We start from the raw sequence: 53,982 nt of genomic DNA on the forward strand, positions 1-53,982 counted from the left end.
ATGGCAAAGGCAAAGTTTGAACGGACGAAACCGCACGTCAACATCGGGACGATCGGGCACGTTGACCACGGCAAGACGACGCTGACGGCGGCGATCACGAAATACTTCGGCGAATTCAAGGCCTATGACCAGATCGACGGTGCGCCGGAAGAACGCGCGCGCGGCATCACGATCTCGACCGCGCATGTGGAATACGAATCCGAGAACCGCCACTACGCGCATGTCGACTGCCCCGGCCACGCCGACTACGTCAAGAACATGATCACCGGCGCGGCGCAGATGGACGGCGCGATCCTGGTGGTGAACGCCGCCGACGGCCCGATGCCGCAGACGCGCGAACACATCCTGCTGGGCCGCCAGGTCGGCATCCCCTACATGGTCGTCTACCTCAACAAGGTCGACCAGGTGGATGACGAGGAGCTGCTGGAGCTGGTCGAGATGGAAGTGCGCGAGCTTCTGTCCTCCTACGACTACCCCGGCGACGACATTCCGATCATCAAGGGCTCGGCGCTGGCCGCTCTGGAAGGCCGCGACCCGGAAATCGGCGAGAACTCGATCCGCGCGCTGATCAAGGCGGTGGACGAATACATCCCGACGCCCGAGCGCGCCATCGACCAGCCGTTCCTGATGCCGATCGAGGACGTGTTCTCGATCTCGGGCCGCGGCACCGTGGTGACCGGCCGTGTCGAGCGCGGCGCGGTGAACGTGGGCGACGAACTGGAGATCGTGGGCATCCGCGACACCCGCAAGACCACCTGCACGGGCGTCGAGATGTTCCGCAAGCTGCTGGACCGCGGGGAAGCCGGCGACAACATCGGCGCGCTCTTGCGCGGCGTGGACCGTGACGGCGTCGAGCGCGGCCAGGTGCTGTGCAAGCCGGGCTCGGTCAAGCCGCACACGACCTTCGAGGCCGAAGCCTATATCCTGACCAAGGAAGAGGGCGGCCGCCACACGCCGTTCTTCGCGAACTACCGCCCGCAGTTCTACTTCCGCACCACGGACGTGACCGGGACGGTGAAGCTGCCCGAGGGCACCGAGATGGTGATGCCGGGCGACAACCTGAAGTTCGAGGTCGAGCTGATCGCCCCGATCGCGATGGAAGAGAAGCTGCGCTTCGCCATCCGCGAAGGCGGCCGCACGGTTGGCGCGGGCGTCGTGTCGAAGATCCTGAAGTAAGCGCCGGGGCGGGGTCGCAAGGCCCCGCTCGCGCGCCAGAGGCACCGCCGGGTGATCCCCGCAAGGGGATATCGCGGCGGCAAGAGCCCGTCCCGCAGGGGGCGGGCTTTCGCGTGGGGGGAGACAGGGTATTTGGGAAACGGTGAAGGGCCGGTGGCGCGCGGGGGACCCGAGCGCCTGACTCTGGCCCGGCTGGTTTCCCCTGGGCCGATCCGGTCTCTCCAGGCCGGGGGCCTCATCGCGGACTGCCGCTCCGAGGGCGCTTGACGCGCCGGCGGTTTTCGGGTCCCACCGCCCGCGTAAGCTGGCATGATCGCCCGGAGCCGGCCACGACGGAGGGGCGCATGATCGATCATATCGAACTGTGGGTGTCCGACCTTGGCCGGCCGCGCGCCTTCTGCGACGCGGCGCTGGCGCCCTTGGGCATCCGCATCCTCAAGGAGGCGGGACCCGAAAGCGGCCGCGGCAGCCATCTGGGCTATGGCCGGACCGAGCCCGCCTTCTGGATCGGCACCAGCCAGCCGGCAGGCGGGCCGGTGCATGTGGCCTTTGCCGCGCCGGACCGCGCGACCGTTGCCGACTTCCACGCGGCCGCCTTGGCGGCGGGCGGGCGCGACAACGGCCGTCCCGGGCCGCGCCCCGAATACCACCCCGGTTATTACGGCGCCTTTGTCCTCGACCCCGACGGCAACAACATCGAGGCCGTCTTTCACGGAGATCGCCCATGAGCGACCTGCAAGGATCCTGCTTTTGCGGCGCCGTGGCCTTTGCGGCCCAAGCCGACATCGGCCAGGGCACGATGCGCTGCAACTGCCGCTTCTGCCGCAAGATGCGCTACTGGGAGGTGCGGCTGCCCGACCCGGACAGCTTTCGCCTGATCCGCGGCGCCGAGGCGCTGGCCGAAACCCCGCGCATGCAGGACGACGGCGTGGACATGCACCACCATATCTGCGGCCGCTGCGGCACGCGCCTGTTCACCCGGGGCGATCTGCCCGAACTCGGCGGCCGCTTCGTCGCCGTCTGCGTCAATGCGCTGGACAATGTGACCGACGCCGAACTGGCAGCCGCGCCGGTCCATTACGCGGACGGCGCCCATGACGCCTGGCAGGACAGCGCGCCCGAGCCGCGCGCGCTCTAGATCACCAGCACGCCCGAATGCTTGGCCTTGTGGTCGGGCTCGACATGGATGGTGATCTGGGCGTCGGGCAGCCTTTGGTGCAGCGCCCGTTCGACCCGGTCGCAGATGTCATGCGCCTGTTCGACCGTGGTCTGGCCGTCCACCACCAGGTGAAAGTCGATGAAGGTGCGGGGGCCGGCGTGACGGGTGCGCAGGTCATGCGCCTCGATCGCGCCGGTCGCGTGGTCCGAGATCGTGTTGCGGATGTCGGTCAGCGTATCCTCGGCCACGGCCTCGTCCATCAGACCCGACAGCGAACTGGCCATCACCCGCCAGCCCGACCACAGGATGTTCAGCGCGACCAGCGCCGCAAGCGCGGGGTCGAGCACCGCCCAGCCCGACACCGCCGCCAGCCCGACGCCCAGCACCACCCCGGCCGAGGAGATCACGTCCGACAGCAGGTGCTTGCCGTCCGCGACCAGCGCGGGCGACCGCAGCCGCCGCCCGCCCGAGATCAGCACCCAGCACCACCAGGCGTTGATGACGCTGGCCAGGCCGTTGATTCCCAGCCCCTGCCAGGGCGCGTCCAGAACCGGCGGGTTCTGAAAGCCGCGCCAGGCCTCGCCCAGGATCAGCAGGGCCGCGACGATGATCATCACGCCCTCCAGCACCGCGCTGAAGAATTCGGCCTTGTGGTGGCCATAGGGATGGGTCTTGTCGGCCGGGCGCGCGGCGACGCGAATGGCGATCAGCGCGGCCACGGCGGTGGCCACGTTCACCGTGCTTTCCAGCGCGTCCGACAGCAGCGCGACCGAACCCGTCACCCACCAGGCCAGCGCCTTGAGCCCGAGGACCAGGAGGCCGACGACGATGCTGCCGACGGCGATCCGTTCGGTGGCCGGATTTTGACCCGACATGCGCGCTTCCTCTGCCTGTTCCGCCGCGCGGGCTTTCTAGCGCCGATGCGCGGCGCGGCCAACCGGCGAATGCGGCCCGCGCGTCATTCCCGCGTCAGGGTCTGCGGCTTGTGCGCCGCCCGCCTGCCCTCGTCGGTCTCGACGACGTATTGCGGATCATCGGCCGAGGCCGCGACCTTGTGGCCCTTGATCCGGGTGGGCGTGGTCTGTTTGCGAACCACCTTGCCATGCGCCGTCCCGCCGCTGCTGTTCCAGGAAACCCGGGTTCCCTTTCGCAGATCCTCCGCCATGCGCGCCTCCGTTGCCATGGCATCGAACCGCAGCGGCGGGCGCGGGGTTCCGGCCGCCGCGCATGAAAAGGGGCCCCGCAGGGCCCCCGATCCTTACTCTGCCGGCACCGCCCGCAGGTCGTCCACATCCGCGATGGGATGCTTCAGGTGGGGCAGCATCTCCTTGGGGCAGACCTGCAGGAAGTTCAGCTTTTCTTCCTCCCAGTTCTGCAGGATCTCCTCGGCCCGGCGCGAGCGGGTCTCCTTGGCGTGGCGCTCGACCAGCCCCTTCAGCTCGGCCTCCCAATGGGCCTGGGTCACCGGGCACAGGATCAGCGTCTCGGGGTTGATATAGGCGCGCGCCAGCCCCTCGGGGTCGTAAAGATAGGCCATGCCCCCGGTCATGCCGGCGCCGAAGTTGGCGCCGATCCGGCCCAGGATCACGGCGACGCCGCCGGTCATGTATTCGCAGCCATTGGACCCGCAGCCCTCGATCACCACTTTGGCGCCCGAGTTCCGCACCGCGAAGCGTTCGCCCGCGCGGCCCGCCGCGAACAGATAGCCGTCGGTCGCCCCGTACAGCACGGTGTTGCCGATGATGGTGTTGTCGGCCGCGACCAGCGGCGAGGCCATGGGCGGGCGCACCACGATGGTGCCGCCCGAGAGCCCCTTGCCCACATAGTCGTTGGCATCGCCCGACACCTCGAGCTTCAGCCCCGGGGCGGCGAAGGCGCCCAGCGACTGGCCCGCCGAACCCGTCAGCCGAACCGTCAGGTGGTCAGGCTGCAGGTTGTTCCTCATCCCGAAGGTCTGCACGATCATCGACGACGTGCGCGTGCCGATGGTGCGCAGCGTGTTTCGAACCGCATAGGACAGCTGCATCTTCTCGCCATCGCTGAAGAAGCGGCTGGCGTCGCGGATGATTTCCGCATCCAGCGTGTCGGGCACCGCGTTGCGCGGCTTGGTGCGGTCGTAGACAATCTTTTCGGACCCATCGACCGTGATCAGCAGCGGGTTCAGGTCCAGGTCGTCCAGCGACTTGTCGCCCCGGCTGACCTGCGTCAGCAGGTCGGCCCGGCCGATCACCTCGTCCAGGCTGCGTGCGCCGATGCTGGCGAGGATTTCCCGCACCTCGGTCGCATAGAAGGTGATCAGGTTGACCACCTTGTCCGCGCTGCCGGTGAACATCGCCCGCAGCTTTTCGTCCTGGGTGCAGACGCCGACCGGGCAGGTGTTCGACTGGCACTGGCGCACCATGATGCAGCCCATGGCGATCAGCGCGGCGGTGCCGATGCCGTATTCCTCGGCCCCCATCATCGCCGCCATGACGATGTCGCGGCCGGTGCGCAGGCCCCCGTCGGTGCGCAGCGTCACCCGGTCGCGCAGGCGGTTCATCGCCAGCACCTGATGCGCCTCGGTCAGGCCCATCTCCCAGGGCAGGCCGGCGAACTTGATCGAGGTCGCGGGCGAGGCGCCCGTGCCGCCGTTGTGGCCGGAAATCAGGATGATGTCGGCCTTGGCCTTGGCCACGCCCGCCGCGATGGTGCCGACGCCCGAGGAGGCCACCAGCTTCACGGTGATCTTGGCGCGCGGGTTGATCTGCTTCAGGTCATAGATCAGCTGCGCCAGGTCCTCGATGCTGTAGATATCGTGGTGCGGCGGGGGCGAGATCAGCGTCACGCCCTTGGTCGAATGCCGCAGCCGCGCGATCAGGTCGGTGACCTTCATGCCCGGAAGCTGGCCGCCCTCGCCGGGTTTCGCACCCTGCGCGACCTTGATTTCCAGCTCTTCGCAGGCGTTCAGGTATTCGGCGGTCACGCCGAAGCGGCCCGAAGCGACCTGCTTGATCTTGGCGCAGGGGTTGTCGCCATTCGGCAGCGGATGGCTGTGCGCCGGGTCCTCGCCGCCCTCGCCCGAATCGGATTTCGCGCCGATGCGGTTCATGGCGATGTTCAGCGTCATGTGCGCCTCGGGCGACAAGGCCCCAAGGCTCATGCCCGGCGTCACGAAGCGCTTGCGGATCGAGGTGATCGATTCCACCTCCTCCAGCGGCACCGGCTTGCCCAGCGGCTTGATGTCCAGAAGGTCGCGCAGATGGATCGGCGGGTTCGCCCGCATGGTCGCGGTGAACTGCTTCCACACGTCATAGGACGCCTTCTCGCAGGCGATCTGCAGCAGCTTCATGGTGTTGGCTTCCCAGGCGTGCTTCTCGCCCGTCCGCCGCGCCTTGTAGAAGCCGCCCACCGGCAGCAGTTCGGCCACGTCGCTGTGGAAACCCTTGTGGTGGATGTCCTCGAGCTTGGCCTGAAGCCCGTGCAGACCGATGCCGGAAATCCGCGACTGCATGCCGGGGAAATACTCCGCCACCATGGCGCGCGACAGGCCCACCGCCTCGAAGTTCAGGCCCCCGCGATAGGACGACAGGACCGAGATCCCCATCTTGGCCATGATCTTCAACAGGCCCGCGTCGATGGCGTCGCGATAGTTGCGCATGTTCTCGATCAGCGAGCCCGACAACAGCCCGCGCTCGATCCGCTCGGCGATGGTGTCCTGCGCCAGATAGGGGTTCACCGTGGTCGCGCCGCAGCCGATCAGCACCGCGAAGTAATGCGGATCGACGCATTCGGCGGCGCGCACGTTCAGCGAACAGAAGGTGCGCAGCCCCTTGCGGGTCAGCCAGGAATGGATCGCGCTGGTCGCCAGGATCATCGGCAGGCCGATGCGGTCCGGGCCGACCTTCTCGTCGGTCAGCACCAGATGGCCCGCACCGGAACGCACGGCATCCTCGGCCTCGGCGCGGATGCGGGCCAGGGCCTCGCCCATCGCCTCGGGGCCCGCGCCATCGGCGAACGTGCAGTCGATCTGCGTCACCGTGTCGCCGAACAGCTTCATCATCTCGGCGAATTCGCCATTCGCGACGAAGGGCGATTCCAGCAGCAGGATCTCCGTCTGCGCGCTGGATTCGTCCAGCACGTTCTTGAGGTTGCCAAAGCGCGTCTTCAGGCTCATGACCCGGGTTTCGCGCAAGCTGTCGATCGGCGGGTTGGTCACCTGCGAAAAGTTCTGCCGGAAGAAATGCGACATCGGTCGATACTGGCCCGACAGCACCGCGGGCGGCGTGTCGTCGCCCATGCTGGCCAGCGCCTCCTTGCCGTCCTCGGCCATGGGCGCCAGCATGGATTCGATTTCCTCGACCGTATAGCCGGCGGCGATCTGGCGGCGGCGCAGTTCCTCGCCCTTGAAGACCAGCTCCTCGGGCAGGTCCTTCATCACTTCCGAAAGCTGCACGACCTTTTCCAGCCACTCGCCAAAGGGCTGGGCGGCGGCCAGGTGGTCCTTGATCTCGCGGTCGTGGTAAAGCTTGCCCTCGGCCATGTCGACGGCGATCATCTGGCCCGGACCCAGCGCGCCCTTTTCGCGCACGCTGGTTTCGTCCACCGGGACCATGCCGGCTTCCGAGCCCGCAATCAGCAGCCGGTCGCCGGTGACGACATAGCGCAGCGGCCGCAGCCCGTTGCGGTCAAGCCCGCCGCAGACCCAGCGCCCGTCGGTCATCGCCAGCGCCGCCGGCCCATCCCAGGGCTCCATCACGGCGTTGCAATAGGCGTACATGTCGGCCCAGGCCTTGGGCATGTCGGTGGTGGCCTTGGACCAGGCCTCGGGGACCAGCATGGTCTTGGTCATCGGCGCGTTGCGCCCCGACCGCACCATCACCTCGAACACCGCGTCCAGCGCCGCCGAATCGGACGAACCGCCGGGGATGATCGGCTTGATATCCTCGGCCATGTCGCCGAATGCGCGGCTGGCCATGCGGATCTCGTGGCTTTTCATCCAGTTGGTGTTGCCCTTCAGCGTGTTGATCTCGCCGTTGTGGGCCAGCATGCGGAAGGGCTGGGCCAGCCACCACTGCGGGAAGGTGTTGGTCGAATAGCGCTGGTGATAGATCGCGAAGGCGCTCTCGAACCGCTCGTCCTTGAGGTCGGGATAGAATTCCGCGACCTGCTCGGCCAGCATCATGCCCTTGTAGATGATCGACCGGCAGGACAGGGTGCACAGGTAAAGCCCGGCGATCTGCGCGGCGATGGCCGCCTTCTCGATGCGGCGGCGGATGATGTACAGTTCGCGCTCGAACTGCTCCTGGTCGATGTCCTTTTCGCAGCGGATCAGGATCTGCTCGATCTCGGGGCGGGTGGCATTGGCCTTTTCGCCCAGAACGGCGGTGTTCACCGGGACGTGGCGCCAGCCATAGATATAGTGGCCCATGCGCAGCACTTCGGATTCCACGATGGTCCGGCAGGCTTCCTGCTGGGCAAAGTTCGTGCGCGGCAGGAAGCACTGGCCGACGGCAATCAGCTTCTGCTGGTCGGGCTCGTGCCCGGTGCGGCGCACCTGGTCGTAAAAGAACGGAACCGGGATCTGGACGTGGATGCCCGCGCCGTCGCCGGTCTTGCCGTCGGCATCGACCGCGCCGCGGTGCCAGATCGCCTTCAGCGCGTTGATCCCGGCCTCGACCACCTTGCGGCTGGCCTTGCCGTCCAGGCTGACGACCAGGCCCACCCCGCAGGACGAATGCTCGTCCTCGGCCCGGTACAGCGAGTTCCGGTCCATCCAGTCGCGGCGGGCCTGTTCCTGCTGTTCCCAGCTCATGATGTCGCTAGCGTTCACGTCCGTGACTCCCTCAAAAGCTGCCTCAGGATGTCGGCGCCGGGGCCGCCCACCATCTGCAGGTCGCAATCATATTCCGGCCTGGTCGAGCCAAAGCCGGCCTGCCCCGGAAAGGCAAAGCTCACCGGGCTGTCGTCGCTGCTTTCCCTGGCGCCGGTCCAGTCGCTCGATGTCTCGACCCCGCCATAGAACCGGCCATGCGCGCGACTGATGAACTGCTGGCCCTGGCGCCGGATCAGCACGTCGCCCTGTTCGTTCTGCGTGGTCAGCTCGAACCGGGTGATCTCCAGCGCGACGCCGTCGATCTCGACCGTCTCGCCGGTCAGTTCGTCATGGCCGACATGGCGCAGCCGCTCGCCGTCGTTCGAGCGGGTCCAGAAATCGAAATCGTCCCGCCCCGTCGCCAGCAGCGTGCTGAACGAGGCGTCGTCCGCCGCCCCTTCCTCCAGCACGTCAGTCAGGCCGGTGCGCAGGTCGGTGCTTTCCATCCAGCGCGTTTCCCTGTCGATGCGCGACTGATAGGTCGGCCCGTCCGGCGTGAAATAGGTCACGCGCTGGTCGCCGGGGCCGTCGCCCGAACAGCGGTAATGCTGCGACACCGTGCAGCCCCGGTTCTGGATCGTCATCTCCAGCCGGCAGCCCTGCGGCGGGGTGAAGGTGGCGGCGCGGGCGGGCAGGGCGGAAAGGGTCAGCAAGGCTGACACACCCACCGCCAGCGCCAGCCGCGCCGCGACCGGCCACGTCCTCGGGCGGTGTACGCCCGGTGTACGCGCGGTGCACGGATGCTGCATCATGGTCACATCCCCTATTCGGCGGCGACGCGGGCCGCGCCGGTCAGATAGCCGGCGATGCTGTCGGCCGCCTCGCGCCCGTCGCGGATCGCCCAGACCACCAGGCTTGCGCCCCGTACGATGTCGCCCACGGCAAAGACGCCGGGCAGGCTGGTCTGGTGCGTGCTGTAATCGGCCCGGACGGTGCCCCAGCGCGTGACCTCCAGCCCCTCGACGCCCCAAAGCCGGGGCAGGTCCTCGGGCTCGAAGCCCAGCGCCTTGATGACCAGGTCGGCCGGCTCGTCGTAATCGGCGCCCTCGATCAGCTCGGGCGATTGCCGGCCCGACACGTCCGGCGCGCCCAGCCGCATCTTCTGGATGCGGACGGATGCGATGGTGACGGGCTCGCCGTCCACGTCCACCTCTTGCGCCACCTTGGCCTCGCCGGGGATATGGCCGGCGAACGAGCCGGGGGCGGAAAGCCACACGAATTCAACGCCCTCTTCCTCGGCGTTCTGGACCTCGCGCTGGCTGCCCGGCATGTTCGCGCGGTCGCGGCGATACAGGCATTTCACCGATTGCGCGCCTTGGCGGATGGCGGTGCGCACGCAGTCCATGGCGGTGTCGCCGCCGCCGATGACCAGCACGCGCTTGCCCAGCGCGTTCAGCTCACCATCCTCATAGTCCGGGATCTCGTCGCCCAGATCCACCCGGTTCGAGGCGGTCAGATAGTCCAGCGCCCGCACCACGCCCCTGGCCTCGGCATTGTCCAGATCCAGGTCGCGGGTCTTGTAGACGCCCGTGGCGATCAGCACCGCGTCGTGCTTGCCGCGGATCGCGTCAAAGCTGATGTCCTCGCCCACATTGGTGTTCAGCACGAATTCGACGCCGCCGTCGCGCAGCTGCCGGTTGCGACGCTCGACGATCTCCTTCTCCAGCTTGAAGCCGGGGATGCCATAGATCATCAGCCCGCCGGCGCGGTCGTGGCGGTCATAGACGGTGACCTGGAACCCCATCCGCCGCAGCCGGTCGGCGGCGGCAAGGCCCCCTGGGCCCGCACCGATGATGCCAATGGATTCAGGGCGTTCGACGGCCGGAGCGGGGGGCTTGACCCAGCCCATCTCCCAGGCGGTGTCGGTGATGTATTTCTCGATCGCGCCGATGGTGACGGTGCCGTGACCCGACTGCTCGATGACGCAGTTCCCCTCGCACAGGCGGTCCTGCGGGCAGATGCGGCCGCAGATCTCGGGGAAGGTGTTGGTTTCCTGGCTGCGCAGATAGGCTTCCTGCGTGCGCCCCTCGGCGGTCAGGCGCAACCAGTCCGGGATGTTGTTATGAAGCGGGCAGTGGCTCTGGCAATAGGGGACCCCGCATTGGCTGCACCGGCTGGCCTGTTCCTTGGCCTTGGCGTCGGCGAACTCGCGATAGATCTCGTGAAAGTCCTCGGACCGGGATGCGGCGTCGCGCTTTTCGGGCATCTCGCGCCCGATGGTGACGAACTTGAGCATCTTCTGCGTGGCCATGGCTGCGCGTCCTTCGGTTGCAAGGCTGGTCCCGACCCTGATATTGCAGGGCGCGCGCAATTAAAAGTCAACTATGCTGACCTAATTAACGATTTTCGGCTCGCGCAAAGCAAAATCCATGCTGCGGAGGCAAAATTTAGGTCAGCATAGTTTACCAACCTGCCAGCAGGGCCAGTGCAGCAAGGCTTCCGACGACGATTCTCCACCAGGCAAAGACCGCATAGCCGTGGACCGACACATAGGTCAGCAGCCAGCGCACCACGACCAGAGCGGCCAGAAAGGCGCAGACGAAGCCGACCACGATGTTGCCGGCGGCGGCCGCGTCCAGAATGTCGCGGTTCTTGTACAGATCATAGACAAATGCCCCCAGCATGGTGGGCATCGACAGGAAGAAGCTGAATTCGGCCGCAGCCCGCTTGTCTGCGCCCAAAAGAAGGGCACCCGCAATCGTCGCGCCCGACCGCGAAACCCCGGGGATCATCGCAAGGCACTGGATCAGCCCGATCTTGAGCGCGGTGGCGACCGGAATGTCCTCGGCCCGGTGAAAGCGCGGGTTCCGGGCCATGCGGTCAACGAACAGCAGGACGAACCCGCCCAGGATCAGCATGACGGCGATCAGCATCGGGGTTTCGAACAGCACCGTCTTGATGACGCCATGCGCCAGCACGCCGATCACCGCGGCCGGCAGGAAGGCCAACAGCACCGCCAGGATGAAGCGGCGCGCCGCCGGATCTTGCGGCGCGCTGGAAAAGATGCGCCACAGCTTGCCCGCATAGACCCCCAGGATCGCCAGGATCGCGCCGAACTGGATCAGCACCTCGAAGGCGCGGCCCGGCGAATCGAAGCCCAGGAAATGCCCGGCAAGCAGGACATGGCCGGTCGAGGACACGGGAATGAACTCGGTCAGCCCTTCCAGCAGACCAAGAAGGGCGGCGACGATCGTGTTCTGGTCCATCAGTTCCCGCGCAGGTTCTTGGCCGTCGCGGTGATCGCGTCATATTGCCCCGAGGGGCGGAAGCGCCACAGATACTGCCCGATCACCGCCGAGGGCGCCGTGGGCACGATGCCCAGGTCGGCAAAGGTCTTGACCCCTTCGCCCACGCGGTTCGGCCGCTTCAGGCTGCGCAGCTGGTCGCGGGTCAGGATGCGGTTGGTCAGCAGCCCGCCGGTCGCCATCTGGACCCCGTCCAGGACTGCGGCCAGGGGGCGGGCCAGCAAGCCCGGCATGCCCAGGATGGCGCGGCGCCGGCCGATGGTGTCCAGCACCTGCCGGGCCAGGGCGCGCATGGTCAGCACCTCGGGGCCGCCCAGTTCATAGATGCCGGGCTCGGCCTCGCCCGTGGCAGCCTTGGCGGCGGCTTGGGCCACATCGAGGACATAGACCGGCTGGATCTCGGCCTCGGCGGCGGGCAGCATCATCACCGGCCCCAGCCGCGACATCGCGGCGATGCGGTTATAGAACTTGTCGTCCGGCCCGAAGATGACCGAGGGGCGCAGGATCACGGCGTCGGGACGATAGCGCAGCACCGCCGCCTCGCCGCGCGCCTTCGAGGCGGCATAGAGGCTGTCGGACCCGGCATCCGCGCCCAGGGCCGAGACATGGACCATCCGCGCCACGCCGCGTTCGACGGACAGGCGGGCGATGCGGCCGGCGGCCTCGTCATGGACGGCGCCGAAGGTGTTCTTGCCCTCTTCGACCAGAATGCCCACGCAGTTGATGACGGCATCGGCGTCGGTCATGCAGGCCGCGACCGACACGTCGTCGCGCACATTGCAGGGCACCGGCTCGACCTGGCCGGGCGCGCCGTAGGTCCGCACCACCCCGGCAAGGTTCGGCCGGCGGACGGCGACGCGGACGCGCCAGCCCTCGGCGGCCAGCGCCCGGGCAATCTGGCGGCCCAGGAAACCGGACCCGCCATAGATCGTGACAAGCTTGGCTGCGGACATGGCTTTCGCTCCTTGGTGGCGTGCTGTCCCGCTCATTACCCAAGCGCGCCGCCAGCGGCAAGCGGCCGGCGCATCGTCAGGGCGATCCGGTCGGCGACCCGCAGGGCATTGGCCGCGATGGTCAGGCTGGGGTTCACCCCGTTCGAGGTCGGCATGAAGCTGGAATCGGTCACATACAGGTTCGACAGCCCATGCACCCGGCAGTCGGGATCCAGGACGCTCGACGCGGTATCCGTGCCATAGCGCAGCGTGCCGCAAGGATGGGCAAAGTTCAGCTGCGGCGCCTGGCCCATGAACAGGGCGCGGTGCGGCTGGAACGCCTGCCGCATGGCCTGGCGAAAGGCCGCGCGGCGGCGATGCAGTTCGGGGGACACGTCATAGTGAAAGGTCAGCCGGTCGGGGTCTTGTGGATCGGCCAGGACGCGGTTCGTCTCATAGGGCAGGTCCTCGAGCACGCCGACGAACAGCTTGGCCTGGCCCAGAACCCGCGCCGCGATCCGCGCGGGCACCCGCAGCCCCATCCGCAAGGGCCGCAACCGGCGCAGGGCCGAGCGGTCGAAGCGGCTGTTCATCGCATGCAGGATCTCGCCATAGCCGGCCACCAGCCCCATGCTTTGCACCGTGCCGAACCGTTCGCCCTGCATCGAGTAGAGATCGCGCATGCTGATCGAACGCGAGGCGCCGCTTTCCCCCTTGGTGCGGCCGGCCCAGATCGCGATGATCTCGGCCAGGTGGAACATCAGGTTGCGGCCGACCATGTCGTTGCGGTTGCCCAGGCCCTGGGGCCAATGCTCGCTGGTCGAGCGCAGCATCAGGGTGGGCGAGCCCAGCCCGCCCGCCGCCAGCACATAGCATCGGGCGCGCAGCGTCACCGCCGTCCCGTCGTCGCGCCGGCAATGCAGCGCCGTGACGCCGGTGGCGTCCGCTTCGATCCGCTGGACGCTGCAGCGGTCGATCAGCGCCGCCCGTCCCGTCGCCAGCGCCGGCAGCACCCCGGCCGAGCGTCCGTCCATCTTGCAGCGCCGTGGGCAGCGCTGGCCGAAGCAGTTGGCGCAGTCGGGCAGGAATCGTGCGGCCATGTGGGTCTGATAGGGGTGCATGCCCGCGCGGCGCAGGTCCTCCATCAGCGCCGCGTCCGAGCCGGGCAGGGCGCGCGGCGGTGCGGGCAGGTTCGCGGGGACCGGGTCCAGGGGGTCGGCCTCGCCGCTGATCGAGAAATAGCGCTCGGCCAGTTCGAACCAGGGGCGCATCGCCTCGTATCCCACGGGCCAGCCGCCGGTCGGATGGGGGTGGCCGGGGGTATCGTCCAGGTCGTGCGGCTCGGGCCGTTCGAGCGTTGCGGCATAGAAGGCCGAGGTGCCCCCCACGCCCGCGCCGATCATGCCGTCAAGCTCGCACCAGGTTCCGTCGAGCCGCGCCGAGATCAGGCTGGGCCAGGCTCCATGCGCCAGCCGCGCGCTTCGGTCGCTGCTGTCGATGGCCAGCGACTGCACCGGCTGGTCGCCAAGGTCGGGGCCCTTTTCCACGAACAGCACCGACAGGCCCTGTTCGGCCAGCCGGCGCCCGACCGAGCCGCCCCCCATGCCCGTACCGATCACGATCGCATCCCAGAGGCGGGCGGCAATGTCATCCATGCGAAATCCGTTCCTGCTGAAAATGAAGGGCCGCTCTGTCTTTAGTTCCGCCTCCCGAGACGCGGCAAGCTGACCGAAACGACAGCCGGTTCGGCGGGCCAGAGCCATTCTAAATTAAAAAAAGGAAAGAACAGCAAAAAAACTTTGACTGGCCCATTGACGCCCCCCGCTGGTGGCTTTAATCACCCGCCCACACCACCTGCCCAGGTGGCGGAATTGGTAGACGCGCACGGTTCAGGTCCGTGTGCCGCAAGGCGTGGAGGTTCGAGTCCTCTCCTGGGCACCAAGGTAAAAACCGCGCAAGCTGAATGGCTTGCGCGGTTTTTGCATTCCGGCGCTGGGTTCCGTGCGCCCTTGACAACAGCGACCGGCGCGGCGCCCCCTGGCGGTCTGTCCGGTGTCTTGGGGATGGTTCATGATCCGACGTTTCGGCCCTCCGCCCATGCCGCGCCGCTATCGGCTGCGGCCCGGCGCCTATGCGATTCTGGTCCGCGACGGAGCGGTTCTGCTGACCTTCCAGAATCACCCCGCGCCCGAATTCCAGTTGCCCGGCGGTGGCATCGACCCCGGCGAATCGTCCCAGGCCGCGCTTCATCGCGAAGTGCGCGAGGAAACCGGCTGGACCATCGGCGGGGCGCGCTGGCTGGGCGCCTATCGCCGGCACTGCTTCATGCCCGAGTACGGGTTCTGGGCGGAAAAGCTGTGCTCGATCTGGCTGGCGCGCCCGATCCTGCGCCAGGGCCCACCGACCGAGCCGGGCCATTCCGCCCATTGGGTTCCCCTGGCCGAGGCTGCCGCGCGCCTGCCCGACCCCGGCGCCCGCGCCTTCATGCGCGCCCTTGCCCGACGTCACGGCTGGAAAGGCTTCAGAGGGCATTGAGGCATCCACGCCTCACTCTCCTGTCCCGCGCGCCGGCAGATGCTCGATCAGCACGGCCGAGACATCGTCGTTCCGCTTGCCCTCGGCATAGTTCGAGGCCGACCAGCAGATCGATTCCAGCAATGCGCTGCCGTGCAGCATGGCGTTGGTGCGCAAGATCGCCTGCAGCCCCTCGTCGGCCAGGGGTTCGCCGCGCCGGTTCTCGGCCTCGGTCAGCCCGTCCGAGGCGATGAACAGCCGGTCGCCCGGGGCCAGCGGGATCTCGATCTCTTCGAAGGCGGCGTCGGGAAAGACGCCGACCGGCATTCCGCCGGCGCCGATCTTCTGGATCGTGCCGTCCCCGCGCTGCACGACCGGATGGGGGTGGCCGGCCTGGACCAGACGCACCCGCCCCGAACGGACGTCGAGATGGGCATAGATCATCGTGAAATAGCTGTCGGTTCGCAATTCGTCGATCATCAGAGCGTTCAGCTGGGCCAGCACCTCGGCGGGCGGCCGGGCCACGGGCTGGCCCGCGTCGGTCATGCGAAAGGCGATGTTCAACTCCGGCCCCGACGACAGCAGCGAGGCGAGCCGCGCGCTGAGCAGGGCGGCCGCGATCCCGTGGCCCGCCACGTCCAGCGCGAACAGCCCCACCCGGTCCGCATCGATCTGGAAGAACCCCACCAGATCGCCCCCGATATGCTGGGCCGGCCGCATCAGCAGGGTCAGGTCGAAATCACCGAAGCGCCCGTTGCGTTCGCGCACCAGCCCCTGCTGCAGCCGCTTGGCCTCGCGCATGTCGCGGTCCAGGGCGGCCTGGGTTTCGCGCAGCTGCGCCAGCGTTTCCTTGAGCTGAGCATTGGCGCTGCGCAGGCTTTCCTCCATCCGCAGGATGCGTTCGCCGGCCGAAAGCCGTGCCAGCAACTCCGCCCCCGACACGGGCTTGGTCAGGAATTCGTCGGCGCCCGCGCGCAGCCCCTCGGCCACGTCCTTCTTGTCGGTGCGCGCGGTCAGCAGGATGAAATAGCCGTAGCGGTCCGACTGCATCTGCCGAAACCGGCGGCAGAATTCCAGGCCCGCGCTGTCGGGATTCATCCAGTCCGAAATCACGATGTCGGGCCGCCGCCGCGCGCAGATCTGCATGGCTTCGTCGAAGGTCGCGGCCTCGGCCACGTCATAGCCCGCCCGCGACAGCTGCACGGCCAGCGTGCGCCGCTGCGCCTGGCTTTCGTCAACAAGCAGCACCAGCCGCCAAAGCGGGCGCAGCACCAGGTCGTCGAGGGCGTTCGGATTCGTCATGCCCCGTCTTTAACCCCGTGGCGCTGAAGGATCCGTTAATCGCTAGAATTGTCCACATCACACGTATTCCGGGAAAAACCTGCTATTCTGTCCCAGTGATTCTGCTGAAAGTTGATCCATGTTGGACTGGAACCGCATCCGTGAACTGCGAAGCGAGGTCGGCGACGACGAGTTCCGCCTGATCCTCGAGCTGTTCCTGGATGAGGTGGAATCGGTCATCATGCGGCTGTCGTCGCAGCCCGGGCCGCAGTTGGCCAGCCAGCTGCATTTCCTGAAGGGCTGTGCCCGCAACCTTGGTTTCCAGCAGTTCGCCAGGCTTTGCGACGAAGGCGAGGCCGAGGCCATCGCCTCGGGCGTCGGCCGCGTGGACACCGATGCCCTGCTCGGCGCCTATGCCGCCTCGAAGGCGCTGATGATCGCGGGCATCGCCCGGGAATTCGGCCCGCCCGCGGCCCGCCTGGCCTGACGGGCGGCCGGCGTCAGATCAGGAATTCGGCCAGCACCGGGTCGCGCGTGATGTCGCGGTGGCCGATGCCCGCCGCCTCCAGCCGCTCGCGCAGGTGTTCCAGGTTCTCGGGCCGGGTGGTTTCGATGCCGATCAGGATCGAGCCGAAGTTGCGCGCCGATTTCTTGAGATATTCGAAGCGCGCGATATCGTCGTCCGGGCCCAGCAGTTGCAGGAAATCGCGCAGCGCGCCTGGGCGCTGGGGCATGCGCAGGATGAAATAGCGTTTCAGCCCGGAATGGCGCTGGGCGCGTTCCTTCACCTCGGGCAGGCGCTCGAAGTCGAAGTTGCCGCCCGAGCAGATGCAGACCACGCGCTTGCCGGCCAGGTCGGGAATGTCGGGCAGCACGTCCACAGCCAGGGCGCCGGCGGGTTCCAGCACGATCCCTTCGATGTTCAGCATGTCCAGCATGGTGGCGCAGATCCGATCCTCGGGCGCCAGGTGGACCTGGTCGGGGCGCTGGCCGGACAGCACCGAAAAGGGCAGGGCGCCGATCCGCGCCACGGCCGCGCCATCGACGAAATTGTCGACCGCGGGCAGGGTGACGGGCGCGCCCTGGACCAACGCGCCTTGCAGGCTGGCGCCGCCCTCGGGTTCGGCATATTCTGTCCGGCAGCCGGGTGCCAGTTCGGCGAAAAGCCGGGTAATCCCGGCCGAAAGCCCGCCGCCGCCGACCGGCAGGACCACCACGTCGGGCGGGCCATCCAGCTGCGCCAGCACCTCAAGCCCCACCGTCGCCTGGCCCTCGATCACGTCGGGGTCGTCGAAGGGCGCCAGAAAGGACGCGCCCTCGGTTCCCGCGAAATCCTGCGCCGCGGCCAGGGTCTGGTCGAAATAATCGCCCGTCAGAACGATCTCGATCGCGTCGCCGCCAAAGATGCGGGTCTTGTCGATCTTTTGCCGGGGCGTCGTCACCGGCATGAAGATGGTGCCGCGCACACCGAAGTGGCGGCAGGCATAGGCCATGCCCTGGGCATGGTTGCCGGCGCTGGCGCAGACGAAATGCCGCCCCCCCGCCGCCACCGCCTTGCGCATGGCGTTGAAGGCCCCGCGCAGCTTGTAGCTGCGCACCGGGGTCAGATCCTCGCGTTTCAGCCAGATCTCGGCGCCGTAGCGGGCCGAAAGGTGGTCGTTCTTTTGCAGGGGCGTCGGCTCGAAGAGGTCGCGCAACGCGATCCCTGCCTGGCGGACAGAGGCGGCAAAGTTTTCCATGGTGTCGCGCATGGCGCGATTTCAGGCGTTTGGCAAGGGGGATGGCCTTGGGCAGGTTGCTGCCACGCTCACCGCATCTGACATGCCATGATAATTGGCTGCGTGTTGCCAGGCATCCAAGCGAGAACTTGCGTGTCGGAAAGGAACGTGACGGAAACTGGCCGTGGGTCCAGCGGGGAAATCCTGCACCGATGATGTTCTTGTCCGTCCAGTTTGCGAGCAAGATCGGCGAGTCGGGGCAGGATGGTTGTCGATGACGCCAACGGCAGTGTTGTGAACCCGCTAAAGGGCAGAACAACGGCAAGCGCCCGCAGCAATGTCTTGCCCGCACCCGAGCCGGCAAGAACTTGCCAGACAGCCAGGCCAGCCAGCAACAGGCCCAAGGCGATGGCTATGCCAATGAAAATCCACCAAAGCGTCGTCACCGCAGTGAGCACATCGAGCGTCATCGGAAACGCTTCGGGCGCAACGCCGAAGCTCTGTGCCACGACCTTGCGCGCCTCTACCCGCGCGAGGATCGCGACCACCAGCGGCATGGCGATGGTCAGGGCAAGGCTGAATCCGGGCCAGCGATTCAGACTTTCCTTGATCGCGACGATCCAACCAAGGGCGGCGACACCACAGGCAGGGGCCAGAATGGCCAATGCTACCCGATCATACCAGCCGGGCAGGTGGGTCAACAGCAGCAGCGGCAGGAATACGACCGTGGCGACAATGGCGCTGAGCCACCAGCAGTCACGCAGGACACGTTGCAGCAGCCTGTCCACTGCTTCGAGGAGCACGGCGAAACCTTGTCGGGAAAAAGCGGGCATTGTGGTTGGGCCTCAAAAAATGCAATCAAAAGGCTGGAACGTAGGAGTTCGGCGTCGCCGTGCTCGTTTGCGCCACCCTTCCCCTTGTGACAAGCCGCGAATGGTCCTATTCCCCCGGAAACTTTGCCGAAGGGATAACCGCATGTCCGACGCGCCGAAAAAAGTCGTCCTTGCCTATTCGGGCGGGCTCGACACCTCGATCATCCTGAAATGGCTTCAGACCGAATACGGCTGCGAGGTCATCACCTTCACCGCCGACCTGGGCCAGGGCGAGGAACTGGAACCCGCGCGCGCCAAGGCCGAGCTTCTGGGCATCAAGCCGGAAAACATCCACATCGTCGACGTGCGCGAGGAGTTCGTGCGCGACTTCGTCTTTCCGATGTTCCGGGCCAATGCGGTCTACGAAGGGCTCTACCTGCTCGGCACCTCGATCGCGCGGCCGCTGATCTCCAAGCATCTGGTCGAGATCGCCCACCGCCACGGCGCCGACGCCGTGGCCCATGGCGCGACCGGCAAGGGCAACGACCAGGTCCGGTTCGAGCTTTCGGCCTATGCGCTCGACCCCTCGATCCGGGTGATCGCGCCCTGGCGGGAATGGGACCTGACCTCGCGCACCAAGCTGATCGAATTCGCCGAGGCGAACCAGATCCCGATCGCCAAGGACAAGCGCGGCGAGGCGCCCTTCAGCGTGGACGCGAACCTGCTGCACACCTCGTCCGAGGGCAAGGCGCTGGAAAACCCGGCCGAAGAAGCGCCCGACTATGTCTATCAGCGCACCGTTTCCCCCGAGGAAGCGCCGAACGAACCCGAATATGTCGAGATCGGCTTCGAGCGCGGCGATGCCACCGCCATCAACGGCGAGGCGCTGTCCCCGGCCACCATCCTGACGCGCCTGAACGAGCTTGGCGGCAAGCACGGCATCGGCCGGCTGGATTTCGTGGAAAACCGCTTCGTGGGCATGAAGTCTCGCGGCATCTACGAAACCCCCGGCGGCACCGTGCTGCTGGAAGCGCATCGCGGCATCGAGCAGATCACTCTGGACAGCGGCGCGGGCCATCTGAAGGATTCGATCATGCCGCGCTATGCCGAGCTGATCTACAACGGCTTCTGGTTCAGCCCCGAACGCGAGATGCTGCAGGCCCTGATCGACAAGAGCCAGGAACATGTCACCGGCACCGTGCGGCTGAAGCTTTACAAGGGCTCAGTGCATTGCGTGGGCCGCTGGTCGGATCATTCGCTCTACAGCGAAAAGCACGTGACCTTCGAGGACGACGCTGGCGCCTACGACCAGAAGGACGCGGCGGGCTTCATCCGCCTGAACGCCCTGCGCCTGAAGCTGGTCGCGAACCGCAACGCCCGGTTCAAGTAATCTCGGTCCCCGTCCGGGTCCGGCCAGGCCGCGGTTCGCCGCGGCCTTTTCTTTGGCGATGCGCCGCGCCAATATGGCGGACATGGACAGCGCCGACACCTCCCGCCCCGCCCGCATCGCCATCGTCACCGTCTCGGACCGCGCCAGCCGCGGCGAATATCCCGACAAGGGCGGGCCGGGGGCCGAGGACTGGCTGCGCGCCACCATCACCTCGCCGATGCAGATCACCCGCACCATCATCCCCGACGGGCGCGCAAGCGTCGCCGAAACGCTGCGGCAGCTTTGCGACGGCCTGGGCGCCGACCTGATCCTGGTCACCGGCGGCACCGGCCCCGCGCCCCGCGACGAAACGCCCGAGGCGCTGGCCGATGTCATGGACAAGGAACTGCCCGGCTTTGGCGAGGAAATGCGCCGCGCCAGCCTGCGCGAGGTGCCCACCGCGATCCTGTCGCGCCAGACGGCGGGCATCCGCGGCCGGACGCTGATGATCACCATCCCGGGCAAGCCCGCGGCCATCGCCACCTGCCTCGATGCGGTCTTTGCCGCCGTGCCCTATTGCCTGGACCTGATCGGCGCCGCGCGGATCGAAACCGATCCCGCCCGCATCAAGGCGTTCCGGCCCGGTGCCTGACCGCGCCCCACCGTCCATGTCCTGCTTTCCCGCGCGGATATCCAGGGGCAATCCGCAGGACGGCGGCAGGGCCTTGGGCCGCGCCCGCTGTCGGCGCAAAACCTCGTCAGCACGAACTGGACAAACGCCCCCGCCTTGTGTCCCATACCGGGGAACGGCGGCGGCGCGACGGGCGTTTGCCGGCCAGGAATGAAAGGACGAAGACGGCCATGGCCGATGATCCCTACAAGGCGCTGGGCCTCAGCAAGACCGCCACGCAGGACGAAATCAAAAAGGCCTATCGACGGATCGCCAAGACCGACCACCCGGACCTGAACCCCGATCCGGCGGCGCATGAACGCTTCAAGGCGGCCTCCTCGGCCTATGACCTGCTCAAGGACCCCGAACAGCGCGCCCGCTTCGACCGGGGCGAGATCGACGCCGCTGGGCAGGAACGGCCGCAGCGGCAGTATTACCGCGATTACGCCCAGGCCGGCGACAACCCCTATCGCCGGGGTACGCCCGATTTCGACGACCTGTCGGACGTGTTCTCGGACCTGTTCGGCCAGGGGGCGTCCCGTCGGCGGGGCGCGGGCGCGCGGAGCTTTGACATGCGGGGCCAGGATCAGCGCTTTACCCTGGAAATCGACTTCATGACGGCGGCGCGGGGCGGCTCGACCCGCATCACCATGCCCGACGGCGCCGTGCTCGAGGTCAAGATCCCCGAAGGCGCCCGCGACGGCCAGATCATTCGCCTGCGGGGCAAGGGCGGCCCCGGCATGGGCGACGGCGAGCCGGGCGATGCGCTGCTGACGCTGATCGTGGCCGAGGATCCCGACTGGCGGCGCGACGGCGACGACGTGGAAACCACCCTGCCCATCACCATCGACGAGGCCGTGCTGGGCGGCAAGGTCGAGGTTCAGACCATCGACGGCCCGGTGATGCTGACCGTCCCGCGCGGCGCAAGCTCGGGGCAGAAGCTGCGGCTGAAAGGGCGCGGCCTGAAGGGCGAGGGCGGACGGCGCGGCGACCAGCATGTCGTCCTGAAGATCGTGATGCCGCCTCGGGTGGACGACGAACTGGCCCGCTTCATGCAGGAATGGCGCGAAAGCCACGCCTACGATCCAAGGAGGGAAAGATGACGCGCAGGCTTCACACCCTGGCCGAGGTCCTGGCCGAACTGCCGGAGCTGTCCTCCGAGCAGATCGACCGCTATATCGCCGCGGGCGTGGTGGTGCCGGTCCAGTCCGACCACGGCCCGCTGTTTCGCGACATCGACCTGGCCCGGCTGCACCTGGTCGCCGACCTGGCCGAAGGCTATCACCTGGACGAAGAGGCGCTGAACCTGGTGCTGTCGCTGGTCGACCAGTTGCACGGGCTGCGCGGCGACATGCGCGCCATCCTCGATGCGCTCGCGCGCGAGCCGGTCGAGACGCGCGTCCGCCTGAAAACCGCGATCCGCGAGGTCCGGCTGGTGGTCCGGGGCTGATCGTCACGGAACGGTCACGGGGGCGACAAGCCCCTGTTACAACGGGGGGCGACATCCCGGCGGAAACCGAAACCCAAGGATTTCCATGCCCTTCCGCCTGACCTTCTGTTCGCTGATCGCCCTGGCCGCCGCCATGCCGGCCGCCGCCGATCCCGTCTTCAACCGCATCGCAAGCTTTGCCACCGCCGACAACATGGCGGCGGGCGAGGACCGCGCGCGCGAAACCTCGGCCGAGATCATGACCGCCACGCCCGACGGCATGATGCTGATCTATTCCGACAGCCCGCTGAAGGCGATCGGCCTGATCGACATCGCCGATCCCCGCGCGCCGAAACCCCTGGGCAACATCGCCATGCCGGGCGAGCCCACCACCACCGTGGTGCTGGACAAGACCGCCTTCGTCGGCGTCAACACCTCGGACAGCTTTACCCAGCCCTCGGGCGTGCTGGCCTCGGTCGATCTGGGCAGCAAGCGGATCGTGGCGACCTGCGACCTGGGCGGGCAGCCCGACTCGGTCGCGCTGTCGCCCGGCCACGACATGATCGCCGTGGCCATCGAGAACGAGCGCGACGAGGACGTGAACGACGGCGCCCTGCCGCAGATGCCGGCCGGCTTTGTCGTCCGCCTGCCGGTCAAGGACGGCCAGGTCGATTGCGCGAACCTTGAGCGGATCGACCTGACCGGCCTTGCCGCCGAGGGCGGCGACGATCCCGAGCCGGAATATCTCGATTTCAACGCCGATGGCGATCTGGTCGTCACGCTGCAGGAAAACAACCATATCGCGGTGATCGGCGCCGACGGCACCATTGCCGCGCATTTCAGTGCCGGCACGGTCGATCTGGACGGCATCGACACCGAAAAGGACGGCAAGCTGGACTTTACCGGCAGCCTGCGGGGCGTGCCGCGCGAACCCGACACCGTGGCCTGGCTTGACAACGACCATTTCGCCACCGCGAACGAGGGGGATTACAAGGGCGGCTCGCGCGGCTTCACCATCTGGAACCGCGACGGCACGGTCGTCCACGAATCCGGCCCCGCCTTCGAACACGAGCTGATCCGCATCGGCCACTACCCCGAAAAGCGGTCGGACAAGAAGGGCGTCGAGCCCGAGGCGCTGAAATACGCCGAGTTCGACGGCCAAAAGCTGCTGTTCGTCGGTTCGGAACGCGGCAGCGCCATCGCGGTCTATGACGTGGCGGACCCGGCGAATCCCAGCCTGAAACAGATCCTGCCCTCGGGCATCGGGCCCGAAGGGCTGGTTGCGATCCCGCAGCGCAACCTGTTCGCCAGCGCCAACGAAACCGACCTGCGCGAGGACGGCGGCGCCCGGGCCCATGTGATGATCTTTGAACGGGCCGAAGGCGCGCCGGCCTATCCCGCCCTGATCTCGGACGAGGTGATCGGCTGGGGCGCGCTGTCGGGCCTGACCGTCGATCCGGCCGATCCGGCGGTGCTGTTTGCCGTCAGCGACAGCGTCTACAAGGACCAGCCGGCGATCTACCGCATCCAGACCGGCACGACCCCGGCGCGCATCACGCAAAAGATCACCGTGACCGAAGGGGGCAAGCCCGCCGCCGGGCTCGACCTTGAAGGGATCGCCGCGGATGGGCAGGGCGGCTTCTGGCTGGCCAGCGAAGGCAATGCCGAAAAGGGCCTGACGCACCGCATCCTGCATGTGAACGGCGCGGGCGCGGTTCTGGCCCAGGTCGAACTGCCCACTGAACTGACCGCCGGCGCCACCCGCTTTGGCCTGGAAGGCATCGCCCGGGCGGCCGACGGCACGTTGTGGATGGCCGTCCAGCGCGAATGGAAGGACGATCCCAAGGGCCAGGTCAAGCTGCTGCGCCATGACCCGGCGACCGGCGAATGGTCTGCCGTCCGGTATCCGCTGGAAGCCGGCGAAGGCTGGGTCGGCCTGTCCGAGATCGCGATCCACAAGGATCGCCTGTATCTGATCGAACGCGACAACCTGATCGGCGACAAGGCGCGGCTGAAACAGGTGACTTCGGTTGCGCTGGGCGGGCTGAAGCCCGCGGCGCTTGGGGGCGACCTGCCGCTGGTCGACAAGCAGGTGGTCCGCGACCTGATCCCCGATCTCAAGCGCTGGAACGGCTATGTCCAGGACAAGGTCGAGGGCATGGCGATTTCGCCCGACGGCACGGTCTGGGTCGTGACAGACAACGACGGCGTGGACGATGCCTCGGGCGAGACGCTGTTCTGGTCCTTCGGCCTCGAGACCCAGACGGCGGCCCGATAGGCCGGGCAGGGCGGGGGGGCGTCCCCCCGCCTTATTCCCCCAGGCCCACCAGCGCGCGGGCAAAGTCCCGCGCGTCGAAGGCGTCCAGGTCGTCGATCTGCTCGCCGACGCCGATCGCATGGATCGGCAGGCCGAAGCGGTCGGCCAGCGCCACCAGCACGCCGCCGCGGGCCGTCCCGTCCAGTTTGGTCATGACCAGCCCCGACACATCCGCCAGCTTCTGGAAGGTCTCGACCTGGCTCAGCGCGTTCTGCCCGGTGGTCGCGTCCAGCACCAGAAGGGTGTTGTGTGGCGCCGAAGGGTCCTTCTTGCGGATGACGCGGACGATCTTGGCCAGCTCCTCCATCAGGTCCTGGCGGTTCTGCAGCCGGCCGGCGGTGTCGATCATCAGCAGGTCGGCGCCCTCGGCCTCGGCCCGGTTCATCGCGTCATAGGCCAGGCTCGCGGGGTCCGAGCCCTCGGGCGCGGTCATCACCGGAACGCCCGCGCGCCTGCCCCAGACCTGCAACTGTTCCACCGCCGCCGCGCGAAAGGTATCGCCCGCCGCGATCACCACGTTCTTGCCCGCCGCCTTGAACTGGCTGGCGAGCTTGCCGATGGTCGTGGTCTTGCCCGATCCGTTCACCCCCACCACCAGCACCACCTGCGGCCGCTTGGGATAGATCGGCAGCGGCTTGGCGACCGGCTCCATGATCCGGGCGATCTCTCCGGCCAGCAGCTCCTTGAGCTCGGTGGCCGAGATGCGCCGCCCCATCCGCCCCTCGGCGATGTTGGCGGTGACGCGCAGGGCGGTTTCCACCCCCATGTCGGCCTGGACCAGCATGTCCTCCAGGCTTTCCAGCATCTCGTCGTCCAGTTCGCGCCGGGGCTCGGCGACAGCGGCCCCGCCCCCGAACAGGCGGCCCAGCAGGCCAGGGCGCGCGGCGGGGGCCGCCGGATCGGCTGCAGGCTCGGCCGGCTCGGGCAGCCGCACCGGCATGGGCTGGGCCGTGGGCGCCGGGGCGGGGGCCAGCCCCTCGGTCATGGGCGGTTCCGCCCGGCCGGGCACCGGCTGTTCCTGATCCGCGCCTTCCGAGACGATATCCTCAAGCCCCGCGCCGATCTTGGACGAGGACCGCGTCAGCCGGTCGCGCAGTTTCGAGAAGAAAGACATCAGCCCACCCTTGTTCCTGTGGCCCAGAACCTAGGCTTTCCGCGCCGAAAGGAAAAGGGCAGCATCGCCGCGCTGCCGGAACCCGCGCGCACAGCCCGCGTTGACAGCGACAAGGAGGATGCCATGTCCCACAACACCGAACCCGAACGCGCCGCGAGGCGCCATCCCGGCCCGATCATCGGCATCGCCGTGGCGCTTCTTGCCGCCGCCGCCGCCTGGTTCTGGTGGATGGGCGCCGAGCCGCGCGAGGAAGGCGATGTCAGCCGCATCGAATCCACGCAGGCCCCGGCCGGCGGCGCCGAAAACGTGCGCGAAGGCTCGCCCGCGCCCGGAACGCCGGCCACGGGCGCACCGCCCGAACCGGCCCAGCCGGCGGCCAACTAGCGCGAATGAAAAAGGGGGCGTCGACGGCCCCCTTCCTTCATGGCTGCCCAAGGGGATCAGCGCCGTTCCAGCGCCGCGACACCGGGCAGTACCTTGCCCTCCATCCATTCCAGGAAGGCGCCGCCGGCGGTCGAGATGAAGGTGAAGTCGCCCGCCACGCCGGCCTTGTTCAGCGCCGCGACCGTATCGCCGCCGCCGGCCACCGAAATCAGCTTGCCTTCGCGCGTCAGCCGCGCCGCCTCTTGCGCGGCGGCATTGGTCGCGGCGTCGAAGGGGGCGATCTCAAAGGCGCCCAGCGGGCCGTTCCAGATCAGCGTGCGCGAGGCCTCGAAGACCTCGCGGATCTTCGCCACGGTCTGCGGCCCGGCGTCCAGGATCATCGCATCGGCCGGGCAGGCGGTCGCGGCGACCGTCTCGTTCTCGGCTCCGGCCTTGAACTCGCGCGCCACCACCACGTCGACCGGCAGGTGAATCGCGCAGCCTGCACCCTGGGCCTTGTCCAGGATCTCGCGCGCGGTGTCGGCCATGTCGCGTTCGGCCAGCGACGTGCCGACCTCGATGCCCTGGGCCACCAGGAAGGTGTTGGCCATGCCGCCGCCGATCACCAGGTGGTCCACCTTGGAGATCAGGTTGCCCAGCAGGTCCAGCTTGGTCGAGACCTTGGCCCCGCCCACCACCGCGACGACCGGGCGCTGCGGATTGCCAAGCGCCGCGTCCAGCGCCTTGAGTTCCGCCTCCATCAGCCGGCCCGCGGCCGAGGGCAGCAGCCGCGCGATCCCTTCGGTCGAGGCATGGGCCCGGTGCGCGGCCGAGAATGCGTCATTGACATAGGCCTGCCCCAGCGCGGCCAGCGAGGCGGCGAAGGTGGGGTCGTTCGCCTCTTCGCCGGGATAGAAGCGGGTGTTTTCCAGCAGGGCCACGTCGCCGGGGCGCAGGTCGGCCACGACGCGCTTGGCGGGACCGCCGATGGCCTCGTCGGCGAACTTGACGGTCTGGCCCAGGGCCTTTTCCAGCGCGGGGATGACGACCTTCAGGCTCATCGCATCGACACGCTTGCCCTTGGGCCGGTCGAAATGGGCCAGCAGGACCGGGATGCCGCCCCGCGCCTGGATGTCCTTGACCGTCGGCACGATCTTTTCGATCCGGGTGGCGTCGGTCACCTGTCCGTTTTCCACCGGGACGTTCACGTCCACGCGGGTCAGGACCACCTTGCCATCAAGGTCGAGGTCGTCGATCGTGTTGAAATCCGCCATGGGTCTCCCTTTCCTGATGGGCCTCACGCTGCCGTGGGCGGTTGTCCCGCAAGATGACATTGCCGTCAACCTGCGCCGGTTCCGAACCCGTGCGCAATGGCGGCGTTGTATGGCCGTGACGAAACGCTTATGCCTGACCCCCGAGCCATCAGAAGGAGAACCCCCATGGCCGAGATCAAGGATCCCGAGAACACGGTGATCATCGAGCTGAAGGACGGCCCCGTCGTCATCGAGCTTTTGCCCGACGTGGCGCCCAAGCATGTCGAGCGGATGAAAGAGCTGGCCCGCGCCGGAAAATACGACAACGTGGCCTTTCACCGCGTGATCGAGGGTTTCATGGCCCAGACCGGCGACGTGGAGCACGCCAATATGGAGCAGGGCTACAATCCCGGCCGCGCGGGCACGGGCGGGTCGGACCTGCCGGACCTGCCGGCCGAGTTCTCGCGCCTGCCGCATGACCGGGGAACGCTCGGCGCCGCGCGCTCGATGAACCCGAACAGCGCCAACAGCCAGTTCTTCATCAATTTCAGCGACAACCATTTCCTGAACGGGCAATACACGGTCTATGGCCGGGTCGTCTCGGGGATGGAGGCGGTGGACAAGATCGCCCGCGGCGAGCCGCCGGCGAACCCCGACCGCATGATCTCGGTCAAGGTGGCTGCCGATGTGGCGTAAGGCGCTGATCCCCGCGCTGGTCCTGGCCGCCGGCTCGGCCCAGGCCGAAGGGCTGCCTGGCGTCACCGACGGCCCCGGCCCGAACCTGGTGATCGAGGTCGCCGACGCCTCGGGCGCGCCCAAGGGCAGGATCGTCCTGGACCTTTACCCCGAGAAGGCCCCCAAGCATGTCGAGCGCCTGACGGGGCTGGCCAAGTCGGGCGCCTATGACGGGGTGGTGTTCCACCGCGTGCTCGAAGGCTTCATGGCCCAGACCGGTGACGTGGCCTATGGCAAGCATGGCGCGGACACGGCGCGGGCCGGCATGGGCGGCTCGGACCTGCCCGACCTTGCGGCCGAGTTCAACGACGTGAGCTTTCAACGCGGCACCGTGGGCATGGCGCGCTCGCAGGACCCGAACAGCGCCAACAGCCAGTTCTTCATCGACCTGGCCCCGGCCGATTTCCTGGACGGGCAGTATACCGTCGTTGGCCAGCTGGTCGACGGCTGGGATGTGCTGAACGCGATCAAGAAGGGCGACCCGGCCGCCAATGGCGCGGTGGTCGATCCCGACTACATGCTGAAGGTCACGGTCGAGGAGTGATCCCGGCCCCTGCCCACAGCCGAAAGCCCCGCCCTTGCGCGGGGCTTTTCCAACCCGGAGCCCGCCCATGACCACGCTTTACATCGACGCCGACGCCTGCCCGGTCAAGGCCGAGGCCGAGCGCGTCGCCACCCGCCTGCGCCTGCCGATGGTCCTGGTCTGCAACGGCGGGCTGCGCCCCTCGCCGAACCCCTTCGTGTCCCTGCAGATCGTCCCCGAGGGCCCGGACGTGGCCGACCAGTGGATCGCCGCGCATTGCGGGCCGGGCGACGTGGTGGTGACATCGGACATTCCCCTGGCTGACCGCTGCCTCAAGGCCGGCGCGCAGGTGATCCAGCCCAATGGCGAGGTGCTGACGCCGGCCAACATCGGCGGCCGGCTGGCGACGCGCGACCTGATGCAGGACCTGCGCGCGGCCGACCCGTTCCGGCAGGGCAGCGGCGCGGCATTCTCCAAGGCCGACCGCGCGCGATTCCTGCAGGCGCTGGACCGGGTCATGGCGGCGGCGGTGCGGGCGGGGTGAGGAAGCGCGGACTCCGCGGAAATCTCTTGCTATCAGGGACATGCGTGCGTGATATGATCGCGTCTGCATCGCCGGTCGCGGCGTGGTGCCGTTAACTGTGGGAAACGAGTATGTGCCTGACCTGCCTTGAAACCGTCGCAAGCACCGGCGCGGTGCGTTTCTGCCAATGCGGCAGCCCCCAGACACTGGCCGCCATGGCCCGGATCGAGGCCGACATCTCGCGCCGGCAGATGATTGGCGGCATGGCCGCGGTGGTCGGCATGTTCGCGGGCTTCGGCCTGGCGCCGCGCGAGTTGCGCGCCCAGACCCCGGCCAGGCCGCTGCTGCTGACCAACCTGCGGCTGTTCGACGGCCAGACCCTGTCCCTGCGCGACGGGGTCGAGATCCTGGTCGATTCCGGCCGCATCGCCGCGCTGCCGGGGGCCGGGCAGGGGCCGCAGGACGCCGAGCGCATCGACTGCGGCGGACGCACGGTCATCCCCGGCCTGATCGACACCCATTGGCATGCGACGCTGTGCGGCATCAGCCAGATCGCCGCGATGACCCAGGACATCGGCTTTGTCCACCTGATCGCCGGCCAGCAGGCTGGCGCGACGCTGATGCGCGGCTTCACCACGGTCCGCGACGTCGGCGGCCCGGCCTTCGGGCTGCAGGCGGCCATCGACCGCGGCGTCGTCACCGGGCCGCGGATCTTCCCCTCGGGCGCGATCCTGTCGCAGACCTCGGGTCATGGCGATTTCCGCTTTTCGAACGCGCTGCCGATGATGCCCTCGGATCCGGCGGATTACGCGACCCGGCAGGGCATGACCGCGCTGGCCGACGGCGTGCCCGAGGTGCTGCGCCGCACGCGCGAGCAGCTGATGAAGGGCGCGAGCCAGATCAAGATCAGCGCCGGCGGCGGCGTCGCCTCGCAATACGACCCGCTGGAATCGCTTCAGTTCACCCTGGACGAGATGCGGGCGGCCGTGGATGCGGCCGCCGATTGGGGCACCTATGTCTGCGCCCATGTCTATACCGCGCCCGGCATCCGCCGCTGCATCGAGGCCGGGGTGAAGTCCATCGAGCATGGCCAGCTGGCCGACGAGGATACCGTGCGCATGATGGCCGACCGCGGCACCTGGTGGTCGATCCAGCCGTTCCTCCAGGACGAGGATGCCAATAGCTACACCGACCCCAAGGCCGTCGCCGCGCAAAAGGCGGTGGCCGAGGGCACGGTGCAGGCCTTCGAATGGGCCGACAAGCACAAGGTCAACTGGGCCTTCGGCACCGACATCCTGTATGGCGGCGGCGAATCGCAGGGTCGGCAACTGGCGAAGCTCGCGCGCTTCATGTCGCCGCTGGCGGCGCTGCATCGCGCGACCGGCGCGGCCGGCGCGCTGCTGGCGCTGTCGGGCGGGCGCGCGCCCTATGACGGGCGGCTGGGGGTGATCGCCGAGGATGCGCTGGCCGACCTTCTGGTCATCGACGGCGACACCGAGGCGAGCCTCGACTGGCTGGCCGATACGGCCAATCTGCGGCTGATCATGAAGAACGGCCGGCTGTTCAAGAACGAGTTGCAGGGGGGATGAGGATGCGCAAATTCCTGGCGGCCGCCGCGGCGGCGCTTTCCACGGGGCTGGCGCCCGCCATGGCGCAGGACTGGTCGGGCCAGATCACGCCCTATGTCTGGGGCGCCGGCCTGGGCGGCGACGTGACGCCCTTTGCCGGGGCGCCGACGCTGTCCTTCGACAAGTCGCTGTCCGAAGTGCTCGAGGATACCGACGGCGCCTTCTTCCTGTCGGGCTTTGCCCGGCGCGACCGGCTGGTGCTGATGGGCGATCTGAGCTGGTCGACAAGCTCCAAGGCCGGCACCCTGCCGCCGGGACTGCCGGCCGAGGGCAAGGTCACGCAGCGCTCGCTGACGCTGCTGGCCGGCTGGCGGGCGGTCTCGAACGACCGCATGACACTGGATGCGCTGGCCGGTGCCCGCGCCTGGCGGGTCAAGGGCCGGATCTCGGTCGCGGGCGGCGCGCGCTCGGCCTCGCCCGGCAAGGATTTCGTCGATCCCATCGTCGCGCTGCGGGCCAATGTCACGCTGGCGCCGCAGTGGTCGGCGATCCTCTATGCCGATGTCGGCGGCTTCGGCGCGGGGTCCGAGCATACCAGCCAGTTCCTGGCCACGGTGAATTATCAGGTCACCGACCAGCTTTACCTCTCGGCCGGCTATCGCCAGCTGAACGTCGATTATCGCGATGGCGGCACACGGCTGGACGTGACCATGGCCGGGCCGATCCTGGGCGCCACCTGGCGCTTCTGACGAAAAGGCCGGGGTCGCCCCCGGCCTTGCCGCCTTAACCCACCCGCACCATCCGGTGCTTCTTCTTCCCGACCGAGACCTTCAGCCCGTCCCCGATCAGCCCGGCATCGACCGCAAGCTGCGGGTCGCTGACCGCCTCGTTGTTCAGGCGCAGGCCACCCTCGGCGATCAGGCGCTTGGCCTCTTTCCCCGAGGCCGCGATGCCGGTCTGGGCCAGCATCTGCACCACCGAGACGGGCAGCGCATCGGCGCCGATCGTCACCACCTCGAGATCGCCGCCGGCGCCGCCCTGCTCGAAGACCTCGCGCGCGGTGGCCTCGGCCGAGGCGGCGGCCTCGGCGCCGTGCAACAGCGTCGTCACCTCGTTGGCCAGGATGATCTTGGCGGCGTTGATCTCGGACCCCGACAGCGCGCCCAGGCGGTTGCATTCCGCGACCGGCAGATCGGTGTAAAGCTTCAGGAACCGGCCGACGTCGGCGTCGGTGGTGTTGCGCCAGAACTGCCAGAATTCATAAGGCGACAGCATCGCGCCGTTCAGCCAGACCGCGCCGCCCGCCGACTTGCCCATCTTGCGCCCGTCGCTGGTCGTCAGCAGCGGCGAGGTCAGGCCCCAGATCTCGCCATCCAGCACGCGGCGGGTCAGGTCGATGCCGTTGACGATATTGCCCCACTGGTCCGAGCCACCCATCTGCAGCCGGCAGTCGTAGCGCCGGTACAGTTCCAGGAAGTCATAGGCCTGCAGGATCATGTAGTTGAATTCGAGGAAGCTCAGCGATTGTTCCCGGTCCAGCCGCGACTTGACCGATTCGAACGACAGCATCCGGTTGACGCTGAAATGCCGGCCGATGTCGCGCAGGAAATCCAGATAGTTCAGGCTGTCCAGCCATTCGGCGTTGTTGAGCATCATCGCGCGCCCCTCGCCGTAATCGAGGTAGCGGGCAAAGACCTGCTGCATGCCGTCGATGTTCGCCTGGATCGCATCCGGGGTCAGCAGCGGGCGCTCCTCGGAGCGGAAGCTGGGGTCGCCCACCTTGGTCGTGCCGCCGCCCATCAGCGTGATCGGGCGGTTGCCGGTCCTTTGGAACCAGCGCAGCATCATGATGTTCAGAAGGTGCCCGACATGCAGGCTGGCTGCCGTCGCGTCATACCCGATATAGGCCGTCACCGAACCTTCGATCAGCGCCTCGTCCAGCGCCTGCAGGTCGGTGCAGTCCGCCAGATAGCCGCGTTCGATCATCACATGCAGAAAGTCGGATTTGGCACGGTATGTCATGGGCTGTTCCTTTCGAATGGCGCGGATATACCGTTCGGGCGGAAAAAGGGAAAGCATGATGATCCAGGCCCTGGGGATGATGTCGGGAACCTCGCTGGACGGGGTGGACGCGGCGCTGATCGAAACGGACGGCCTGCGCATCGCAGGCTTTGGCCGCAGCGCCTTTCGCGCCTATTCGGGCAATGAATCGGGGCTGCTGCACGGCGCGCTGGGCCAGTGGCCCGGCGGGCCTGACGTGGCCGAGGCGGCGGCGCTTTCGGTCGCGGCCCATGCCGATCTGGCCGCGGGGTTCCCCGAGGCGGAACTGGTCGGCTATCATGGCCAGACCCTGGCGCATGACCCCGGCGGGCGCGGCACGCATCAGGCGGGGAACGGGGCGGCGCTGGCGCGCCGGCTCGGCCGCCCGGTGGTCTGGGATTTCCGCTCCGAGGACCTGCGCCAGGGCGGCGAGGGCGCGCCGCTGGCGCCCTTCTTTCATTGGGCTTGCGCGGAATGGGCGGTGGCGCAGGGCCTGCTTGCGCCCCGGCCAGTGGGCTTTCTGAACCTGGGCGGGGTCGGCAACCTGACCGTCGCCGATCCCGCCGCCCCCGCGCCCGAGGCGCCGGGCGCCTGCATCGCCTTCGACACCGGCCCGGCCAATGCGCCGCTGAACGATCTGATGCGCGCGCGCCTGGGGCTGGAGCGGGACCAGGGCGGGGCGCTGGCCGCGCAGGGCATCCCGGACGAGGCGGTGATCGCGGCCTTCCTGCGCCACCCCCATTTCGCGCGGCCCCTGCCGAAGTCGCTGGACCGCGATGCCTTCGCCGGCGTGCTGGACGTGGCGCATCTGGGCGATGCCGATGCGGCGGCGACATTGACCCATGCGGCGGCGGCGGCGGTCGCGGCGGGGCTGGCGCTGGTGCCGCAGGTCCCGGCGCTGGTGCTGGTCTGCGGCGGCGGGCGGCACAATGGCGCGATGATGGCCGCGCTGGAGCGGCGCCTGCCCTGCGCCGTCGCCCCGGTCGAGCGGGCCGGCCTTGATGGCGACATGCTCGAGGCGCAGGCCTTCGGCTGGCTTGCCGTGCGGGTCTTGCGGGGCCTGCCGACCTCTGGCCCCGGAACGACGGGCGCGCCAGGGCCGGTCTGCGGCGGCCGGATCAGCCATCCCCGGCGCTGACCGCGCCCGGTCTGCCGCAAAAGCGCCAACTGTCGGGAACGATGATACAAATTACGGCGTTTGCCCCCCAGCGCGGCGGCCTGGCCGTCGCGGATGACGATAATCGGAGGACCTCTTGATGAAACCGCTTGTGATCGCAGCGACCGCCCTGGCCCTTGTTGCGCCGGCTGCCCATGCCCAGACCGCCACGCCGGCCCCGACTGCCGAGCAGGCGGCCGAGAACGCGGCCGACGCCGCCGAGAACGCGGCCGACGCCGCCGAGAACGCGGCGCAACAGGCCGAGGATGCCGCCGACAAGGCCGCCGACCAGGCCGGAGCGGCGGCCGAACAGGCCGCGGATGAGGCCGCCGCCGCGGCCGACAGCGCCGCGGACGCCGCCGCGACCGCGACCGATGACGCGGCCACCGCCGCCGGCATGGACAGCGAGGCCGCCGACGATGCGGCCGCGGCGGCCGAGGATGCGCAGGACTCCGCCTCGGACGCCGCCGATGCGGCGGTGGATGCGGCCGCCGAGACGCCGGTGACGCCCCCCGACGTGAACGCGCCCGCGATCTCGGAGGCCGAGCCGGGGCTGTTGGGCTCGTGGCTGACCAGCCGCCGGATCTGGACGACGAACCAGCCTTCGTCCACGGAATGGGTCGATCCCGCGCTGGATCAGCGTCCCGCAGAATGGCAGGACATCGCCAAGGTCAACGACATCGTGCTGGACGATTCGGGCAATGTCGTGGGCTATGTCGCCGATATCGGCGGCTTCCTGGGCATCGGTGCGAAAAAGGTGCTGCTGGGCGTCGACGCGATCCACCTGGTGACCGTGGGCAACGACACGTTCTTTGCCACGAACTACACCAAGGAGGAACTGCAGGCGCTGCCCGATTTCGACGAAAAGACCGTGCGCCGCTGACCCGGTCCGAAGGCAAGGCTGACGGGGGCGTCCTTTCGGGCGCCCCTTTGGCTTTTTTAGGCAAGATCGGCCTTGACGGGGCCGGCGGGCATGCGTAAACCCCCTCGCACCCCGGACGACGATCCGGGGAAATGGTCTGCGCGGTTGTAGCTCAGTTGGTTAGAGTACCGGCCTGTCACGCCGGGGGTCGCGGGTTCGAGCCCCGTCAACCGCGCCACCATTTCCAGTTATCGTCACGAAAAGCGCGGTTGTAGCTCAGTTGGTTAGAGTACCGGCCTGTCACGCCGGGGGTCGCGGGTTCGAGCCCCGTCAACCGCGCCATTTTCCTTTTCCCCCTTTCCGACAGGCGGCGCCGGCCTTGGCTCGGGCTGTTGCATGGGTATTTGGAAAACGGTGAAACCCTGCGGGGGGGCCCGAATGCGGGCGCTAGGGGGCTTTTCATCGGGGCGCAAAACCCTATGCTTGGCCCAAGAAAGCAGGGGAGACGCTGATGGCGCGCGGAATTGATTACGGCGGGATGATGCACCGTGCCATGCAGCGGCTGATCGCGGATGTCCTGGATGCCGTCGCCCGGGAGGGCCTGCCGGGCGATCATCATTTCTTCATCACCTTCGATACCCGCGACCCGGACGTGGAGATGGCCGACTGGCTGCGGGAGCGCTATCCCGAGGAGATGACCATCGTCATCCAGCACTGGTTCGACAGCCTGGAGGTCCGGCCCGAGGGTTTTGCCATCACCCTGAACTTTGGCGATTCGCCCGAGCCGCTGTACATCCCCTTCGATGCGCTGCGCACCTTCGTCGATCCCTCGGTCGAATTCGGCCTGCGGTTCGAGACCCAGGTCGAAGATGACGAGGACGAGGATGAGGACGAGGACGACGCCTCGGACGGCGGCGAAGGCGCCGAGGATGCCCCCAAGGGCGGGGGCGAGGTCGTCAGTCTGGACAAGTGGCGCAAGTAGGCCGTCATATCCCTGTCACCGGCAAGCAATAGGGCGGTCTTCGCATAGCTGGAGGCCGCCTTGTCCGATCTGTCGTTGTTTCTTGGCCAGTTTCTGCGCCGGCCCGGGGAAATCCGCGCCGTCGCCCCCACCGGCCGTTCGGCCGCGCGCGAGATGGCGCGGCCCGTCACGCCCGACATGCAGGCGGTGGCCGAGATCGGCGCCGGCACCGGCACCATCACCCAGGCCATCCTGGCGCGGGGCCTGGCGCCCGAGCGGCTGGAGCTTTACGAGCTGAACGCCGCCTTCTGCGACCGGCTGCGCCAGCGCTTTCCCGGCGCGCAGGTCCACAACCTGCCGGCGCAAGAGATGGTGAATGTCGGGCGGGGCGACCTGGATGCGGTCGTCTCGGGCGTGCCGACATTGCCAATGCCGGACGAACTGCAGGCGGCCATCGTCGGGGCCGCGCTGGCGATGATGAAGCCCGGCGCGCCCTTCGTCCAGATCACCTATGGCGCCCTGCCGCCCCTGTCCGGGGCGGTGCGCGCCCGCTTTGGCCTGGTCCACGAAAAAAGCCGCCGGATCTGGGCCAATCTGCCGCCGGCGCAGGTCTATGTCTTTCGCCAGGGCCGTGATCGCTAACGGCATACTTTCGCATACCATTTGCGAATCCGGCCGCTGGCGGCTACAACCCTCGGCAAAACCGTGAGGGATGATGACATGACCAAGACCCGCACCGAAACCGACAGCTTCGGCCCGCTCGAGGTTCCCGCCGACAAGTATTGGGGGGCGCAGACGCAGCGCTCGATCCAGAACTTCCCCATCGGCTGGGAAAAGCAGCCCGTGCCCATCATCCGCGCGCTGGGCATCATCAAGCAGGCCGCCGCCCAGGTGAACATGGCGACGGGCAACCTGGACGCCACCCTGGGCCAGGCGATGGTGCAGGCCGCGCAGGAAGTGGCGGCAGGCAAGTTCGACGACAACTTCCCGCTGGTCGTGTGGCAGACCGGGTCCGGCACGCAGTCGAACATGAACGCGAACGAGGTTATCAGCAACCGCGCCATCGAGATCCTGGGCGGCGAGATGGGCTCGAAGAAGCCGGTGCATCCGAACGACCATGTGAACATGGGGCAGTCCTCGAACGACACCTTCCCGACCGCGATGCATGTGGCGATCGCCATGCAGGCCCGCGACGTGCTGATCCCGGGGCTGGAAAAGCTGCACAAGGCGCTGGTCGCGAAGTCGGAGGAATTCAAGGACATCATCAAGATCGGCCGCACCCATACCCAGGATGCGACGCCCCTGACCCTGGGCCAGGAGTTCGGCGGCTACGCCCACCAGGTCCAGAAGGGCATCGAGCGGGTGAAGCTGGCCCTGTCCGACATCTATGAACTGGCGCAGGGCGGCACCGCCGTCGGCACCGGGCTGAACACCAAGAAGGGCTGGGACACGGCCATTGCGGCGGAAATCGCCAAGATCACCGGGCTGCCCTTCGTCACCGCGCCGAACAAGTTCGAGGCGCTGGCGGCGCATGACGCGATGGTGTTCTTCTCGGGCGCGCTGAAGACGGTGGCAGGCTCGCTGTTCAAGATCGCGAACGACATGCGGCTGCTGGGCTCGGGGCCGCGTTCGGGTCTGGGCGAACTGATCCTGCCCGAGAACGAGCCGGGCTCGTCGATCATGCCGGGCAAGGTGAACCCGACCCAGGCCGAGGCGCTGACCATGGTCTGCGCCCATGTCATGGGCAATGACGCGGCCGTCGGCTTTGCCGGTTCGCAGGGTCATTTCGAGCTGAACGTCTATAACCCCATGATGTCCTATAACGTGCTGCAATCCATGCAGCTGCTGGGCGATGCGGCGGGGTCGTTCACCGACAACATGGTCGTGGGCACGCAGGCCAACATTCCGCGCATCGAGAAGCTGATGAAGGAATCGCTGATGCTGGTGACCGCGCTGGCGCCGACCATCGGCTATGACAACGCGACCAAGGTCGCCAAGACCGCGCACAAGAACGGCACCACCCTGCGCGAGGAGGCGATTGCCCTTGGCTTCGTCGATGGCGAGACCTTCGACCGCATCGTGCGCCCCGAGCAGATGGTCGGTCCCGAGGATTGATGTGATCGGGTCCGGTCCCAAGGTGATCAACCTGCGGGCGGCGCGCAAGAGCGCCGCCCGCGATGCCGCCCGCAGGCAGGGCGACCAGAATGCGGCGAAATTCGGCCGCAGCAAGGCGCAGCGCCAGGCCGAGGACGATGCCGCCGCCCGCGCCGCCCGCCATCTGGACCAGCACATGCTTGGCCCGGACCGGCACGACGACGGGGACGGGGACGGCGATGCCTGACCTGCCGCCGATGACCCCCCCGGTCAAGCGATCGGTCACCATCGGCGGACACCGCACCTCGGTCAGTCTGGAGGACGCGTTCTGGAAGGAATTGCGCGGCATCGCCCGCGCGCGCGGCCAGACCGCCGCCAGCCTGATCGCCGCCATCGACAGCAGGCGCCCGCCCGAGGTGGGGCTGGCGACCGCGTTGCGGCTGTTCGTCCTGTCCGAACTGGGCCGGCATCAGGGCTAACGCTTGCGATTTCGGCCTTCGGCGCCTAAAAGCGCCTGCGATATTCCATATGAACATTGGGAAGAACCATGGCAGGCCATAGCAAATGGGCCAACATCCAGCACCGGAAGGGCAAGCAGGACAAGCTGCGCTCGAAGCTGTTTTCGAAGCTGGCCAAAGAGATCACCGTCGCCGCCAAGATGGGCGACCCCGATCCCGACAAGAACCCGCGCCTGCGCCTGGCGGTCAAGGAGGCCAAATCGAATTCCGTCCCCAAGGACGTGATCGACCGCGCCATCAAGAAATCGCAGGGCGGCGACGCCGAGAACTATGACGAGATCCGCTATGAGGGCTACGGCCCGAACGGCATCGCGATCATCGTCGAGGCGATGACCGACAACCGCAACCGCACTGCGTCGAACGTGCGCAGCTATTTCACCAAATACGGCGGCGACCTGGGGCAGACCGGCAGCGTCAGCTTCATGTTCGACCGCAAGGGCGAGATCCTGTATCCCGCCAGCGCCGGCGACGCCGACACGGTGATGATGGCTGCCATCGAGGCTGGCGCCGAGGATGTGGAAAGCGACGAGGACGGGCACTGGATCTATACCGCCGACACCGACCTGGCCGAGGTGTCGAGCGCGCTGGAAGCGTCCCTGGGCGAATCCGAGCACGCCAAGCTGATCTGGAAGCCGCAGGCCCCGACCGAGATCGACCTTGAGACCGCCACGAAGCTGATGAAGCTGCTGGACGCGCTGGAGGAAGACGACGACGTGCAGAACGTCACCGGCAACTTCGACATTCCCGAGGACGTCGCGGCCCAGCTGGAGTGACGCCTCCGGCGGGGGTATTTGGGAAACAGTGAAAGTCAGGGCCGCAGTTCCGCCGCGGCCCTTTTTCGTATGGCCGCGGTCAGGGGCGAGAGCGCCGGTTTCAGGGCGCGCTGGACATGCCAGTAAAGCGGGATGTCCAGCGGCAGGGCGGCGAGCGGGACGAGGCCCGGACGGATCATCGCCTGCGGGATCATGCCCCAGCCCAGACCCAGTTCAACCGCCCGGGCAAAGGCTTCGGAGGAGGGGACCATGTGGCCGGTCAGATGCAGGCGCTGGCCGGTGACACTCTGCGCCCAGCGGGCCTGGGCCGCGTCCTTGTGGTTGAAGATGACCGCCGGGGCGGCCGCAAGCGCCTCGGCCGTAGGGCCGTCGGGGAAGTGGCGGGCGGCGAAGGCGGGCGCGGCCATGGCCCTGTAGCGCATCTTGCCCAGGGCGATGGCGTCGCAACCCGGCACCGGCTGCGGGTCCGAGCTGAGCGCGGCCGCGACCTGCCCCTGGCGCAGCCAGTCGCGCGCGTGGTCCTGGTCGTCCACCACCAGGTCGTAGAGCGCATCGAGCGCCGTCATCGCCGGAGGGAACCAGGTCGCCAGGCTGTCGGCATTGACGGCCAGCCGCAGGTGGACCGGGCCCGTTTCGCCGGTCAGCGCCCGTTCCAGCATGAGCACCTGATCCAGGTGCTGGACCAGCCGCAGGGCCCGGTCGGTGCCGCGTGCCGGCGGGCCGCGATGGACCAGCACCTCGCCCATGCGCTCCTCGAGCGCCTTGATGCGCTGCGAGATGGCCGAGGGGGTGACGCCGAGGCTGGCGGCCGCCGCCTCGAAGCTGCCGCGCCGGATGATCTGGGCCAGCGCGGCCAGGGCGGGATAGTCAAGCATCAGGAAAACTTAATCTGCTTCATGATTTTGAGTTTGCCTTGTGATGGTCTGCGGGGCAAGCCGGTGCCCGAACGGAGGGATGCCATGCACGCCTATCTTGCCGGTCTTGGGACCGGGCTTTCGCTGATCGTGGCCATCGGAGCGCAGAACGCCTTCGTGCTGAAGCAGGGATTGATGCGGCGCCATGTGCTGGCCACGGTGGCGTTCTGCGCCCTGTCCGACGCGGTCCTCATCGTCGCGGGCGTCCTGGGGGCAGGGGCCATCGCCGCCCGCGCGCCCTGGTTTCTGGAGGCCATGCGCTGGGGCGGGGCGGCGTTCCTGCTGGCCTATGGCGCGCGGTCGCTGCGCGCGGCCTGGCGGGGCGAGGCGGTGCTGCGCGCGGGCGAGGGGGCGACCAGCCTGGGCGCCACGCTGGCGGTGCTGGCGGCGCTGACCTGGCTGAACCCGCATGTCTGGCTGGACACGGTGGTGCTGCTGGGCGGGGTGTCGGCGGGGTTCGGGGACAGGGGCGCCTTTGCCTTGGGTGCGGTGACCGGATCGGTCCTGTTCTTTGCCGCCCTGGGCTATGGCGCGCGCTGGCTGTCGCCGGTCTTTGCCCGGCCCGGCGCCTGGCGGGTCCTTGACCTGTGCGTGGGGCTGGTCATGTGGACCATCGCCCTGGGGCTTGTGCTGCGGGGCTGACCTTGCGCCCGCGCACCGGCCGGGGCAAGTCTGGCGCATGAGCCTGTCGTCCCATACCCGCGCCGATCTTGTCGGCATCGCCTGGATGCTGACCGCGGGGCTGTGTTTTGTGGGCGTCAACGGAACCGTGCGCTGGCTGGGGCTGGCGCTGCCCGCCGCCGAAAGCGCCTTCATCCGCTTTGCCTTCGGGTTGCTGTTCATGATCCCGCTGCTGCTGCCGGCGCTGCGGCGAGGATTTCCGGCCCAGGTCTGGCAGCTGTTCGTCTGGCGCGGGGCGCTGCATTGCCTGGCCGTGATCCTGTGGTTCTATGCCATGGCCCGCATCACCGTGGCCGAGGTCACGGCCATCGGCTTTCTGAACCCCATCGTCGTGACCATCGGCGCCACGCTGCTGATGGGCGAACGCATCTCGTGGCGGCGGGCGGCTGCCATCGGGGTGGCGCTGGCGGGGGCGATGATCGTGCTGCGTCCCGGATTGCGGGTGCTCGAGCCCGGGCATCTGGCGCAGCTGAGCGCCTCGGTCTGCTTCGGGGCGTCCTATCTGGTGGCCAAGCGCCTGTCCGAGCGGGTGGCCCCTTCGGTCGTGGTGGCGATGATGTCGCTGACGGTCTGCCTGGGGCTTGCCCCCGTCGCCGCGCTGGACTGGGTGGCGCCCACGGCGGTGCAACTGGCGGTGCTGGCCTGCACGGCCCTGTGCGCAACCGCCGGGCATTACGCCATGACGCGGGCCTTTACCGCCGCGCCCCTGACCGTCACGCAGCCGGTGGTGTTCCTGCAACTCATCTGGGCCAGCCTTCTGGGCGCCCTGGTCTTTGCCGAGCCGGTCGACCTGTGGGTCCTGGTCGGCGGCGCGGTCATGATCGGGGCGATCAGCTATATCACCTGGCGCGAGGCGCATCTGCGCCGCCCGTCCCCCGCCGCAGCGGCGCTGCCGTGCGAGGGCCGGGGCGGGGCCTAATCCTCGACCGCGCCGCCCTTGCGGGCGCCGGGCGCGACCAGCCGCAGCATGATCCCCTGGCGCGTCACCCGCCCGCCGCCGGTCAGAGGCAGCACCTCGGCTCCGGTTTCGGTCATCATGCGCATCACCTCGCGGATCGGCGTGTCGCGGTCGATGGGCGCGCCCGCCGCCTCGGCCGGGACGTCGCCGGGCTCGGCCATGTCCTCGGCGGTCAGCACGCCCAGGGGGTTCATGTGGGCCACGAAATCCTCGACATAGGCATCGACCGGATTGGCGATGATCTCGCGCGCGGTGCCGACCTGGACGATGCGGCCGCCCTCCATCAGGGCGATGCGGTTGCCGATGCGAAAGGCCTCGTCCAGGTCGTGGCTGACAAAGACGATGGTGCGCTGGAAGCGCTGCTGCAATTCCAGCAATTCGTCCTGCAGCCGCGTGCGGATCAGCGGGTCGAGCGCGCTGAAGGGCTCGTCCATCAGCAGGATCGGCGCCTCGGTCGCAAAGGCGCGGGCCAGGCCCACGCGCTGCTGCATGCCGCCCGACAGGTCGCCCACCTTGCGCTCGGCCCATTCGGTCAGGCCGACGGTGGCCAGCTGGCCATCCACGCGCTTGGCGCGCTCGGCCGCGGGGACGCCGGCCAGTTCCAGCCCAAGCCCCACGTTCTCGCGCACCGTGCGCCAGGGCAGCAGGCCGAATTGCTGGAACACCATCGCGACCCGCTCGCGGCGCAGCCGGCGCAGTTCGGCGCCGCGCGCCTTGCTGACCGAGGCCATGCGGTCCCCGTCCCAGATCCGCACCTCGCCCCGGCAGACGGCATTGAGCCCGTTCACCGCGCGCAGCAGCGTGGACTTGCCCGACCCGGAAAGGCCCATCAGGACCAGGATCTCGCCCTCCCTGACGGTCAGCGAGCAGTTGTGCACGCCCAGCACCTGGCCGGTTTCGGCCTTGATCGGGCCGCGCGCCAGGCCCTGGTCCATCAGCGGCAGGGCGGCCTTGGGGTCGTCGCCGAAGACGATGTTGACGTTGTCGAACTCGACGGCATTGCGTTCAGTCATGATGTTTCCCCACGCGCAGCATCCGGTCCAGCATGATGGCGACGATCACGATGATGAAGCCGCTTTCGAATCCCAGGGCGGTGTTGACGCTGTTCAGCGCGCGGACCACCGGCACCCCCAGGCCCGAGGCGCCGACCAGCGCCGCGATGACGACCATGGACAGGGACAGCATGATGGTCTGGTTCAGCCCCGCCATGATCTGCGGCGTGGCGCTGGGCAGTTCCACCTTCCACAGCAGCTGGCGCGGGGTGGCGCCAAAGGCGATGGCGGCCTCGACCAGCGATTGCGGGGTCGAGCTGATGCCCAGATGCGTCAGCCGGATCGGCGCGGGCAGCACGAAGATCACGGTGGCGATCAGCCCGGGCACCATGCCGATGCCGAAGAACACGATGGCCGGGATCAGATAGACAAAGGTCGGCAATGTCTGCATCAGGTCCAGCACCGGCCGCATCCAGGCGTAAAGCCGGGGCCTGTGGGCGGCGGCGATGCCCAGGGGCACACCGATCGCCATGCAGACCACGCAGGCCGACAGGACCAAGGTCAGGGACTGCATCATCTCGTCCCAATAGCCCTGGTTCAGGACGAACAGGAACCCCAGCAGGATCAGCAGGCAGGTCTTCCAGCTGCGCTGCAGGGCCCAGGTCAGGGCGACCATCAGCAGGGTGAAGACCAGCGGGTGCGGGAACTCAAGCACCGTCAGGATCATCCCGATCAGCCAGTCGAGCCCCTTGGAAATGGCGTTGAAGACGAACGCGGCATGGGCGTTCAGCCAGTCGAAGATCGCCTTGGCCGTCTTGCCCACGGGGATCTTGGTATCGGTCAGTATCGCGGTGATCTGGTCCATGCGTCCTTTGCTACCGTTCTGACGGGCGGCCCGGGCCCGGTTTGCTCATGTTGGCCGAAGTCGTCGTTCTTTCGTGGTCAAATATCCCGGGGGGCACCGCGTCCGCCCCGCCAAGGGACGGACGCGGTGTGGGGGGCAGAGCCCCCCGATCCGGCGCCGGACCATCCGCGGCGGGCTGGCCGGGACAGGCACGCGCGGCTCAATCGGCCAGGGCCTTGTCCAGGGCCGCGATCGCGTCGCCGCCGTCGAAGGTCGTCACCCCCGCCAGCCAGGGCTTGGCGGCGTCGGGATTGGCCTGCAGCCATTCCCTGGCGGCCGAGGGGCCGTCCATCCCGTCGTTCAGGATCTTGCCCATGACCTCGTTTTCCATCGGCAGGGTGAACTCGAGGTTCGACAGGAACTTGCCGACATTGGGGCATTCCTGCGCATAACCCGCACGGATATTGGTATCAACCCGCGCGCCGCCGAAATCGGGGCCGAACACGTCGTCGCCGCCCGCCAGATAGGTCATCTTGAACTGGGTGTTCATCGGATGCGGCTCCCAGCCCAGGAACACCACCGGCTTGCCCGCGCCATCGGCACGCGCGACCTGGGCCAGCATGCCCTGTTCGCTGCTTTCCACGATCTCGAAGGTGCCAAGGTCGAACTTGTTGTCGGCGACCATCTCCAGCAGCAGGCGGTTGCCGTCGTTGCCGGGCTCGATGCCATAGATCTTGCCGTCCAGATCGGCCTTGTGCGCGGCGATCTTGCCGAAGTCGTCGATGCCCAGCTTGGCGCCGGCCTCATTGGTGGCCAGCGTGTATTTCGCGCCGGTCAGGTTGGTGCGCAGCACCTCGACCGTGCCGGAATCGCGATAGGGTTTCAGGTCGTTTTCCTGACTGGGCATCCAGTTGCCCAGAAACACGTCCACGTCGTTCTTGGCCATGGCGGTGTAGGTCACCGGCAGCGACAGGATCTTGGTCTCGGTGTTGTAGCCCAGGGCCTGCAGCACCGTCGAGGCCAGCGCCGTGGTCGAGGTGATGTCCGTCCAGCCCACGTCCGAGAACACGACATCGCGGCAGGCGGCGGGCTCGGCGGCCTGGGCGGCCGCGCTGCTCAACCCGATGGCAAGACCTGCGGCAACAAGGGCGGCGGTGCGGCAAGATGTCATATTGTTCTCCCAGGTTTGTTGTCGGTTGTGCCAATTAAGGCTTTCGTTGATTGACGAGTCAATCAAAAGATGGTCAGCTTCGGTTTTCCCGCAGCGGTTCATACGGAACGGTGTCCTTATATGCCCAAGCTTGGCGCAGAGCCTATCCGAAAGGCGGCCTTAATCAACGCAACGATCGCGACCGTGGGCCGCAAGGGCTCGCTTGACGTGACCGTGGCGCAGATCGCGCGCGAGGCGGGCATGTCCACGGCGCTGGCGCATCACTACTTCGGCTCGAAAGAGCGGATCTTTCTGGCCGCGATGCGCCATATCCTGACGCAGTATCGCGACACCGCCTCGGTCGCGCTGAAGGGGGCGGAGGCGCCGCGCGACCGGCTGTTCGCCGTCGTCCGCGCCAGCTTCGGGGCCGAGAACTTTGCCCGCGAGACCATCGCGGCCTGGCTGAACTTCTATGCCCTGGCCCTGGTCGAGCCCGAGGCGGGGCGCCTGCTGCGCGTCTATCACCGCCGGCTGCGGTCGAACCTGATGGTGGCGCTTCGCCCGCTGGTCGGTGCCGAGGCCGCCGGCATCGCCCGGACCCTGGGCGCGCTGATCGACGGGGTCTACCTGCGCGCCGCCCTGTCCGATGACATCGGCGCCCACGCGGCCGAAACCCTGATTCTTGATTATCTTGGGAAAGTCCTGCCATGAGCCTGATCGCCCGGCCCCAGGCCCAGCCTGCCGCCAGCCTTTACCTGAACGGTGCCCTTGTCGAGGGCCAAGGCCCGGCGCTGCCGGTCCATTACCCCTTTACCGGCGAGGTGATCGCCACCCTGCACGAGGCGAGCCCCGACCAGGTGGCCGAGGCGACCGCCGCCGCCGCCGCCGCCCAGCCCGCCTGGGCTGCCCTGCGCCCGGTCGAGCGCGGCCGGGTGCTGATCCGCGCGGCCGCGATCATCCGCGAGCGGGCCGAGGAACTGGCGGTGCTGGAAACCATGGACACCGGCAAGCCGATCCAGGAAACCCGGGTTGCCGACTGGCCCTCGGGCGCCGATGCGCTGGAGTTCTTCGGCGGGCTCGCGCCCACCGTGACCGGGCAGACGATCCCGCTGGGCGGCGATTTCGTCTATACCATCCGCGAGGCGCTGGGGGTCTGCGCCGGCATCGGCGCCTGGAACTATCCAAGCCAGATCGCCTGCTGGAAGGCGGCGCCGGCTCTGGCCATGGGCAATGCCATGGTCTTCAAGCCCAGCGAGGAAACGCCGCTGGGCGCGCTGAAGCTGGCCGAGATCCTGACCGAGGCTGGGCTGCCGCCGGGCATCTTCAACGTCGTGCAGGGGCGCGGCACGGTCGGCGCGGCGCTGGTGACGGACCCGCGCGTCGCCAAGGTGTCGCTGACCGGCTCGGTCGCGACCGGGCAAAGGGTCTATGCCGCGGCGGCCGAGGGGATGCGCCATGTCACCATGGAACTGGGCGGCAAGTCGCCGCTGATCGTCTTTGACGACGCCAGCCTCGAGGACGCGGTGGGCGCGGCGATCCTGGCGAATTTCTATTCCTCGGGCCAGGTCTGCTCGAACGGCACGCGGGTCTTTGTGCAGCAGGGCATCCTGCCCGCCTTCCTCGAGCGGCTGTCGGCCCGGCTGGAGGCGGTGAAGATCGGCGATCCGCTGGACGAGGCGACCCAGCACGGCCCCATCGTCAGCCCGGCCCAGGCCGAAAAGATCCGCGCCGCCATCGCCCGGGGCGAGGCCGAGGGCGCGCGGCTGGTCTGCGGCGGCCCGGGCGAGGGACCCTTCGTGCCGCCCACGGTCTTTGCCGACGCGACCGACGCCATGGAGATCGTGCGCGAGGAGATCTTTGGCCCCGTGATGTCGGTCCTGGCGTTTGCCGACGAGGCCGAGGCGGTCGGGCGCGCCAATGCCTCGCCCTACGGGCTGGCGGCCGGGGTGTTCACCCGGGATCTGGCGCGCGGGCATCGCGTGGCGGCGGCGCTGCAGGCCGGGACGACCTGGATCAACGCCTATAACCTGACCCCGGTCGAGGCGCCCTTCGGCGGGGTCAAGCTGTCGGGCATCGGGCGCGAGAACTCGGCCGCCGCCATCGAGCATTATTCGCAGCTGAAATCGGTCTATGTCGGCATGGGTGGCGTCGATGCGCCCTATTGAGCGGCGCCGCGCGAGCGGCATCGCCGGCGTGGGTATTTGGACAACAAGGAAGCCGGGCGGAGGATGGGCATGACGCCGGATTATGTGATCGTGGGTGCCGGTTCGGCCGGTTGCGCGCTGGCTTACCGGCTGGTGATGGCCGGCAAGCGCGTCGATATCATCGAATACGGCGGCTCGGACGTGGGGCCCTTCATCCAGATGCCGGCGGCGCTGAGCTATCCGATGAACATGCGCCGCTATGACTGGGGGTTTTCCTCGGAACCCGAGGCGCATCTGGGCGGGCGGCGGCTGGTGACGCCGCGCGGCAAGGTGCTGGGCGGGTCGTCCTCGATCAACGGCATGGTCTTCGTGCGCGGCCATGCCCGGGACTTCGATTTCTGGGCGGAAAGCGGCGCGGACGGCTGGGGCTATGCCGATGTGCTGCCCTATTTCAAGCGCATGGAGACCTCGCATGGCGCGGTCAGCGATTACCGCGGCACCGAAGGGCCGCTGCACGTCACCCGGGGGTCGCGCAAGAACCCGCTGTTCAACGCCTTCATCCGCGCCGGGCGCGAGGCGGGCTATCCCACGACCGAGGATTACAACGGGGCCCGGCAGGAGGGCTTCGGCGCCATGGAGGCGACGATCTGGGAGGGCCGCCGCTGGTCGGCCGCCAATGCCTATCTGCGCCCGGCGCAGGAAACCGGCCTGCTGCGGCTGCGGCGCGGCCTGGCGCAGCGGGTGGTGTTCGAGGACGGGCGCGCGGTCGGCGTCGAGGTCAGGAACACGCGCGGCGTCAACGTGTTCCGCGCGAAGCACGAGGTGATCCTGTCGGCCAGTTCGATCAACACGCCGAAGCTTCTGATGCTGTCGGGGATCGGGCCGGCGGACCACCTGCGCGCGCATGGCATCGAGGTCCGGGCGGACCGGCAAGGTGTCGGCGCGAACCTGCAGGACCACCTGGAAATCTACATGCAGTATACGGCGACCAAGCCGATCACGCTGTACAAGCACTGGAACCTGTGGGGCAAGGGGTCGATCGGAGCGCAGTGGATGGCGACGGGGACGGGGCTTGGCGCCTCGAACCAGTTCGAAAGCTGCGGCTTCATCCGGTCGCGCGCGGGGGTGGAATATCCCGACATCCAGTATCATTTCCTGCCGCTGGCGGTGCGCTACGACGGCAAGGCCGCGGCCGAGGGGCATGGCTTCCAGGTCCATGTCGGGCCGATGCGGTCGAAGTCGCGCGGGACGGTGCGGCTGCGGTCGACCGACCCGCGCGAGGCGCCCGAGATCCGCTTCAACTACATGTCCCATCCCGACGACTGGACCGAGTTCCGCGCCTGCGTGCGGCTGACGCGCGAGATCTTTCAGCAGCCCGCCTTCGCCGACTACAAGGGCCACGAGATCCAGCCGGGCGACGCGGTGCAAAGCGACGACCAGATCGACGCCTTCATCCGCGAGCATGCCGAATCGGCGTTCCATCCCTGCGGCACCTGCCGGATCGGGCGGGCCGACGACCCGATGGCCGTGGTGGACCCGGACCTGCGGGTGATCGGAGTCGAGGGGCTGCGCATTGCCGACAGCTCGATCTTTCCGCGCATCACCAACGGCAACCTGAACGCCCCCTCGATCATGACGGGCGAGAAGGCGGCCGATCATGTGCTGGGGCAAGGCCTGCTGCCGGCGCTGAACCTGGGCCCGGAACTGAGCCCGGCCTGGGCCGAAAGCCAGCGCTAGCCGTCGCGCTTTTTCATCAGCTCGGCCAGGTCGGCGAAGGGCTTGCGGGTCTCTTCCTCGGGGGTGGCGGGGGTGGGGTCGAGGCTGGCGCCCTCGGCCCTGGGATAAAGCGGCAGGGCCAGGGTCAGGGCCTCGACCATCATCGCCTCGATGTCGATGAAGGCGCCCAAGGGCTCCAGCTCGTCATCGCCCATCTCGACCTCGTCGCCCTGCGGGGCTGCGGCGTGGGGCGAGAAGACGCGGTGGACCTCTTCGATCAGCGCGGTCGAAACCGGGGCCAGGCTGACCACGCAGGGCTGGACCACCTTGGCCGAAAGCTGGGCCGTCACCTCCCATGCGTCGCTGGGCGCGGGGCGGATTTCGCCGGCAAACCGCAGCGCGGACAGGGCCGACAGCCCCAGTTCGTCCGCGATGGCCGCGCGGGCCTGCGCGTCGGGCGCCAGCGCGAAGGCCGTGGGCTGGCGGGGGTTGAGCTGCGCGACCCGGTAACGGGACTGCGCGCGCGGCTGGGGATGGGGCGTGGTCATGGCGGCTTGCCTTTCCGGGGATTTTCCCCGCTATTGGGACATTCTTGAGCGCGGGGCACGAGTTTGCTAAGTCGGTCCCGCGACGTCAACAGCCGCGCAGGGGACAGGTGCACGATGAAGATTTCCCGCCGTCAGATCATGGCTTTCACGCTGGTTCTGCCCGCGGCCCTGGCCGGCTGCCAGGCCACCTATCGCAACCATGGCTATGTTCCGCCCGACGACCAGCTGGCCCAGGTGGTCGTGGGCCAGACCAAGCAGGCGGATCTGGAGGGGCTGATCGGGCGTCCTTCGGCGCAGGGTCTGCTGACCGGATCGGCCTGGTATTACGTCGGCTCGCGCTGGCAGTTCTATGGCCTCCGCGAACCGCGCGAGATCGACAGGCAGGTCGTGGCGATCAGCTTCGATCCCTCGGGCACCGTGACCAATGTCGAGCGGTTCGGGCTTGAGCGGGGCCGCGTCGTCGTTCTGTCGCGCCGCGTGACGGACACCGGCGTCGCCAGCCTGGGCCTGGCGCGCCAGCTTATGGGCAACGTGGGCCGGGTCGACGCCGCCGATATCCTGGCCGACTGAGCCGGCACGCCGCGCCGATCAGTCTGGCACGAAGCGCAGCGCCACGCCGTTGATGCAGTAGCGCAGCCCGGTCGGCGGCGGGCCGTCGGGGAAGACATGGCCCAGGTGGGCGTCGCAGCGGTGGCAGCGCACCTCGGTGCGGATCATGCCGTGGCTGGTGTCGCGGTGTTCGTCGATGGCGCCGCCGGGCTTGGAAAAGCTGGGCCAACCGCAATGGCTTTCGAACTTGGCATCGCCGTCGAACAGGCGCGCGCCGCAACAGACGCATTCGTAATGTCCAGGCACCGCCGGAAAGCCCGGATGGGAAAACGGCCGCTCGGTCCCGGCCTGGCGGGTCACGCGATAGGTCTCGGGGTCCAGCTCGGCCCGCCACTCGGCATCGGATTTCGTCACTCGATCGGTCATCTTTGGCCTTCATTCCCGTTGCGCTGCTGTTACAAGATAGGTGCAGGGAGGACTGGAACAAGACGGCAGCCCCTGCGCCGCCGTCTTCCCGAGGAATGGGCAGGGGTGCCATGATGGCATTGCGCAAGGGTCGCTACGAAGCCGCAACCGCCACCTCGGCCGACGAGATCGCCGAGGCGCAGCGCCTGCGGTGGCTGTGTTTCGTGGGTCGGGGCCGGGACGGGCCGCCCGACGCGCGCGACGCCGACGATTACGACGGCCGCTGCACGCATGTGCTGATTCGCGACATGGCCTCGGGGCGGCTGGTCGCCTGCTTTCGCATGCTGACCCTGTCCGGCGGGGCCGAGATCGGCGACAGCTATTCGGCGCGCTACTACAACCTGTCGCGGCTGCACGATTTCACTGGTCGCATGGTCGAGATCGGGCGCTTCTGCATCCATCCCGAATGGCACGACCCCGACATCCTGCGGCTGGCCTGGGGGGCGCTGGCGCAGCATGTGGACCGGCAGGGGGTCGAGATGCTGTTCGGCTGCTCCAGCTTCATGGGCACCGACACCCATGGCTACGAGGACGCCTTCGCCATGCTGCGCGAACGCCACCTGGCGCCCAAGCGCTGGCTGCCGCGCGTCAAGGCGCCCAAGGTGTTCCGCTTTGCCCGCGCGCTGAAACTGCGCAAGCCCGATCCCCGCGCCGCCATGGCCGAGATGCCGCCCCTGTTGCGGTCCTATCTGGCGATGGGCGGCTGGGTCAGCGACCATGCGGTGGTCGACAGCCAGATGGATACGCTGCATGTCTTCACCGGGCTCGAGATCAGCGCCATTCCCCCCGGACGGGCAAGACTGTTGCGCGCCGCCGGGGCATAGGCCGGCTTTGCATCCCGCTGCGGAACCGCCTATGTGCGGCGGCATGAGCGAGAGATTCCAGTTCCACGTCCAGGCCACCGACGGCCGCGCCCGCACCGGCGTGATCCAGACCCCTCGGGGCGAGATCCGCACCCCCGCCTTCATGCCCGTGGGCACCGCCGCCACGGTCAAGGCCATGCTGCCGGAATCGGTGCGCGCCACCGGGGCCGACATCCTTTTGGGCAACACCTATCACCTGATGCTGCGCCCCGGGGCCGAACGCATCGCGCGCCTGGGCGGCCTGCACCGCTTCATGAACTGGGATCGGCCGATCCTGACCGATTCGGGCGGGTTCCAGGTCATGTCGCTGTCCAGCCTGCGCAAGCTGACCGAAGAGGGCGTGACCTTTTCCAGCCATGTGGACGGGTCGCGCCATCACCTTTCGCCCGAAACCAGCATGGAAATCCAGCGCCTGCTGGGCAGCGACATCGTCATGGCCTTCGACGAATGTCCGGCCCTGCCCGCGACCGACGAGGCGGTGGCCAAGTCCATGCGCATGTCGATGCGCTGGGCCCAGCGGTCGCGCGACGCCTTCGGCGACCGGCCGGGGCACGCGCTGTTCGGCATCATGCAGGGCGGCGTCACCCGCGAGCTGCGCCAGGAAAGCGCCGAGGCGCTGAAATCCATCGGCTTCGACGGCTACGCCATCGGCGGGCTGGCGGTCGGCGAGGGGCAAGAGGCGATGTTCGGCGTGCTCGACTATGCGCCCGGTTTCCTGCCCGAAGACAAGCCGCGCTACCTGATGGGCGTGGGCAAGCCCGACGACATCGTCGGCGCCGTGCTGCGCGGCGTCGACATGATGGATTGCGTGCTGCCCTCGCGTTCCGGGCGCACGGGGCAGGCCTGGACCCGGCGCGGACAGGTCAACATCAAGAACGCGCGCCATGCCGACGATCCGCGGCCGCTGGACGAACATTGCAGCTGCCCGGCCTGTACCGGCTATTCCCGCGCCTATCTGCACCATGTCTTCCGCTCGGGCGAGATGATCTCGGGCATGCTGCTGACCTGGCACAACCTGCATTACTTCCAGGAGCTGATGGCGGGCCTGCGCGGGGCCATTGCGGCGGGCGAACTGGCGGGCTTCGTCGCCGGCTTCGAGGCAATGCGAGCACAGGGCGACATAGAACCGCTGTGACGCTGGGTACAGCGCCTTGATTTTTCGCGTCCTCTGTCTCATGGCCGAAGGACGAGATTCGGCGGATGCCCCGCCCGTGCCCGAAAGAACCAGATGCCCACTGCCAGCCAACCGCGTCCCGAAGACATCCAGACCATCACGACCACGGCCGAACTGGCCGCATTCTGCGACCTGGCCAAGGCGCAACCCTATGTCACGCTCGACACCGAATTCCTGCGCGAACGGACCTATTATTCCAAGCTGTGCCTGATCCAGGCCGCGCTACCCCCCGCATCCGGCGCCAAGGCCGAAGGCGGGCGCGCCGTGCTGATCGACCCGATCGTCGGCACCGACCTGTCGCTGGAACCGCTCTACGACCTTTTCCGCCACAAGGCCACGGTCAAGGTGTTCCACGCCGCCCGCCAGGATCTTGAGATCTTCTATCACGACGCGGGCGTCCTGCCCGATCCGCTGTTCGACACCCAGATCGCCGCCATGGTCTGCGGCTTCGGCGAACAGGTCGGATACGAGACGCTGGTGAAAAAGATCGCGCGCCAGCCGCTCGACAAGTCCTCGCGCTTCACCGACTGGTCGCACCGGCCGCTGTCGGACGCGCAGGCGGCCTATGCGCTGGCCGACGTGACGCATCTGCGCGCCATCTACGAATTCCTGGAAGGCCAGTTGCAAAAGACCGGCCGCGCCCCCTGGCTTCAGGAAGAGGTCGCGGTCCTGCTGAACCCCGAAACCTACATCACCCGCCCCGAAGAGGCGTGGGAACGGGTGCGCACCCGCTCGGGGTCGCCGCGGTTCCTGGCGGTGGTGCGCGAACTGGCGCGGTTCCGCGAAACCTATGCGCAGGAACGCGACATTCCCCGTTCGCGCGTGTTCAAGGACGACGCGCTGGTGGAGCTCGCCTCGACCAAGCCCCTGACCGAGGCTGACCTGGCCAAGTCGCGCCTGCTGCTGCGCGACGCGCGCCGGGGCGACATCGCGAACGGCATCCTCGCCGCCGTCAAGGCCGGGCTCGAGGCCAAGGACCTGCCCCGTCCCGCGCCCGAGGAACCTGGCCGGCCCGGCAATGCCGCGCTGGCCGACCTGCTGCGCGTGCTGCTGAAGGCCAAGTCCGACGAGACGGGCGTCGCGCCGCGCCTGATCGCCTCGGCGGCCGAACTGGACGCCATCGCATCGGGCGCGCGCGACCTGCCGGCTCTGACCGGCTGGCGGGCCGAGGTCTTTGGCCACGACGCGCTGCGGCTGGCCTCGGGGGAAATCGCGCTGTCGGCCGTGGGCGGCGCGGTACGGGTGGTGCCGGTCGGGGGCTGAGCGCCCCGCTAGTCGTCCCGTGCGTCGCGCAGCACCGGCGTCACCAGCAGCCGGATCAGCACCAGCACCACCATCGCCATGCCGGTGGCCATGATGCCCAGCAGCAGGTCGCCCGTGCCGCAGCACAGCCCGATGGCGCCGCACAGCCACATCGAGGCGCCCGTGGTGATGCCGCGCACGCTGCCCTTGTTGATGACGATGGACCCCGCGGCCAGAAAGGCCACGCCCGCGGTCACCGCCTCGATCAGGCGCAGGGGGTCGGTGCGCTGCTGGTCCTCGTTGACATGGCTGAAGTCGACCAGCTCCATGGCGACCAGCGTGAACACGGCCGCCGCCAGCGAAATCAGCATATGCGTGCGCAGCCCGGCGGCCCGGGCCTTGATCTCGCGTTCCCAGCCGATGATGCCGCCCAGCAGCACCGCCATGCTCAGCCGCAGGGCGACGATGGGCAGGGGCAGGGTGATGGGGCGGGAAAACTCCTCGGCCAGGGCTTGCAGCATCGTATCACTTTCGTGACGCTTTTTCGTCAATGCCCGAACGCCCCTCGCGGCGGTCCAGTTCACTCTCGACATCGGCCAGCGTCACGCCGCGCGCGGCCAGCATCACCAGCAGGTGGTACAGCACGTCCGCCGCCTCGGCGACCAGCTTGTCGCGGTCCCCCCTGACGGCCTCGATGATGGCCTCGACGGCCTCCTCGCCGAATTTCTCGGCGCATTTCTCGGGGCCCTTCGACAAGAGCTTGGCGGTCCAGCTGGTGTCGGGGTC

The 53,982-nt window shown here is 68.1% G+C and carries 55 protein-coding genes and 3 tRNA genes (1 of these 58 only partly in view); 36 read left to right on the top strand and 22 right to left on the bottom strand.

Going from position 1 to position 53,982, the window contains the following annotated elements:
• The 3 genes from tuf to BU28_RS0114600 all read left to right on the top strand — a co-directional run.
• On the top strand, positions 1-1,176 hold a 1,176-nt coding region (gene tuf, locus BU28_RS0114590), incomplete at its 5' end, for an elongation factor Tu (RefSeq protein ID WP_028718454.1).
• A 344-nt stretch (positions 1,177-1,520) separates the two neighbouring features.
• On the top strand, positions 1,521-1,904 hold the full coding sequence (locus BU28_RS0114595; RefSeq protein ID WP_028720131.1) for a VOC family protein: 384 nt from the start codon (positions 1,521-1,523) through the stop codon (positions 1,902-1,904).
• Positions 1,901-2,314 (top strand): GFA family protein, encoded by a 414-nt coding sequence (locus BU28_RS0114600; RefSeq protein ID WP_028720132.1) that lies wholly within the window; start codon positions 1,901-1,903, stop codon positions 2,312-2,314. The genes BU28_RS0114595 and BU28_RS0114600 overlap by 4 nt, the downstream gene beginning before the upstream one ends.
• Here the strand turns inward: BU28_RS0114600 and BU28_RS0114605 are convergent.
• From BU28_RS0114605 to BU28_RS0114640, 8 genes are all read right to left on the bottom strand, one after another.
• The gene (locus BU28_RS0114605; RefSeq protein ID WP_028720133.1) at positions 2,311-3,210 is read right to left on the bottom strand and encodes a cation diffusion facilitator family transporter; all 900 of its coding nucleotides are present in this window, start codon (positions 3,208-3,210) and stop codon (positions 2,311-2,313) included. The genes BU28_RS0114600 and BU28_RS0114605 overlap by 4 nt on opposite strands.
• A gap of 83 nt (positions 3,211-3,293) precedes the next feature.
• Complete coding sequence (locus tag BU28_RS0114610; protein ID WP_028720134.1) at positions 3,294-3,500, bottom strand: hypervirulence associated TUDOR domain-containing protein; 207 nt, start codon at positions 3,498-3,500, stop codon at positions 3,294-3,296.
• Positions 3,501-3,593: 93 nt separating this feature from the next.
• On the bottom strand, positions 3,594-8,126 hold the full coding sequence (gltB, locus tag BU28_RS0114615) for a glutamate synthase large subunit (RefSeq protein WP_028720135.1): 4,533 nt from the start codon (positions 8,124-8,126) through the stop codon (positions 3,594-3,596).
• 14 nt (positions 8,127-8,140) lie between these two features.
• Positions 8,141-8,938, bottom strand: coding sequence for a hypothetical protein (locus tag BU28_RS23185; protein WP_233144959.1), 798 nt, complete (start codon positions 8,936-8,938; stop codon positions 8,141-8,143).
• Positions 8,939-8,949: 11 nt separating this feature from the next.
• Positions 8,950-10,437 carry an NAD(P)-dependent oxidoreductase gene (locus BU28_RS0114625; RefSeq protein ID WP_028720136.1) on the bottom strand — a complete coding sequence of 496 codons (1,488 nt, stop codon included), beginning with the start codon at positions 10,435-10,437 and terminating at the stop codon, positions 8,950-8,952.
• 151 nt (positions 10,438-10,588) lie between these two features.
• Entirely contained in the window at positions 10,589-11,392 is an 804-nt protein-coding gene (locus tag BU28_RS0114630) for an undecaprenyl-diphosphate phosphatase (protein WP_036763033.1), read from the bottom strand.
• Positions 11,392-12,384 (bottom strand): complex I NDUFA9 subunit family protein, encoded by a 993-nt coding sequence (locus tag BU28_RS0114635; protein ID WP_028720138.1) that lies wholly within the window; start codon positions 12,382-12,384, stop codon positions 11,392-11,394. The genes BU28_RS0114630 and BU28_RS0114635 overlap by 1 nt, the downstream gene beginning before the upstream one ends.
• Positions 12,385-12,419: 35 nt before the next feature.
• Positions 12,420-14,018 carry a GMC oxidoreductase gene (locus BU28_RS0114640; protein WP_028720139.1) on the bottom strand — a complete coding sequence of 533 codons (1,599 nt, stop codon included), beginning with the start codon at positions 14,016-14,018 and terminating at the stop codon, positions 12,420-12,422.
• Positions 14,019-14,219: 201 nt separating this feature from the next.
• Here BU28_RS0114640 and BU28_RS0114645 point away from each other — a divergent pair.
• Positions 14,220-14,304, top strand: a tRNA-Leu gene (locus BU28_RS0114645).
• A 129-nt stretch (positions 14,305-14,433) separates the two neighbouring features.
• The gene (locus tag BU28_RS23190) at positions 14,434-14,898 is read left to right on the top strand and encodes an NUDIX domain-containing protein (protein WP_036763035.1); all 465 of its coding nucleotides are present in this window, start codon (positions 14,434-14,436) and stop codon (positions 14,896-14,898) included.
• Positions 14,899-14,910: 12 nt separating this feature from the next.
• Here BU28_RS23190 and BU28_RS0114655 read toward each other — a convergent pair whose 3' ends face one another.
• Positions 14,911-16,179 (bottom strand): PP2C family protein-serine/threonine phosphatase, encoded by a 1,269-nt coding sequence (locus BU28_RS0114655; RefSeq protein WP_051578225.1) that lies wholly within the window; start codon positions 16,177-16,179, stop codon positions 14,911-14,913.
• Positions 16,180-16,297: 118 nt separating this feature from the next.
• Here BU28_RS0114655 and BU28_RS0114660 point away from each other — a divergent pair, with 118 nt between their 5' ends.
• The gene (locus tag BU28_RS0114660; protein ID WP_028720141.1) at positions 16,298-16,645 is read left to right on the top strand and encodes an Hpt domain-containing protein; all 348 of its coding nucleotides are present in this window, start codon (positions 16,298-16,300) and stop codon (positions 16,643-16,645) included.
• A 13-nt stretch (positions 16,646-16,658) separates the two neighbouring features.
• On the opposite strand, the gene ilvA is transcribed toward BU28_RS0114660, so the two are convergent.
• Together ilvA and BU28_RS0114670 are read right to left on the bottom strand one after the other, a co-directional pair.
• On the bottom strand, positions 16,659-17,897 hold the full coding sequence (gene ilvA / locus BU28_RS0114665; RefSeq protein ID WP_028720142.1) for a threonine ammonia-lyase IlvA: 1,239 nt from the start codon (positions 17,895-17,897) through the stop codon (positions 16,659-16,661).
• A gap of 68 nt (positions 17,898-17,965) precedes the next feature.
• Entirely contained in the window at positions 17,966-18,709 is a 744-nt protein-coding gene (locus tag BU28_RS0114670) for a hypothetical protein (protein ID WP_162176560.1), read from the bottom strand.
• 142 nt (positions 18,710-18,851) lie between these two features.
• Between BU28_RS0114670 and BU28_RS0114675 the strand changes: the two genes are divergently transcribed.
• From BU28_RS0114675 to BU28_RS0114695, 5 genes are all read left to right on the top strand, one after another.
• Positions 18,852-20,078: an argininosuccinate synthase gene (locus BU28_RS0114675; protein WP_028720144.1), complete on the top strand. Its 1,227-nt coding sequence runs from the start codon at positions 18,852-18,854 to the stop codon at positions 20,076-20,078.
• An 82-nt stretch (positions 20,079-20,160) separates the two neighbouring features.
• Positions 20,161-20,709: a molybdopterin adenylyltransferase gene (gene mog, locus BU28_RS0114680; RefSeq protein WP_028720145.1), complete on the top strand. Its 549-nt coding sequence runs from the start codon at positions 20,161-20,163 to the stop codon at positions 20,707-20,709.
• Positions 20,710-20,918: 209 nt separating this feature from the next.
• On the top strand, positions 20,919-21,830 hold the full coding sequence (locus BU28_RS0114685) for a DnaJ C-terminal domain-containing protein (protein ID WP_028720146.1): 912 nt from the start codon (positions 20,919-20,921) through the stop codon (positions 21,828-21,830).
• Positions 21,827-22,177 (top strand): hypothetical protein, encoded by a 351-nt coding sequence (locus tag BU28_RS0114690; protein WP_028720147.1) that lies wholly within the window; start codon positions 21,827-21,829, stop codon positions 22,175-22,177. Before BU28_RS0114685 ends, BU28_RS0114690 begins: the two co-directional genes overlap by 4 nt.
• An 85-nt stretch (positions 22,178-22,262) precedes the next feature.
• Complete coding sequence (locus tag BU28_RS0114695) at positions 22,263-24,434, top strand: esterase-like activity of phytase family protein (RefSeq protein WP_028720148.1); 2,172 nt, start codon at positions 22,263-22,265, stop codon at positions 24,432-24,434.
• 31 nt (positions 24,435-24,465) lie between these two features.
• On the opposite strand, the gene ftsY is transcribed toward BU28_RS0114695, so the two are convergent.
• Positions 24,466-25,587: a signal recognition particle-docking protein FtsY gene (gene ftsY, locus BU28_RS0114700; RefSeq protein WP_028720149.1), complete on the bottom strand. Its 1,122-nt coding sequence runs from the start codon at positions 25,585-25,587 to the stop codon at positions 24,466-24,468.
• Between the two features lie 123 nt (positions 25,588-25,710).
• On the opposite strand from ftsY, the gene BU28_RS0114705 reads away from it, so the two are divergent.
• On the top strand, positions 25,711-25,971 hold the full coding sequence (locus BU28_RS0114705) for a hypothetical protein (protein WP_143809695.1): 261 nt from the start codon (positions 25,711-25,713) through the stop codon (positions 25,969-25,971).
• A gap of 56 nt (positions 25,972-26,027) precedes the next feature.
• Here BU28_RS0114705 and BU28_RS0114710 read toward each other — a convergent pair whose 3' ends face one another.
• Positions 26,028-27,224, bottom strand: a complete 1,197-nt coding sequence (locus BU28_RS0114710) for a phosphoglycerate kinase (protein WP_028720151.1) — start codon at positions 27,222-27,224, stop codon at positions 26,028-26,030.
• A 165-nt stretch (positions 27,225-27,389) separates the two neighbouring features.
• Here BU28_RS0114710 and BU28_RS0114715 point away from each other — a divergent pair, with 165 nt between their 5' ends.
• From BU28_RS0114715 to BU28_RS0114735, 5 genes are all read left to right on the top strand, one after another.
• Positions 27,390-27,899, top strand: a complete 510-nt coding sequence (locus tag BU28_RS0114715) for a peptidylprolyl isomerase (protein ID WP_028720152.1) — start codon at positions 27,390-27,392, stop codon at positions 27,897-27,899.
• Positions 27,889-28,482 carry a peptidylprolyl isomerase gene (locus BU28_RS0114720; protein WP_028720153.1) on the top strand — a complete coding sequence of 198 codons (594 nt, stop codon included), beginning with the start codon at positions 27,889-27,891 and terminating at the stop codon, positions 28,480-28,482. The genes BU28_RS0114715 and BU28_RS0114720 overlap by 11 nt, the downstream gene beginning before the upstream one ends.
• A 67-nt stretch (positions 28,483-28,549) precedes the next feature.
• Complete coding sequence (locus BU28_RS0114725) at positions 28,550-29,005, top strand: YaiI/YqxD family protein (protein ID WP_028720154.1); 456 nt, start codon at positions 28,550-28,552, stop codon at positions 29,003-29,005.
• 110 nt (positions 29,006-29,115) lie between these two features.
• Positions 29,116-30,573 (top strand): metal-dependent hydrolase family protein, encoded by a 1,458-nt coding sequence (locus BU28_RS0114730; RefSeq protein ID WP_028720155.1) that lies wholly within the window; start codon positions 29,116-29,118, stop codon positions 30,571-30,573.
• Positions 30,574-30,575: 2 nt separating this feature from the next.
• On the top strand, positions 30,576-31,301 hold the full coding sequence (locus BU28_RS0114735; RefSeq protein WP_028720156.1) for a hypothetical protein: 726 nt from the start codon (positions 30,576-30,578) through the stop codon (positions 31,299-31,301).
• A gap of 34 nt (positions 31,302-31,335) precedes the next feature.
• Here the strand turns inward: BU28_RS0114735 and tyrS are convergent, their stop codons facing one another.
• A complete protein-coding gene (tyrS, locus tag BU28_RS0114740) occupies positions 31,336-32,574 on the bottom strand; it encodes a tyrosine--tRNA ligase (protein WP_028720157.1) in 1,239 nt (412 codons plus the stop codon).
• A gap of 55 nt (positions 32,575-32,629) precedes the next feature.
• Between tyrS and BU28_RS0114745 the strand changes: the two genes are divergently transcribed.
• From BU28_RS0114745 to BU28_RS0114790, 10 genes are all read left to right on the top strand, one after another.
• Positions 32,630-33,730 (top strand): anhydro-N-acetylmuramic acid kinase, encoded by a 1,101-nt coding sequence (locus BU28_RS0114745; protein ID WP_028720158.1) that lies wholly within the window; start codon positions 32,630-32,632, stop codon positions 33,728-33,730.
• 118 nt (positions 33,731-33,848) lie between these two features.
• Positions 33,849-34,631 carry a PRC-barrel domain-containing protein gene (locus BU28_RS0114750; protein ID WP_028720159.1) on the top strand — a complete coding sequence of 261 codons (783 nt, stop codon included), beginning with the start codon at positions 33,849-33,851 and terminating at the stop codon, positions 34,629-34,631.
• A gap of 140 nt (positions 34,632-34,771) precedes the next feature.
• A tRNA-Asp gene (locus BU28_RS0114755) sits at positions 34,772-34,848 on the top strand.
• Between the two features lie 27 nt (positions 34,849-34,875).
• Positions 34,876-34,952 (top strand) — tRNA-Asp (locus tag BU28_RS0114760).
• 169 nt (positions 34,953-35,121) lie between these two features.
• Positions 35,122-35,592, top strand: coding sequence for an SspB family protein (locus BU28_RS0114765; RefSeq protein WP_028720160.1), 471 nt, complete (start codon positions 35,122-35,124; stop codon positions 35,590-35,592).
• Positions 35,593-35,652: 60 nt separating this feature from the next.
• The gene (locus tag BU28_RS0114770) at positions 35,653-36,213 is read left to right on the top strand and encodes a class I SAM-dependent methyltransferase (RefSeq protein ID WP_028720161.1); all 561 of its coding nucleotides are present in this window, start codon (positions 35,653-35,655) and stop codon (positions 36,211-36,213) included.
• Positions 36,214-36,291: 78 nt separating this feature from the next.
• Positions 36,292-37,686: a class II fumarate hydratase gene (gene fumC, locus BU28_RS0114775; protein ID WP_028720162.1), complete on the top strand. Its 1,395-nt coding sequence runs from the start codon at positions 36,292-36,294 to the stop codon at positions 37,684-37,686.
• A 1-nt stretch (position 37,687) separates the two neighbouring features.
• Positions 37,688-37,912: a DUF4169 family protein gene (locus BU28_RS0114780; RefSeq protein ID WP_028720163.1), complete on the top strand. Its 225-nt coding sequence runs from the start codon at positions 37,688-37,690 to the stop codon at positions 37,910-37,912.
• A complete protein-coding gene (locus BU28_RS0114785) occupies positions 37,905-38,144 on the top strand; it encodes a ribbon-helix-helix domain-containing protein (RefSeq protein ID WP_028720164.1) in 240 nt (79 codons plus the stop codon). The genes BU28_RS0114780 and BU28_RS0114785 overlap by 8 nt, the downstream gene beginning before the upstream one ends.
• 68 nt (positions 38,145-38,212) lie before the next feature.
• The gene (locus tag BU28_RS0114790) at positions 38,213-38,956 is read left to right on the top strand and encodes a YebC/PmpR family DNA-binding transcriptional regulator (protein WP_028720165.1); all 744 of its coding nucleotides are present in this window, start codon (positions 38,213-38,215) and stop codon (positions 38,954-38,956) included.
• 35 nt (positions 38,957-38,991) lie between these two features.
• Here the strand turns inward: BU28_RS0114790 and BU28_RS0114795 are convergent, their stop codons facing one another.
• Positions 38,992-39,831: a LysR family transcriptional regulator ArgP gene (locus BU28_RS0114795; RefSeq protein ID WP_028720166.1), complete on the bottom strand. Its 840-nt coding sequence runs from the start codon at positions 39,829-39,831 to the stop codon at positions 38,992-38,994.
• Positions 39,832-39,915: 84 nt separating this feature from the next.
• Between BU28_RS0114795 and BU28_RS0114800 the strand changes: the two genes are divergently transcribed.
• Positions 39,916-40,512 carry a LysE/ArgO family amino acid transporter gene (locus tag BU28_RS0114800; RefSeq protein WP_028720167.1) on the top strand — a complete coding sequence of 199 codons (597 nt, stop codon included), beginning with the start codon at positions 39,916-39,918 and terminating at the stop codon, positions 40,510-40,512.
• A 37-nt stretch (positions 40,513-40,549) separates the two neighbouring features.
• Entirely contained in the window at positions 40,550-41,470 is a 921-nt protein-coding gene (locus BU28_RS0114805; protein WP_028720168.1) for a DMT family transporter, read from the top strand.
• Here BU28_RS0114805 and choV read toward each other — a convergent pair.
• From choV to BU28_RS0114820, 3 genes are all read right to left on the bottom strand, one after another.
• Positions 41,467-42,522, bottom strand: a complete 1,056-nt coding sequence (choV, locus tag BU28_RS0114810; protein ID WP_028720169.1) for a choline ABC transporter ATP-binding protein — start codon at positions 42,520-42,522, stop codon at positions 41,467-41,469. The genes BU28_RS0114805 and choV overlap by 4 nt on opposite strands.
• Positions 42,515-43,366, bottom strand: a complete 852-nt coding sequence (choW, locus tag BU28_RS0114815; RefSeq protein ID WP_028720170.1) for a choline ABC transporter permease subunit — start codon at positions 43,364-43,366, stop codon at positions 42,515-42,517. Before choW ends, choV begins: the two co-directional genes overlap by 8 nt.
• A 199-nt stretch (positions 43,367-43,565) precedes the next feature.
• Positions 43,566-44,516, bottom strand: coding sequence for a choline ABC transporter substrate-binding protein (locus BU28_RS0114820; protein WP_028720171.1), 951 nt, complete (start codon positions 44,514-44,516; stop codon positions 43,566-43,568).
• A 120-nt stretch (positions 44,517-44,636) separates the two neighbouring features.
• Here BU28_RS0114820 and betI point away from each other — a divergent pair, with 120 nt between their 5' ends.
• From betI to betA, 3 genes are all read left to right on the top strand, one after another.
• On the top strand, positions 44,637-45,206 hold the full coding sequence (gene betI, locus BU28_RS0114825; protein ID WP_028720172.1) for a choline-binding transcriptional repressor BetI: 570 nt from the start codon (positions 44,637-44,639) through the stop codon (positions 45,204-45,206).
• Positions 45,203-46,660, top strand: coding sequence for a betaine-aldehyde dehydrogenase (gene betB, locus BU28_RS0114830; protein ID WP_028720173.1), 1,458 nt, complete (start codon positions 45,203-45,205; stop codon positions 46,658-46,660). The genes betI and betB overlap by 4 nt, the downstream gene beginning before the upstream one ends.
• Before the next feature lie 69 nt (positions 46,661-46,729).
• A complete protein-coding gene (gene betA / locus BU28_RS0114835) occupies positions 46,730-48,376 on the top strand; it encodes a choline dehydrogenase (RefSeq protein ID WP_028720174.1) in 1,647 nt (548 codons plus the stop codon).
• On the opposite strand, the gene BU28_RS0114840 is transcribed toward betA, so the two are convergent.
• Positions 48,373-48,903: a YceD family protein gene (locus BU28_RS0114840; RefSeq protein WP_028720175.1), complete on the bottom strand. Its 531-nt coding sequence runs from the start codon at positions 48,901-48,903 to the stop codon at positions 48,373-48,375. The two genes, betA and BU28_RS0114840, sit on opposite strands and share 4 nt — an antisense overlap.
• Positions 48,904-49,017: 114 nt before the next feature.
• Here BU28_RS0114840 and BU28_RS0114845 point away from each other — a divergent pair, with 114 nt between their 5' ends.
• Positions 49,018-49,473 carry an outer membrane protein assembly factor BamE gene (locus BU28_RS0114845; protein ID WP_051578226.1) on the top strand — a complete coding sequence of 152 codons (456 nt, stop codon included), beginning with the start codon at positions 49,018-49,020 and terminating at the stop codon, positions 49,471-49,473.
• Positions 49,474-49,491: 18 nt separating this feature from the next.
• On the opposite strand, the gene msrB is transcribed toward BU28_RS0114845, so the two are convergent.
• Entirely contained in the window at positions 49,492-49,878 is a 387-nt protein-coding gene (gene msrB, locus BU28_RS0114850; RefSeq protein ID WP_028720177.1) for a peptide-methionine (R)-S-oxide reductase MsrB, read from the bottom strand.
• A gap of 110 nt (positions 49,879-49,988) precedes the next feature.
• Between msrB and BU28_RS0114855 the strand changes: the two genes are divergently transcribed.
• The 3 genes from BU28_RS0114855 to rnd all read left to right on the top strand — a co-directional run bounded on the left by BU28_RS0114855 (position 49,989) and on the right by rnd (position 53,217).
• Complete coding sequence (locus tag BU28_RS0114855; RefSeq protein WP_028720178.1) at positions 49,989-50,741, top strand: GNAT family N-acetyltransferase; 753 nt, start codon at positions 49,989-49,991, stop codon at positions 50,739-50,741.
• 43 nt (positions 50,742-50,784) lie between these two features.
• On the top strand, positions 50,785-51,915 hold the full coding sequence (gene tgt, locus BU28_RS0114860) for a tRNA guanosine(34) transglycosylase Tgt (protein ID WP_028720179.1): 1,131 nt from the start codon (positions 50,785-50,787) through the stop codon (positions 51,913-51,915).
• A 126-nt stretch (positions 51,916-52,041) separates the two neighbouring features.
• Positions 52,042-53,217: a ribonuclease D gene (rnd, locus tag BU28_RS0114865; RefSeq protein ID WP_028720180.1), complete on the top strand. Its 1,176-nt coding sequence runs from the start codon at positions 52,042-52,044 to the stop codon at positions 53,215-53,217.
• Positions 53,218-53,225: 8 nt separating this feature from the next.
• On the opposite strand, the gene BU28_RS0114870 is transcribed toward rnd, so the two are convergent.
• Both BU28_RS0114870 and BU28_RS0114875 read right to left on the bottom strand, forming a co-directional pair.
• Positions 53,226-53,717 (bottom strand): MgtC/SapB family protein, encoded by a 492-nt coding sequence (locus tag BU28_RS0114870; protein WP_036763042.1) that lies wholly within the window; start codon positions 53,715-53,717, stop codon positions 53,226-53,228.
• A gap of 4 nt (positions 53,718-53,721) precedes the next feature.
• A protein-coding gene (locus BU28_RS0114875; protein ID WP_028720182.1) for a phosphoribosyl-ATP diphosphatase crosses the window boundary here: on the bottom strand, positions 53,722-53,982 show its 3' portion. 48 nt of this gene lie beyond the right edge of the window; only the last 261 of its 309 coding nucleotides appear in the window; its start codon lies beyond the right edge, outside the window; its stop codon occupies positions 53,722-53,724.

It is taken from the genome of Paracoccus yeei ATCC BAA-599 (assembly GCF_000622145.1).
Lineage (GTDB): Bacteria > Pseudomonadota > Alphaproteobacteria > Rhodobacterales > Rhodobacteraceae > Paracoccus > Paracoccus yeei.

Bases quoted from the DNA above. Each gene is read 5' to 3' on its own strand.
- BU28_RS0114595 (WP_028720131.1), top strand. From the start codon at position 1,521: ATGATCGATCATATCGAACTGTGGGTGTCCGACCTTGGCCGGCCGCGC.
- BU28_RS0114600 (WP_028720132.1), top strand. From the start codon at position 1,901: ATGAGCGACCTGCAAGGATCCTGCTTTTGCGGCGCCGTGGCCTTTGCG.
- BU28_RS0114605 (WP_028720133.1), bottom strand. From the start codon at position 3,210: ATGTCGGGTCAAAATCCGGCCACCGAACGGATCGCCGTCGGCAGCATC.
- BU28_RS0114610 (WP_028720134.1), bottom strand. From the start codon at position 3,500: ATGGCGGAGGATCTGCGAAAGGGAACCCGGGTTTCCTGGAACAGCAGC.
- gltB (WP_028720135.1), bottom strand. From the start codon at position 8,126: ATGAGCTGGGAACAGCAGGAACAGGCCCGCCGCGACTGGATGGACCGG.
- BU28_RS23185 (WP_233144959.1), bottom strand. From the start codon at position 8,938: ATGATGCAGCATCCGTGCACCGCGCGTACACCGGGCGTACACCGCCCG.
- BU28_RS0114625 (WP_028720136.1), bottom strand. From the start codon at position 10,437: ATGGCCACGCAGAAGATGCTCAAGTTCGTCACCATCGGGCGCGAGATG.
- BU28_RS0114630 (WP_036763033.1), bottom strand. From the start codon at position 11,392: ATGGACCAGAACACGATCGTCGCCGCCCTTCTTGGTCTGCTGGAAGGG.
- BU28_RS0114635 (WP_028720138.1), bottom strand. From the start codon at position 12,384: ATGTCCGCAGCCAAGCTTGTCACGATCTATGGCGGGTCCGGTTTCCTG.
- BU28_RS0114640 (WP_028720139.1), bottom strand. From the start codon at position 14,018: ATGGATGACATTGCCGCCCGCCTCTGGGATGCGATCGTGATCGGTACG.
- BU28_RS23190 (WP_036763035.1), top strand. From the start codon at position 14,434: ATGATCCGACGTTTCGGCCCTCCGCCCATGCCGCGCCGCTATCGGCTG.
- BU28_RS0114655 (WP_051578225.1), bottom strand. From the start codon at position 16,179: ATGACGAATCCGAACGCCCTCGACGACCTGGTGCTGCGCCCGCTTTGG.
- BU28_RS0114660 (WP_028720141.1), top strand. From the start codon at position 16,298: ATGTTGGACTGGAACCGCATCCGTGAACTGCGAAGCGAGGTCGGCGAC.
- ilvA (WP_028720142.1), bottom strand. From the start codon at position 17,897: ATGGAAAACTTTGCCGCCTCTGTCCGCCAGGCAGGGATCGCGTTGCGC.
- BU28_RS0114670 (WP_162176560.1), bottom strand. From the start codon at position 18,709: ATGCCCGCTTTTTCCCGACAAGGTTTCGCCGTGCTCCTCGAAGCAGTG.
- BU28_RS0114675 (WP_028720144.1), top strand. From the start codon at position 18,852: ATGTCCGACGCGCCGAAAAAAGTCGTCCTTGCCTATTCGGGCGGGCTC.
- mog (WP_028720145.1), top strand. From the start codon at position 20,161: ATGGACAGCGCCGACACCTCCCGCCCCGCCCGCATCGCCATCGTCACC.
- BU28_RS0114685 (WP_028720146.1), top strand. From the start codon at position 20,919: ATGGCCGATGATCCCTACAAGGCGCTGGGCCTCAGCAAGACCGCCACG.
- BU28_RS0114690 (WP_028720147.1), top strand. From the start codon at position 21,827: ATGACGCGCAGGCTTCACACCCTGGCCGAGGTCCTGGCCGAACTGCCG.
- BU28_RS0114695 (WP_028720148.1), top strand. From the start codon at position 22,263: ATGCCCTTCCGCCTGACCTTCTGTTCGCTGATCGCCCTGGCCGCCGCC.
- ftsY (WP_028720149.1), bottom strand. From the start codon at position 25,587: ATGTCTTTCTTCTCGAAACTGCGCGACCGGCTGACGCGGTCCTCGTCC.
- BU28_RS0114705 (WP_143809695.1), top strand. From the start codon at position 25,711: ATGTCCCACAACACCGAACCCGAACGCGCCGCGAGGCGCCATCCCGGC.
- BU28_RS0114710 (WP_028720151.1), bottom strand. From the start codon at position 27,224: ATGGCGGATTTCAACACGATCGACGACCTCGACCTTGATGGCAAGGTG.
- BU28_RS0114715 (WP_028720152.1), top strand. From the start codon at position 27,390: ATGGCCGAGATCAAGGATCCCGAGAACACGGTGATCATCGAGCTGAAG.
- BU28_RS0114720 (WP_028720153.1), top strand. From the start codon at position 27,889: ATGTGGCGTAAGGCGCTGATCCCCGCGCTGGTCCTGGCCGCCGGCTCG.
- BU28_RS0114725 (WP_028720154.1), top strand. From the start codon at position 28,550: ATGACCACGCTTTACATCGACGCCGACGCCTGCCCGGTCAAGGCCGAG.
- BU28_RS0114730 (WP_028720155.1), top strand. From the start codon at position 29,116: ATGTGCCTGACCTGCCTTGAAACCGTCGCAAGCACCGGCGCGGTGCGT.
- BU28_RS0114735 (WP_028720156.1), top strand. From the start codon at position 30,576: ATGCGCAAATTCCTGGCGGCCGCCGCGGCGGCGCTTTCCACGGGGCTG.
- tyrS (WP_028720157.1), bottom strand. From the start codon at position 32,574: ATGACATACCGTGCCAAATCCGACTTTCTGCATGTGATGATCGAACGC.
- BU28_RS0114745 (WP_028720158.1), top strand. From the start codon at position 32,630: ATGATGATCCAGGCCCTGGGGATGATGTCGGGAACCTCGCTGGACGGG.
- BU28_RS0114750 (WP_028720159.1), top strand. From the start codon at position 33,849: ATGAAACCGCTTGTGATCGCAGCGACCGCCCTGGCCCTTGTTGCGCCG.
- BU28_RS0114765 (WP_028720160.1), top strand. From the start codon at position 35,122: ATGGCGCGCGGAATTGATTACGGCGGGATGATGCACCGTGCCATGCAG.
- fumC (WP_028720162.1), top strand. From the start codon at position 36,292: ATGACCAAGACCCGCACCGAAACCGACAGCTTCGGCCCGCTCGAGGTT.
- BU28_RS0114785 (WP_028720164.1), top strand. From the start codon at position 37,905: ATGCCTGACCTGCCGCCGATGACCCCCCCGGTCAAGCGATCGGTCACC.
- BU28_RS0114790 (WP_028720165.1), top strand. From the start codon at position 38,213: ATGGCAGGCCATAGCAAATGGGCCAACATCCAGCACCGGAAGGGCAAG.
- BU28_RS0114795 (WP_028720166.1), bottom strand. From the start codon at position 39,831: ATGCTTGACTATCCCGCCCTGGCCGCGCTGGCCCAGATCATCCGGCGC.
- BU28_RS0114800 (WP_028720167.1), top strand. From the start codon at position 39,916: ATGCACGCCTATCTTGCCGGTCTTGGGACCGGGCTTTCGCTGATCGTG.
- BU28_RS0114805 (WP_028720168.1), top strand. From the start codon at position 40,550: ATGAGCCTGTCGTCCCATACCCGCGCCGATCTTGTCGGCATCGCCTGG.
- choV (WP_028720169.1), bottom strand. From the start codon at position 42,522: ATGACTGAACGCAATGCCGTCGAGTTCGACAACGTCAACATCGTCTTC.
- choW (WP_028720170.1), bottom strand. From the start codon at position 43,366: ATGGACCAGATCACCGCGATACTGACCGATACCAAGATCCCCGTGGGC.
- BU28_RS0114820 (WP_028720171.1), bottom strand. From the start codon at position 44,516: ATGACATCTTGCCGCACCGCCGCCCTTGTTGCCGCAGGTCTTGCCATC.
- betI (WP_028720172.1), top strand. From the start codon at position 44,637: ATGCCCAAGCTTGGCGCAGAGCCTATCCGAAAGGCGGCCTTAATCAAC.
- betB (WP_028720173.1), top strand. From the start codon at position 45,203: ATGAGCCTGATCGCCCGGCCCCAGGCCCAGCCTGCCGCCAGCCTTTAC.
- betA (WP_028720174.1), top strand. From the start codon at position 46,730: ATGACGCCGGATTATGTGATCGTGGGTGCCGGTTCGGCCGGTTGCGCG.
- BU28_RS0114840 (WP_028720175.1), bottom strand. From the start codon at position 48,903: ATGACCACGCCCCATCCCCAGCCGCGCGCGCAGTCCCGTTACCGGGTC.
- BU28_RS0114845 (WP_051578226.1), top strand. From the start codon at position 49,018: ATGAAGATTTCCCGCCGTCAGATCATGGCTTTCACGCTGGTTCTGCCC.
- msrB (WP_028720177.1), bottom strand. From the start codon at position 49,878: ATGACCGATCGAGTGACGAAATCCGATGCCGAGTGGCGGGCCGAGCTG.
- BU28_RS0114855 (WP_028720178.1), top strand. From the start codon at position 49,989: ATGATGGCATTGCGCAAGGGTCGCTACGAAGCCGCAACCGCCACCTCG.
- tgt (WP_028720179.1), top strand. From the start codon at position 50,785: ATGAGCGAGAGATTCCAGTTCCACGTCCAGGCCACCGACGGCCGCGCC.
- BU28_RS0114870 (WP_036763042.1), bottom strand. From the start codon at position 53,717: ATGCTGCAAGCCCTGGCCGAGGAGTTTTCCCGCCCCATCACCCTGCCC.